General features: G+C 74.5%; 29 protein-coding genes (2 of these 29 running past the window's edge). 9 read left to right on the top strand and 20 right to left on the bottom strand.

Features of this window, described 5'->3' with window-relative positions; genetic code table 11:
• On the top strand, positions 1 to 980 hold the 3' portion of the coding sequence (locus IH09_RS03130; RefSeq protein WP_052853691.1) for an NAD(P)/FAD-dependent oxidoreductase. Its footprint begins 274 nt before the window's first position; the window shows 980 of its 1,254 coding nt (coding positions 275-1,254); the start codon falls outside the window, past its left edge; its stop codon occupies positions 978 to 980.
• 100 nt (positions 981 to 1,080) lie between these two features.
• Here IH09_RS03130 and IH09_RS03125 read toward each other — a convergent pair whose 3' ends face one another.
• The 3 genes from IH09_RS03125 to IH09_RS03115 form a co-directional block, all read right to left on the bottom strand.
• A complete protein-coding gene (locus tag IH09_RS03125; protein WP_052853690.1) occupies positions 1,081 to 2,256 on the bottom strand; it encodes an NAD-dependent formate dehydrogenase in 1,176 nt (391 codons plus the stop codon).
• A 123-nt stretch (positions 2,257 to 2,379) separates the two neighbouring features.
• Positions 2,380 to 3,321: a LysR family transcriptional regulator gene (locus IH09_RS03120; RefSeq protein ID WP_052853689.1), complete on the bottom strand. Its 942-nt coding sequence runs from the start codon at positions 3,319 to 3,321 to the stop codon at positions 2,380 to 2,382.
• 144 nt (positions 3,322 to 3,465) lie between these two features.
• Positions 3,466 to 3,930, bottom strand: a complete 465-nt coding sequence (locus IH09_RS03115; protein WP_052853688.1) for a hypothetical protein — start codon at positions 3,928 to 3,930, stop codon at positions 3,466 to 3,468.
• 186 nt (positions 3,931 to 4,116) lie between these two features.
• Between IH09_RS03115 and IH09_RS03110 the strand changes: the two genes are divergently transcribed.
• The 4 genes from IH09_RS03110 to IH09_RS03095 all read left to right on the top strand — a co-directional run bounded on the left by IH09_RS03110 (position 4,117) and on the right by IH09_RS03095 (position 7,159).
• On the top strand, positions 4,117 to 4,899 hold the full coding sequence (locus IH09_RS03110; protein ID WP_052853687.1) for a VOC family protein: 783 nt from the start codon (positions 4,117 to 4,119) through the stop codon (positions 4,897 to 4,899).
• A gap of 146 nt (positions 4,900 to 5,045) precedes the next feature.
• Complete coding sequence (gene dhaK, locus IH09_RS03105) at positions 5,046 to 6,038, top strand: dihydroxyacetone kinase subunit DhaK (protein WP_052853686.1); 993 nt, start codon at positions 5,046 to 5,048, stop codon at positions 6,036 to 6,038.
• Positions 6,039 to 6,116: 78 nt separating this feature from the next.
• The gene (dhaL, locus tag IH09_RS03100; protein WP_244934246.1) at positions 6,117 to 6,722 is read left to right on the top strand and encodes a dihydroxyacetone kinase subunit DhaL; all 606 of its coding nucleotides are present in this window, start codon (positions 6,117 to 6,119) and stop codon (positions 6,720 to 6,722) included.
• The gene (locus IH09_RS03095; RefSeq protein ID WP_052853685.1) at positions 6,719 to 7,159 is read left to right on the top strand and encodes a PTS-dependent dihydroxyacetone kinase phosphotransferase subunit DhaM; all 441 of its coding nucleotides are present in this window, start codon (positions 6,719 to 6,721) and stop codon (positions 7,157 to 7,159) included. The genes dhaL and IH09_RS03095 overlap by 4 nt, the downstream gene beginning before the upstream one ends.
• Positions 7,160 to 7,258: 99 nt before the next feature.
• On the opposite strand, the gene IH09_RS03090 is transcribed toward IH09_RS03095, so the two are convergent.
• Entirely contained in the window at positions 7,259 to 8,083 is an 825-nt protein-coding gene (locus IH09_RS03090) for an SAM-dependent methyltransferase (RefSeq protein ID WP_052853684.1), read from the bottom strand.
• 779 nt (positions 8,084 to 8,862) lie between these two features.
• Here IH09_RS03090 and IH09_RS03085 point away from each other — a divergent pair.
• Both IH09_RS03085 and IH09_RS03080 read left to right on the top strand, forming a co-directional pair.
• Positions 8,863 to 9,462 carry an RNA polymerase sigma factor gene (locus IH09_RS03085; RefSeq protein WP_094794763.1) on the top strand — a complete coding sequence of 200 codons (600 nt, stop codon included), beginning with the start codon at positions 8,863 to 8,865 and terminating at the stop codon, positions 9,460 to 9,462.
• A gap of 2 nt (positions 9,463 to 9,464) precedes the next feature.
• The gene (locus IH09_RS03080; protein WP_052853683.1) at positions 9,465 to 10,250 is read left to right on the top strand and encodes a hypothetical protein; all 786 of its coding nucleotides are present in this window, start codon (positions 9,465 to 9,467) and stop codon (positions 10,248 to 10,250) included.
• A gap of 28 nt (positions 10,251 to 10,278) precedes the next feature.
• Here IH09_RS03080 and amaB read toward each other — a convergent pair whose 3' ends face one another.
• The 5 genes from amaB to IH09_RS03055 all read right to left on the bottom strand — a co-directional run bounded on the left by amaB (position 10,279) and on the right by IH09_RS03055 (position 16,204).
• The gene (gene amaB / locus IH09_RS03075) at positions 10,279 to 11,904 is read right to left on the bottom strand and encodes an L-piperidine-6-carboxylate dehydrogenase (RefSeq protein WP_052853682.1); all 1,626 of its coding nucleotides are present in this window, start codon (positions 11,902 to 11,904) and stop codon (positions 10,279 to 10,281) included.
• Positions 11,905 to 12,088: 184 nt separating this feature from the next.
• Entirely contained in the window at positions 12,089 to 13,531 is a 1,443-nt protein-coding gene (gene hglS / locus IH09_RS03070; protein ID WP_052853681.1) for a 2-oxoadipate dioxygenase/decarboxylase, read from the bottom strand.
• Between the two features lie 85 nt (positions 13,532 to 13,616).
• Positions 13,617 to 14,792 (bottom strand): NAD(P)/FAD-dependent oxidoreductase, encoded by a 1,176-nt coding sequence (locus tag IH09_RS03065; RefSeq protein WP_052853680.1) that lies wholly within the window; start codon positions 14,790 to 14,792, stop codon positions 13,617 to 13,619.
• A 463-nt stretch (positions 14,793 to 15,255) separates the two neighbouring features.
• Positions 15,256 to 15,663 (bottom strand): STAS domain-containing protein, encoded by a 408-nt coding sequence (locus IH09_RS03060; RefSeq protein ID WP_052853679.1) that lies wholly within the window; start codon positions 15,661 to 15,663, stop codon positions 15,256 to 15,258.
• A 10-nt stretch (positions 15,664 to 15,673) separates the two neighbouring features.
• Positions 15,674 to 16,204: an NUDIX domain-containing protein gene (locus IH09_RS03055; protein ID WP_052853678.1), complete on the bottom strand. Its 531-nt coding sequence runs from the start codon at positions 16,202 to 16,204 to the stop codon at positions 15,674 to 15,676.
• A 582-nt stretch (positions 16,205 to 16,786) separates the two neighbouring features.
• Between IH09_RS03055 and IH09_RS03050 the strand changes: the two genes are divergently transcribed.
• Together IH09_RS03050 and IH09_RS03045 are read left to right on the top strand one after the other, a co-directional pair.
• Positions 16,787 to 16,990 carry a cold-shock protein gene (locus IH09_RS03050; protein WP_037915390.1) on the top strand — a complete coding sequence of 68 codons (204 nt, stop codon included), beginning with the start codon at positions 16,787 to 16,789 and terminating at the stop codon, positions 16,988 to 16,990.
• Between the two features lie 360 nt (positions 16,991 to 17,350).
• Complete coding sequence (locus IH09_RS03045) at positions 17,351 to 18,991, top strand: DEAD/DEAH box helicase (RefSeq protein WP_052853677.1); 1,641 nt, start codon at positions 17,351 to 17,353, stop codon at positions 18,989 to 18,991.
• A gap of 342 nt (positions 18,992 to 19,333) precedes the next feature.
• On the opposite strand, the gene IH09_RS03040 is transcribed toward IH09_RS03045, so the two are convergent.
• The 11 genes from IH09_RS03040 to IH09_RS02990 all read right to left on the bottom strand — a co-directional run.
• Entirely contained in the window at positions 19,334 to 21,772 is a 2,439-nt protein-coding gene (locus IH09_RS03040; protein ID WP_318279375.1) for a penicillin acylase family protein, read from the bottom strand.
• A 91-nt stretch (positions 21,773 to 21,863) separates the two neighbouring features.
• Positions 21,864 to 22,859 (bottom strand): TauD/TfdA family dioxygenase, encoded by a 996-nt coding sequence (locus tag IH09_RS03035; protein ID WP_052853676.1) that lies wholly within the window; start codon positions 22,857 to 22,859, stop codon positions 21,864 to 21,866.
• A 45-nt stretch (positions 22,860 to 22,904) separates the two neighbouring features.
• Positions 22,905 to 25,934: a non-ribosomal peptide synthetase family protein gene (locus IH09_RS03030; protein ID WP_052853675.1), complete on the bottom strand. Its 3,030-nt coding sequence runs from the start codon at positions 25,932 to 25,934 to the stop codon at positions 22,905 to 22,907.
• 71 nt (positions 25,935 to 26,005) lie between these two features.
• Positions 26,006 to 26,746 (bottom strand): thioesterase II family protein, encoded by a 741-nt coding sequence (locus tag IH09_RS03025; RefSeq protein ID WP_205380028.1) that lies wholly within the window; start codon positions 26,744 to 26,746, stop codon positions 26,006 to 26,008.
• A 4-nt stretch (positions 26,747 to 26,750) separates the two neighbouring features.
• Entirely contained in the window at positions 26,751 to 28,418 is a 1,668-nt protein-coding gene (locus IH09_RS03020) for a cyclic peptide export ABC transporter (RefSeq protein ID WP_052853673.1), read from the bottom strand.
• A 1-nt stretch (position 28,419) separates the two neighbouring features.
• A complete protein-coding gene (locus IH09_RS03015; protein ID WP_052853672.1) occupies positions 28,420 to 33,129 on the bottom strand; it encodes a non-ribosomal peptide synthetase in 4,710 nt (1,569 codons plus the stop codon).
• A 175-nt stretch (positions 33,130 to 33,304) separates the two neighbouring features.
• Positions 33,305 to 37,999, bottom strand: a complete 4,695-nt coding sequence (locus IH09_RS03010) for a non-ribosomal peptide synthetase (RefSeq protein WP_190233189.1) — start codon at positions 37,997 to 37,999, stop codon at positions 33,305 to 33,307.
• Positions 37,996 to 43,818: a type I polyketide synthase gene (locus IH09_RS03005; RefSeq protein ID WP_318279374.1), complete on the bottom strand. Its 5,823-nt coding sequence runs from the start codon at positions 43,816 to 43,818 to the stop codon at positions 37,996 to 37,998. The genes IH09_RS03010 and IH09_RS03005 overlap by 4 nt, the downstream gene beginning before the upstream one ends.
• Before the next feature lie 5 nt (positions 43,819 to 43,823).
• Positions 43,824 to 47,180 carry a non-ribosomal peptide synthetase gene (locus IH09_RS03000; RefSeq protein WP_052853670.1) on the bottom strand — a complete coding sequence of 1,119 codons (3,357 nt, stop codon included), beginning with the start codon at positions 47,178 to 47,180 and terminating at the stop codon, positions 43,824 to 43,826.
• Positions 47,177 to 52,021, bottom strand: a complete 4,845-nt coding sequence (locus tag IH09_RS02995; RefSeq protein ID WP_052853669.1) for a type I polyketide synthase — start codon at positions 52,019 to 52,021, stop codon at positions 47,177 to 47,179. The genes IH09_RS03000 and IH09_RS02995 overlap by 4 nt, the downstream gene beginning before the upstream one ends.
• A 2-nt stretch (positions 52,022 to 52,023) precedes the next feature.
• On the bottom strand, positions 52,024 to 57,671 hold the 3' portion of the coding sequence (locus IH09_RS02990) for an SDR family NAD(P)-dependent oxidoreductase (protein WP_318279373.1). The gene runs 3,082 nt beyond the window's last position; the window shows 5,648 of its 8,730 coding nt (coding positions 3,083-8,730); its start codon lies beyond the right edge, outside the window; the stop codon is at positions 52,024 to 52,026.

Below are 57,671 nucleotides of genomic sequence, written 5' to 3'. Positions count from 1 at the left end.
CGGTGTCCCTCGGCGACGGCAGTCGCCTGGGCTACGCCAAGCTGCTGCTGGCCACCGGCGCCACCCCGCGCCGGCTGCCGGTGCCCGGCGCGGAGCTGGACGGGGTGTACTACCTACGGCGGCTCGCGGACAGCGACCGCCTCAAGGAGACGTTCCGGTCCGCGTCCCGGGTGGTGGTGATCGGCGGCGGCTGGATCGGCCTGGAGACCACCGCCGCCGCCCGCGCCGCCGGCGTCGAGGTGACCGTGCTGGAGGCGGCGGAGCTGCCCCTGCTGCGGGTGCTGGGCCGCGAGGTCGCCCAACTCTTCGCCGATCTGCACACCGCCCACGGGGTCGACCTCCGGTGCGGCGCCCGGCTTACCGAGATCACCGGCACCGGCGGTCGCGCGGACGGGGTGCTGCTGGCCGACGGCACCCGTATCGCGGCGGACGCCGTCATCGTCGGCGTCGGTGTCTCCCCCAACAGCCAACTGGCCGCCGCGGCCGGTCTCGACGTCGGTGACGGCGTCCGCGTCGACGCCCAACTGCGCTCCTCCGCCCCGGACATCCACGCCGCCGGCGATGTCGCCTGCGCCTTCCATCCCCGGCTGGGCATCCATGTCCGCGTCGAGCACTGGGCCAACGCCCTCCATCAGCCGCAGACCGCGGCCAGGGCGATGCTCGGCCGGGACGTGGCCTACGACCGGCTGCCGTACTTCTTCACCGACCAGTACGACCTGGGCATGGAGTACACCGGCTACGTCATCCCGGGCGCCTACGACCGGGTCGTCTTCCGCGGTGACCCCGGCTCCGGCGCGTACCTCGCCTTCTGGCTCGCCGACGGCCGGGTGCTGGCCGGTATGAACGTCAATGTCTGGGACGTCACCGACCAGGTCCGCGCCCTCGTGGCCGGCCGGCACCCGGTCGACGCGGCCACGCTCGCGGACCCCGCGGTCCCGTTGGCCGAACTGGCCGCCCGGCCCCCGGACGCGACGGCGTGAGGGGCACCGACGGCGGCGGGGCACAGGGGGCGGGACCCGCGGCGCGTACCGCGGGTCCCGCCCCCTGCGCCCCGGCGTGTGCACCGACGGACGGTGTCCGCTACCGCTTGGCGGCCGTCGCACCGGCCGAGTAGGAGTGCGCGCCGGTGCCGGCGAGGGCGCCGCCCCGGACGATGAGGTACTCATCGCGGATGGGGGTGCCGTCCAGCCAGGATTCGAGGATCTCCCGGGTGCCCGCGGCGTAGCGGGCCTGGGCGGAGAGGGTCGCCCCGGAGATGTGCGGGGTCATACCGTGATGCGGCATGGTGCGCCACGGGTGGTCGGCGGGGGCCGGCTGCGGGTACCAGACGTCGCCCGCGTAACCCGCCAACTGTCCGCTCTCCAGGGCGCGTTGCACGGCCCCCTCGTCGCATATCCGGGCCCGCGCGGTGTTGATCAGATACGTGCCGCGCTTCATCCCGGCGATCAGCTCGTCGTCGAAGAGCCCCTCGGTCTCCGGGTGCAGGGGCACGTTGACGGTGACGACATCGCAGTGCGGGAGCATGTCCTCGACCGTGGGGTGGAAGACCAGCCCGAGTTCGGCCTCGACGTCGGCGGGGAGCCGGTGGCGGTCGGTGTAGTGCAGTGTGACACCGAAGGGGGCGAGCCGGCGCGCCACGGCGAGGCCGATGCGCCCGGCGGCGACCGAGCCGACGTGCATGCCCTCCAGGTCGTACGCACGGGCCACGCAGTCGGCGACGTCCCAGCCGCCCTCCAGGACCGTGCGGTGGGCGGGGAGGTAGTTGCGCACCTGCGACAGGATCATCATCACCACGTGTTCGGCGACGCTGATGCTGTTGGAGTAGGTGACCTCGGCGACGGTGATGCCGTGCGCGATGGCGGCGTCGAGGTCGACGTGGTCGGAGCCGATGCCCGCGGTGACCGCCAGCTTGAGCCGCTTCGCCACGGCGATGCGCTCGGGGGTGAGGTAGGCGGGCCAGAACGGCTGGGAGATGACGATGTCCGCGTCCGGGAGTTCGCGGTCGAAGACCGAGTCCGCGCCGTCCTTGTCGGAGGTGACGACGAGCGTGTGGCCGCGGCTCTCCAGGAAGGACCGCAGGCCCAGTTCGCCGGAGACGCTGCCGAGCAGCTCGCCGGGGGTGAAGTCGATGCCCTGCGGGGTGGGCGTGGTCTGGCCGCCGGGGTAACTGTCGATACGGGGCAGGTCGTCGCGGGCGTAGGACGTCGGGAATCCGTCCTTGGGGTCGTCGAACAGCACGCACAGCACCTTGGCCATGGCAGTGGCTCCTCATCCTGGAATGTGGTGGTACGGAAGGTGACTTCCGCCGATCACCACGGTGCTCGCCGCCGCTCGTCACCGTCAAAGCGAACCTCGCTATGACGAGATAGCCCGGATCTATCACCGCGTGCCCGCGCGGCCGCCCAGGTGCCGGCGCAGCACGTCGTCGAGGGTGTCGCGCACCCCCGCCTGGCGGGCGGTCTCCCACAGTTCACGGGCCAGTACGGATTCCGGGTCGCGGTCGCCGAGCACCAGGCCGACCCGGGGGCCGTGCGCGGGCCCCTCCAGCGGCAGTACCCGCATCCCCTCCGGCACGCCGAACATGTGCAGCCAGGCATGGGAGATCACGCTGGACCAGTTGCCGTCGGCCAGATGCGCGTAGAGCCCGGCCACGGTGTCCGACTCGACCGCCGGTGTCGCGGCCACGCCGTCGGCGGCGAAACAGCCGTCCATGATGCGGCGGTTGCGCATCCGCGGGGACAGCAGGCAGAGCGGCAGCGCCGCGGCCTGGGACCACCGTGCGCTCCGCTGCCCGGCGAGCGGGCCCTCGTCCGGGGTGAGCAGCACATACCGCTCCTCGTACAGCGGGATCGTGCGGATATGACGCAGGGTGTCCTCGTCCAGGTACGTCATCGCCGCGTCGAGTTCGAACTCCGCGAGACCGTCGGTGATCTCCCGCGACGACAGCGACTCCAGGCTCACCCGTGCCATCGGGTGTTTCGCGCAGAACGGCGTCGTCAGCAGCGAGGCGGCGGTGAGCGCGGTGGGGATCGCGCCCAGGCGCAGGGTCCCGGTCAGCCCGCCGCGCAGGGCGGACAGTTCCTGGCGCAGCGCGTCGCGCTCGGCGAGGATCCGGTGCGCCCACGCCAGTACGCGCTCGCCCTCGGGGGTCAGCCCCTCGTACCGCCGTCCGCGCCGCACGATGGGGACGTCCAGTTCGTGCTCCAGCTTGCGGATCGCGGCGGACAGTGAGGGCTGCGAGACGAAGCAGGCGTCGGCGGCACGGGTGAAGTGCCGCTCACGGGCGAGGGCGACCAGGTACTCGAGTTGGCGTAGGAGCATGATTCACCCTGTCCGGCCGGACCGATCAGCGTCCAGACATCGGATGATCTCCGCAGCGGTTTGCGCCACACCCGGGGAGTGCCCCTTACCACCGTGGCCTTCGCGAGGCGGCGGACCGGGCGCGCGGCCGTCTTCGGCGGGTGCTCAGCCGCGCCGGCGGCACCGGCACCGGCGGTGGGCCGCGCCGGCGTTCCCCCGCCGCCGGCCGGCGCTCAGGAAGCCCAGGCCGATGCCCAGCATCCAGGCGTCCTTGGCCAGCGGGATGCCGTCCTGGGTCGGGCGCAGGCTGCCGGACTCCCGCATCCCGGGCAGCCGCAGGTACAGGCCGACCAGTCCGCCGGCGAACCCGGTCAGGGCGAGCCCGGCCAGCCGGGTCGGTACGAAGGGGTTGAGCAGCGCCCCGCCTATCGCGATCTCGCTCCAGGCCAGCAACCGGGTGAACCGCTCGGCCTCGATGTTCCGCAGGAACGGGTAGGCCGTACAGGCCATGCCGTGCACGCCGTGCGCGGTCGCCTCGTCCGCCGAGAGCTTGCTCAGCCCGGAGTTCAGGATGAACGCGCCGGTGGCGAGGCGCGGGGCCACATCGCGCGGTTCGGGCAGCTGCGTCATGGCGAACCTCCGTGGGTCGGATCCTCGGTGTCCCCCGGACGAGCGTAGCCAGCGGGCATCCGGGCCGCCACGCCACGGCATCCGGTGCGCGACGGCCGGGGCGGGCCCCCGGCGGCCCCTGGGTGCGTCGGTGACCGGTCGCTGGCAGAGTGGAGAAGGGCATCGGAGGTGAGGATGCGCGATCCCATGACGACCGTGGACGCCGCCGTTCCCGTACGCGGCGCACCGTGCTGGGTCAGTCTGATGGCCCGCGATCTCCGGGCCGCGCAGGACTTCTACGGCGCGGTCCTCGGCTGGACGTTCCGGCCCGCCCGGCTGGGGGACGAGTTCTCCGTCGCGCTGGCCGGCGGCCAGCCGGTCGCCGGTATCGGGGCGCTGGCGCCGAGCCTCCAGATCGCCGTGTCCTGGACGCCGTACTTCACCGTGGAGAGCGCGGACGACACCGCCTCCCGCGTCCGGGAGCGCGGTGCGACGGTCGCGGTCGGCCCGCTCCGGCTCGGGCCCGGACGCGCGGCCCTCGCCGCCGACCCGGACGGCGCGACGTTCGGCTTCTGGGAGGGGCAGACCCTGGCCTGGACGGTCGGACGGGGCAGCGCCCCGGCCATTCTGGAGCTGCGGACCCGGGACGCGTTCGCCGCCGCCATCTTCTACGCCCAGGTCTTCGACTGGGCTTCCGGGCAGCCGGGCGTCTGCGATGTGACCTACGAACACGACCAGGTCATCGTGCGCGACGGCCGGGACAACGTGGTGGCCGCGCTGCGCAGCGGCGGCGTCGAGGCCGCGCCGGACCCGCATATCCGCCCCCGGTGGCACGTCCATTTCCCGGTACGCGACATCGAGGCGGTGACCGCGGCCGCCGTGGCGGCCGGCGGGTCCGTGGCGCCGGTCGCGCCGGTGACGGGTGGCACGGGGTGCCAGGCCGTCATCCGCGACCCGGACGGCGGACTCTTCACCGTCTCCACCCCCTGAGCGGCCGGTACCGGACCGTCCCGCCCGCCGCCGCCCGCGGCGCCGGGACACCCCGCTCCCCCGTCTCCGTGTCGCTGTCCGTGCCGCCGTCCGTGCCGCGGAGCGGCGTTGCCTGAATACTGATCGGCATACGACAGGAGGTTCGGATGAATATGCTCATCAACACCGCCGGGACCGTCGTGGCGGACGCGCTGCGCGGTATGGCGGCGGCCCATCCCGAGCTGGTGGTGGATGCGGAGAACCGGGTCATCGTGCGGCGGGACGCGCCGGTCGCGGGCAAGGTGGGGCTGGTCTCCGGCGGCGGCAGCGGGCACGAGCCGCTGCACGGCGGATTCGTCGGCCCCGGCATGCTGGACGCCGCCTGTCCCGGCGAGGTCTTCACCTCCCCCGTGCCCGATCAGATGGTGCGGGCCGCGGCGGCGGTGGACAGTGGCAGCGGTGTGCTGTTCGTGGTGAAGAACTACACCGGCGACGTGCTGAACTTCGCGATGGCGGCGGACCTGGCCGAGGAGGAGGGCCTGCGGGTCGCCAGCGTGCTCGTCGACGACGATGTGGCGGTGACCGACTCGCTGTTCACGGCGGGGCGGCGCGGCACGGGGGCGACGCTCTTCGTCGAGAAGATCGCCGGGGCCGCGGCCGAGGAGGGGGCGCCGCTGGAGCGGGTCGAGGCGGTGGCCCGGCAGGTCGTCACCGGCACCCGCAGCTTCGGTGTCGCGCTCGCCCCCGTCACCACTCCGGCGAAGGGCACCCCGACCTTCGAACTGCCTGCGGGTGAGCTGGAGTTGGGTATCGGTATCCACGGCGAGCCGGGGCGTGAGCGCCGCCCGATGATGACCTCGCACGAGATCGCGGACGTCGCGGTGGACGCGATCCTGGCGGACCTGCGGCCGGACGCGCCGGTGCTCGCACTGGTCAACGGCATGGGTGCGACACCGCTGCTGGAGCTGTACGGCTTCAACGCCGAGGTGCAGCGGGCGCTGGCCGGGCGCGGGGTGGCGGTGGTCCGTACGCTCGTCGGCAACTACGTGACATCGCTGGACATGGCGGGCTGCTCGGTGACGCTCTGCCAGATCGACGAGGAGCTGCTGCGGCTGTGGGACGCGCCGGTGCAGACACCGGGGCTGCGCTGGGGCCGCTGAGCCCCCGGCGCGGCAGCCACCGCCCGCAGCTCCACCCGCCCCGTCCCGCACGCGCAGTGCACGAACCAAGGAGTGAACGTGTCCGAAACGGCCCTGGATGCCGCGTTCTTCATCCGCTGGATGACGGCGGCCGCCGCCTCCATAGACCGGGAGGCCGACCGGCTCACCGAGCTGGACTCGCCGATCGGCGACGCCGACCACGGCAGCAATATGCAGCGCGGTTTCGCCGCCGTCCGAAAACTGCTGGAGACGGCGGCGCCGCAGACGCCCGGCGCCGTACTGACCGCCGCCGGACGGCAGTTGATCTCGACCGTGGGCGGCGCGTCCGGGCCGCTCTACGGGACCTTGCTGCGGCGCGCCGGGAAGGTGCTCGGCGACGCGGAGCGCGTGACGCCCGCGGAGCTGAACGCGGCGCTCGCCGCGGGCGTGGACGCGGTGGCCCAGCTCGGCGGCGCGGCACCGGGTGACAAGACGATGCTCGACGCGCTGGTGCCCGCGGTCGGGGCGGGGGCCGCCTTCGACGCGGCGGCGGCCGCCGCCGCGGAGGGCGCGCTGGCGACGGTACCGCTGCAGGCGCGGAAGGGGCGGGCGAGCTATCTGGGGGAACGGAGCATCGGGCACCAGGATCCAGGGGCGACGTCCTCGGCCCTGCTGTTCGCCGCGCTCCCGGAGGCGGCGAAATGAGCGGCGGGACGGTCGCCGGTGCGGCGGGTGACCGGGCGTCGCTGGTCGGGGTCGTGCTGGTGTCGCACAGCGGGCCGGTCGCCGAGTCCGTCGCGGCGATGGCCACCGGGCTGGCCGGGGGCGGTATCCAGGCGCCGGTCGCCGCCGCGGGCGGTACGCCGGACGGCGGGCTCGGGACGAGCGCCGAGCTGATCGCCGCGGCGGCACGGCGGGTGGACCGGGGCGCGGGGGTGGCGATCCTCGTCGACCTCGGCAGCGCCGTGCTGACCGTCAAGGCCCTGATGGCCGAGGGCGATGAACTCCCCGAGGGCGCCCGGCTGGTGGACGCGCCGTTCGTGGAGGGCGCGGTGGCCGCCGTGGTCACCGCCTCGGCCGGTGCGGCGCTGTCCGAGGTCACGGCGGCGGCCGAGGAGGCGTACGGCTACCGCAAGGCGTAGGCCCGCAGGGGCCGCGGTCCGCCCGCGAGGCGGTGGCGCCGCGGACCCGTCGGCGGGGAACGGCGGGGCGGGGCGGGCGCGGGGTGCCCGCCTCCCCCGTCAGGGTTTGCGGGCCACGGCCGCGTAGCAGGCGGCCTCGGCGTCGGTGACGTGGGTGGCGTCGGCGGGGTCGGCGGGGCGCCACTGGTGGGAGAGGGTGATGCCCGGCTCCAGCAGGTCCCAGCCGTCGAAGAAGCGGGCGAACTCCGCCCGGGAGCGGAACTGGAGGGAGGTCCCGGCGTCGGCGTAGATCTTGATGATCTCGCCCATGGCCTCGGGGGCGAAGTCCGGTGTCGCGTGCGAGACGGCCAGGGTGCTGCCGCTGGGCAGCGCGTCCTTGAGGGTCTCGACGATGGTGTGCGCGCGGTCGTGTCCGTCGTCGGTGACGAAGTGCATCAGGGCGTTCAGGCTGAGGGCGACCGGCCGGGTCAGGTCGAGGGTGCGCAGGAGCTGCGGCGCCGTGCAGATGCCCCCCGGGTCGGTGACATCGGCCTGGACGTAGGCGGTGCGGCCCTCGGGGGTGCTCCGCAGCAGGGCCGCGGCGTGCGCGAGGACGATCGGATCGTTGTCGGTGTAGACGATGCGGGCGTCGGGGGCGATGGCCTGGGCGATGTCGTGGAGGTTCGGCGGGGTGGGGATGCCGGTGCCGATGTCGAGGAACTGCCGCATCCCCGACGCCGCGAGGAAACGCGTCGCGCGATGCATGAACTCTCGGTTGACGCGCGCGGCGACCAGAGCGGCGGGGAAGACGCCCAGAACGCTGCCGGCCGCCAGCCGGTCGGCCAGGAAATTGGTCTTGCCGCCCAGGAAGTAGTCGTAGATGCGGGCCGAATGGGCGCGGTCCAGCTGCAGGTCCACCACGGGCTTGTCGCGGTCGCTCGGCATCCTCTGTCTCCTGGTGCGGCACGCCGCCCCCGCCGCTCCCCGGCGGCCGGTGACGGTCCTTCGGCCGGGCCCACGGCGCACCCGGTACCGCCGCCCGCCCGGCTGGGGGGACCACTGCCCCGTACGCTCCGGATCATGCCGCACCGCACGCGGTGCCGGTACCCGCCAGGTGGCATGCGCCGCGACGCGTGCGCCCCATCCGGCGGCCGCCGGGTATCCGCCCGATGCCGCGGTGGTCCGGGCCCGGACCATTGGCGGGGGACGCACACGGGGCGTTCCCCGCGCATATGAGGCGCATACGGGGCGCAGACGCCTCGTCAGGTGCCGGCCGCGGGCCCGGCACGGGGGCATGACGGCGACCCATGCCCGTGTCACGCGTAGTCATATGAATACGCTGCGGAAGATTTCTTGCACCCAGGTGCCACAAATGGGCCCCCTTTCCGGTTGATTGGAGGAGAGGGCAGACAGCCCTCCCGCTGCGCGGGCCTCCGGCGCGGCAGCAGCGGCGCACGGCAACCGGAACGAGGACGGTTCGTGAGCGCAGACCGGGACCGGCTCCTACCGGCGTGCGCGGAGGCGCACATCGTCATGGCGGAGGTGACCGCGCGCCCCCGTCGCCCGCTCCCGGCCGTCGCGCCGTACCGGGCGCCCGCCGGCATATCCCGGGCGCACACCGGGCTGCGGTACGCGCCCGGCCCGCGCCGGGCGCGGAGCGGTCCGCGGCACACTGCCGGCCGCCCGTCGCACCTCCGCGGCCCGCACGGCGACGAGAGGCGGACATGACCGGGTACGGCACCTCCCGGGCGGCCGGCGCGCCGCCGTCCCGGCCCGCCCCCGCCGGAGCGTCGCAGCATCAGCTGTCGATCACCTTCGAGGCGTTTCACGGGACGCACGCCCGGAAGTGGGTGACCTACGCCTATCTGCACACGGGCGGCGAGGCGGCGGCCCGCGAGGTCACCCGGTCCGCCTTCCGGCAACTGCGCCTGCTGTGGCCGCACGCGCTGCGTCAGGCGTCGGTGGAGGCGTTCGCCTGGTCGGTGCTCAAGGAGCATGTCGTGGACTGGCTCTACGACCACCAGCAGCCCACCGCGCTCACCGAGACCGCCGCCTTCGCCGTCGTCACCCAGGCACTGCTGCGCGAATGCCAGCAGCAGTTCGCCCTGCTGGAGAGCCAGTTGGGTCTGTACGCGGCCATCTCACGGCTGCCCGAGCGGCAGTGCGACGTGATCGTGCTGCGCCATGTCATCGGGTACAGCGACGGGCAGATCGCCGCGCTGCTCGGCGTCGACGAAGTCACCGTCCGCTCCCATGCGAGCCGGGGCAAACGCAAACTGGCCGCCGCGCTCGGCATCGACCAAGGAACCACGAGGGGGAACTGACCATGTCATCCGCCCAGCACGCCGGCCGCCAGGACACCGTCGAGACGCTGCTCAGCGCCGCCGCCGGGGTCGCGTTCGACGGTTTCGCCGGATTCGGTGAACTGGAGGACGTCCCGGTACTCGACGATCCCGGCTGCTTCGGCGCCGCCTTTCCCGGGCTCGGCACGGACCGGGAGACCTGGGTGCCGGCCGGGGAGGGCACCGCCGGGCCCCCGGCGCCGGCGCCGGACCGCGCCGACCGGGGCGCGCCGAGCTCCTACGCCACCGCCCGCGACGAGGCCACCCACGAACTCGACCTGGCCTGCGCGCTGGTGGTGAACGCCGCGGCGGCCGCCGCCAGCCTGGAGGGGCTGGTCGACGACCACCGCATCGACCCCGAGGGCGCGCTGATCTTCGCCTGTCTGCTGCACATCACCGGGCGGACCGACGCGGCGCACTTCTGGTGGCACTTCGGCGCGGGCGCCGGCAGCCGGACCGCGGCCTACTGCCTCTACCTCTCCCACCGGCGCAGCGGCGAGTTCCGGGACGCCGCGTACTGGCGCGAGCAGGCCGCGCACGAGCCCGACGAGGCGCGCCCGGCCGCCGCCGCCTTCGACGAGGGGCAGCTGCTGCCGGACACCGCCCGGCACAACCTCCTCGTCCAGTGGCACAGCGGGCTCGCCCCGGCCCTGCCCGCCGCACTGGAGAGCGTGATCAACCGCCTCGTCGTGGACAGTGACGACGAGGACTTCGGCGAGATCCCCCGCCCGTCGCCCACCCTGGTCCGGGACCTGCGCGGCGGCCACTGACCGGGCCGGTGACCCAACTTCCAGGACTTCACAGGAAGTTGACGCCCTGGGCGAGCGGCAGATCCGCGGAGTAGTTCACGGTGTTGGTGGCCCGCCGCATATAGGCGCGCCAGGCGTCGGAGCCCGACTCGCGGCCGCCGCCGGTCTCCTTCTCCCCGCCGAACGCGCCGCCGATCTCCGCCCCGGAGGTGCCGATGTTGACGTTGGCGATACCGCAGTCGGACCCGTCGGCGGCGAGGAACCGCTCGGCCTCCCGCTGATCGCGGGTGAAGATGCTGGACGACAGTCCCTGCGGGACGTCGTTGTGCAGGGCGATGGCCTCGTCGAGGGTCCGGTAGGTCAGGACGTACAGGACGGGTCCGAAGGTCTCCGTGCGGACGATCCCGGTCTGGGCCGGCATCCGGACGATCGCCGGCCGTACGTACGCGGCGTCCGGTGCCTCCGTCGTGAAACAGCGGTCGCCGCCGGTCAGCAGCTTGCCGCCGTCGCGCTCCGCGGTGGCCAGGGCCGCCGTCAGCGCGGTGTGCGCGGCGGTGTCCACCAGCGGGCCGACCAGCGTCGTGGCGTCGAAGGGGTCACCGAGCGGCAGTTGGCGGTAGGCGCGCACCAGCCGCGCCACGAGGCGGTCGGCGAGCTCCTCGTGGACGATCAGCCGGCGCAGTGAGGTGCAGCGCTGGCCGGCGGTTCCGGCGGCGGAGAAGACGACGGCGCGGACGGTGAGGTCGAGGTCGGCCGAGGGTGTGACGACGGCGGCGTTGTTGCCGCCGAGTTCGAGCAGGCAGCGGCCGAACCGGGCGGCCACCCGCGGGGCGAGGTGCCGTCCCATCCGCACCGATCCGGTCGCGCTGACCAGCGCCACCCGTGGATCGTCGGCCAGCCGCTGCCCGCACTCCCGCGCGCCGAGCAGCAGCTGGTGCACCCCGGGCGGCGCACCGGTGTCCGCGGCCGCCCTGGCGAGCAGTCCGTCGCAGGCGAGGGCGGTGAGCGGGGTGCGTTCGGACGGCTTCCAGACGACGGTGTCGCCGCAGACGAGGGCGATGGTGGTGTTCCAGGACCAGACGGCCACCGGGAAGTTGAAGGCGGAGATGACGCCGACCACGCCGAGCGGGTGCCAGGTTTCGGCGAGCCGGTGGCCGGGGCGTTCACCGGCGATCGTGCGGCCGTAGAGCTGCCGGGAGAGGCCGACCGCGAAATCGCAGATGTCGATCATTTCCTGCACTTCGCCGAGCGCCTCGGACCGGATCTTGCCGGCTTCGAGGGTGACCAGGTCGGCGAGGTCCTCCTTGTGCGCGGTGAGGAGTTCGCCGAGCCGCTTGACCAGTGCCCCGCGCCGCGGGGCGGGCACGGTGCGCCACCGCTCGAACGTCCGGTGCGCCTCGGCGACGGCCGCCTCGGTCTGCTCCGCGGTGGCGGCGGGCAGCAGTCCGAGGGTGCCGCCGGTGAGCGGCGTACGGGCACGGATGACGGCGGGGCCATCGGGGTTGGCGGGGTCGTCAGCTGTGCGGGGCGCGTCGGTGCCGGTTGCCCGGTGGATCTCTTCCATGACGGCGTCCGCGGCGGGGCCTGCGCCGCAGCGGCGCAGGGCCGCCTCGGCGCGGCGGCGCAGGGAGTCGGTGCCGGGAAGGCTGCGGCCGGTGGCGGGCTCGGGGTCCATGGGGTCTCCGTGAGGTGTCGGACGGCCCGGGAGGGCCGGATGTGGCGGATGCGGCGAATACGGGGGATGCGGTCTTGCCTTCGGTGGCTCCCGAGGAATCGCCGTCCGGCTCTCCTCGGGGGTATGGGGGCGTCGGGAAGGGGGTGGGCACGCGGGCGAACGGGCTTCGGGCCGGGCGGTGGTGTCAGCCCTCGGCGGGCGGTGGTGCGGCGCCGGGCCCCGGCTGTCCGGCGCCGTCCAGGGCGCGGAGCGCGTCGTCGGCGCGCAGGGTGGTCAGCGCCTGGCGCAGCGAGCGGTCGTGCGGGTCGGCGTAGAGGGCGAACGGGTCGAGCACCGGGCGGCCGATCGCCGCGGCGAGCCGGTCCGCGTCGAAGGGGGTGCCGGTGCGGTCCGCGGCGCGGGTGCCGTCGCCGGTCAGGTTGGAGCGGAAGATGCCGGCGGCGGAGCGGGGCAGGAAGTCCTCGTAGACGATGGGGTGGGCGGTGAGCCAGCCCTGGGCGAGGAGACCGGCGAGGTCCGCGGGCGGGCGCCGTCCGTCGGCGGGCCGACCGGTCCCGGGCCGGAAGGTGAAGTACGCCAACTGTCCGGCGGCGAGCCGGTGTTCGGTGCGCGGGAAGCGGCCCTCCCACAGGGCGCGGGCCGTCTCCTGCCGTACGGTGTCCGGCCGCTCCGCCGTCTGCCGGTCCGTCTCGGCCATCAGCGCGTCGTAGTGGGCGCGGCCCGCCCGGGTCAGCGCGATCCCGCGCGCCTCGACCTCGCCGAACCTGACCCGCAGCGCACCGCCGGTGACGCTGCCGTCGGGCTCGCGGAACGCCCGCGGTTCGGCCAGCGCCCGGAACGAGGTCTGGCGCAGCAGCACGTCCGGGCCGTCCCAGCGCGGCGGTCCCTGGATCCGGTCGATCATGGTGATCCCGCGCTCCCCCATCCGCCGGTAGAGGGCGTCGATGTCCAGGACGCGCGGGGTGAGGTGGTTGATGTGGGTGGCCGCCACCCCGCCGATGTCGGCCGCGACGGCGGAGATCCGCTCCAGTTCGGCGTACCAGGCGCGGTCGACGGGTTCCGGGGAGAGTTCGAGCGCGGCGACGGCGAGGGTGAGGAAGCGTTCGGCCTGTTCTTCGGGGAGCCCGGCCCGCTCCTCGGCACGTTCGGCGAGGGTGAGGAGTTCCGGTGGGAAGAGCTGCCGGCGGGCGAGGAAGGCGTCGAGGCGGGCCTCCAGTCCGGCGTCGAAGAAACGGCGGTCGGCGGTGGTCAGCAGCGAGGTGAAGACCCGGAAGGGGTTGCGGTCCAGTTCCTCGGTGCCGGTCGGCCGGAAGGCGGTGGAGACGACCGGGACGGCGCCGGGGCCGTCCCGCAGGTCGTAGAAGCCGACCGGCCGCATGCCGAGCGCGGCGAAGATCTGGGCGGCCTGGCGCAGTTCCCCGGGGGTGCCGACGCGGATCGCGCCGTGCCGTTCGGCCGTCACCCGGTCGATTCCGCCGAGCCGGCCGGCGTCCGGGTCCCGGGCCACGGCCTCGTCGTTGATCTGCCCGGTCACCTCCAGCAGCGTGGTGTAGGCGGGGACTTCGGTGCCGTACATCTCGGACAGCCGACGGGCGAACGCGGCGCGCAGCCGCCAGGTGGGGACCATACGGGCCTCCGGGTGGTGGACGGTGGGGACGGGGGCGGCGGGCGCGCTCCAGGGCTCCGGGGTCGACCGCCGCGGTGCGGGCGGGTCAGATGATGTGCGCCTCGGGGCGGTTGACCCGGCCGTCGAAGCGGGTGGCGGCGAGCGGGCCGACGTCGAGGAACGGTTCCCGGCCGAGGCAGAGGTCGCGGACGAGTTCGCCGACGGCGGGGGCCTGGAGGAAGCCGTGGCCGGAGAAGCCGGTGGCGTACAGGAACCGGTCCGGATGCCCGGCCTCGCCTATCAGCGCATTGCGGTCGGGCGTCATCTCGTACAGCCCCGCCCAGCCGCCGGTGACCGGTACCCGGGCGAGTTCCGGTGTCCGGCGGGCCGCCGCCGTACGGAAGGGGCGCAGCCATTCCCGGGTGAACCGGCGCTCGAATCCGGGCTGCTGGGCCGGGTCGGACAGGCCCATGAGCAGACCGTCCGCGCCGTCGTTGTGGAAGTAGAGGGTGGAGCCGAAGTCGAGGGTGAAGGGGATGCGGGGCGGGGCCGGGCGCAGCGGTCCGGTGAAGGCGATCTGCCGGCGCAGCGGCGTGACGGGGAGTTCGACACCGGCCAGCGCGCCGACGGCGCCGGACCAGGCGCCCGCGCAGCAGACGACGGTGTGGGTGCGCACCGTGCCGTACGGGGTGCGGACCGCCTGGACGGTGCCGTCCGCGGTGTCGATGGCGGTGACCGGGCAGTGGGTGCGGACGGTCGCGCCCAGCCGCCGGGCGGCGCGCAGATAGCCCGCCACCGCGGCCCCGGGCAGCGCGTAGCCGTCGGCGGGCGAGTACGCGGCCGCGACGATGGTGTGCGGGTCGACATACGGGCACAGGTCCCGGGCGGCGCGCGGGGAGATGATCCGGCTGGGCACACCGAGCGCGTTCTGTATCTCGACGCCCTGGGTGAAGGTGGCCAGCTCGCTCTCGTCCGCGAGCAGGAAGAGGTAGCCGACCCGGTCCAGTCCGATGTCGGCGCCGGGGCGGCGGGCGAAACCGCGCCAGGCGTCCAGGCTGCGCAGGCCGAGCCGGATGTTGAGCGGGTCGGAGAACTGGGCGCGGACGCCGCCGATGGGTTTGCCGGACGAACCGGACGCGGGCTCGTCGCGCTCCAGCAGGAGCACCTGCCCGGCGTCCGCCTCGGCCAGGTGGAACGCGATGCTCGCCCCGATGACACCGCCGCCGATGATCACGACGTCGGCCTGTTCGGGGAGGGGGACGGAATCCGCGGTGGGAGCCATCGGGGCCGCCTTCCGGTCTGCTGGTGCCGGGGGTGGTGCCGGACGGAGCGGTGCGGGGTGCGGGTGATCGGTCCCGGTGGGTGGGGGGACCACCGGTTCCTCCGATGGTGACGGCCGGGGCGCGCCGCGTCCATGCGCCGTTCCCGGCGCGGTCCTGCGGGGGTTTCTTCCGGGGCTGGTCAGGGGCTGGACAGGGGTTCCGGGCCGCGCCGGGGTGACGGATCCGCCGCGGAGTTCCGGCCGAAAGGTGCCGGGGTTCGGCCGACGCCGCCGGAGCCGGCCCGGAGCGCCACGGCGACTCCGGTCACGACAGCCACGACAGCCACGACAGCCACGAGGCTATCCACCGGGCGCGGCGTCCCGGCAGATCGCCGCGCGGGCGCGGGACCGCGGCCCGCCGCCCCGCCGCCCGCCCCGGTCACGCTCCCCGGCCAGGGGGCCGGCCACGTCATCACCACGTCCGTCACACGGAAGGGGCCTCGGTGACCGGCGGCCAGGACGGGCGGCTGCCGTCGGGGACGGCGGCCAGTGCGTGGCCGACCGTGGGAAAGCAGGAGAAGACGCCGATGGACTGGGTGCCGGCCAGCAGCCGCAGCATCCGTCCGCCGAGCGACGCCAGCAGCAGGCGGCCCGCCAGGCGCCGGCACAGCCACTCCAGGGCGAGCAGGCAGCTCAGACCCCGTGAGTCGCAGAAGCGCAGCGCGGTCAGATCGAGTACGAGGAAGCGGTGCCCGGCCGAGACCAGCGACCGTGCCTCGGCGAGAAACGCCTGCTCGGTGCGGAGGTCCAGCTCCCCGCTGACCCGCAGGACCGCGCACTCTTCCTCCCGCACGATGGCGGTGACCGCCAGCGGCCGCGTCTCCGAGCTCATGGCGTCCAGCCTAAGCGCCGTCCGCGGGCGCATCACCGGTCCGGTCCGCGGACGTACCCGGGCCGGGCCCGCCGGCCGCCCGCAGCCGCGCGGCCAGCCGGTCCAGGAAGACCCGCTGGCCGGTCACCAGCCGGGGCCGGGCCTCGTCCGGGACGTACCACGCCACCCGGTCGATCTCGGGGAAGCTGCGCACGGCGCCGGAGCCGCGCGGCCATTCCATGCGGAAGGTGCCGGGCACGATCCGTGCCGGGTCGAGATCGCCCGCGACCGCCCAGACCGTCACGGTCTTGCCGCCCGCCTGGCGGGTGTCGCCCAGCGGCAGGTAGGGGCCGTCCGGGGCGGGCAGCCCGAGCTCCTCCTCGAACTCCCGCCGGGCGGCGGCCAGCGGTTCCTCCGGCGGGACGTACTCGCCCTTGGGCACGGACCAGGCGCCCGCGTCCCGCCGGGCCCAGAGCGGCCCGCCCATATGGGCCAGCAGCACCTCCGGGCCGGCGCCGGAGCCGCGGAACAGCAGCAGTCCGGCGCTCCGCTTTCCCGCCATGCCCTCAGTGTGCCCGCGCCGCCCGGGGGCCGCCGGACGGCGCGGGCCCCGACCCCGAGCCGGCCCTGCGGCAGCCGGCCGGCCGGGTACGGGATGACCGTCGGCCCCTCCGGCGGCCCGGCGGCCCGGAAGACCGCGGCCGGCGGCGAGACCTTCCGGGACCGTGCCGGCTCCGCGGCGACCTCCCGGGAGACCCGGGCGACCTCGGCCGGCGACATACGGCCATCGCGCCCCCGTGCCGCCGCCCCCGCCCGCGCGAGTACTCCGGCGGCGCCGGCCCCGCGGGCTTCCGCGACCGGTCCGGGTGTGACGTCCTTCACAGAGCGCCGCCCGGCGGGCCGCCACCACCGCATCCGCGGGGCCGTGGGGCCGGTCCGTGAGGCCGGAATCACTCGTCGCAGCGATATCCGTGCTACGTTCATGTCAGTTGCAGTTTTGGTACCCATGACTTTGTGTGCGCCTGACGGGCAGTGACCCGCAGGCGCATTTTTGTTTGCCGGTCATCTCCGGATGGGCTCATCAGCGACGCGGGGTTCGCACCGTGCGGATCCTGGTTTTTCCCTTTACCGAAAGAGATTTCACATGGCCACCGGCACCGTGAAGTGGTTCAACGCCGAAAAGGGCTTCGGCTTCATCGAGCAGGACGGCGGCGGCGCCGACGTCTTCGCGCACTACTCGAACATCGCCACCCAGGGCTTCCGTGAGCTCCAGGAGGGCCAGAAGGTCAGCTTCGACGTCACGCAGGGCCAGAAGGGCCCCCAGGCGGAGAACATCGTCCCCGCCTGATCTGGGACGCAGTAGGACAGGGGGCCGCACCTCGCGGTGCGGACCCCGCCCTCCCGGGCCTCCGGCACTCCGGAGCCCCCGGCCCGCCGGGCGCCGCCCGAAGGGCCCGGCACCATCCGGCAGCGGCGACGACCGTCCGCTCACCCGCCGGCAGCGCACGACCACGGCTGACCGGCTCCCACGGTCCGGCTTTTCCGACCGCCACCGCGCGGCCGGCGCCGGCCGTTCTCCGAGATTCCGGGCGCCACGGCTCTCCGTCCCGCACCGCTCTCCGTTTTCCGGCTCGTTCTTGCGATTCTTCGTGCGGCTCATACACCGCCGGGTCTTCCTCGACACGCGCCGCATCGAGGAAGGTTCCCCATGAACCGCAGCACCCGTTCTTTTGACCGCAACTCCCGTTCCGGCGGCTCCGGCAACCGCTCCGGTGGCTTCGCCGGCCGCTCGGGCGGCAACGGCTCCGGCGGCGGTGGCTTCGGCAGCCGCTCCGGTGGCAACAGCTCCGGGGGCGGCGGCGGCCGTTTCCGCTCCCAGGCACCGCGCCGACCGCGGGCCGCGGCCCCGCAGGGCGAGTTCGCGCTGCCGGTGAGCACCACCCCGGCACTGCCCGCCGTGGCGGCCTTCGACGAGCTGGACATGCCCGCCGCGCTGCTCGCCACCCTGACACGCCTCGGCGTGACCGAGCCGTTCCCCATCCAGGCCGCGACGCTGCCGAACTCCCTCGCGGGCCGTGACGTCCTCGGCCGCGGCCGCACCGGATCGGGCAAGACGCTCGCCTTCGGCCTCGCGATGCTGGCCCGTACGGCCGGCCGGCGGGCCGAGCCGCGTGAGCCGCTCGCCCTGGTACTGGTCCCCACCCGCGAACTGGCCCAGCAGGTCACCGACGCCCTCACCCCCTACGCCCAGGCGCTGCACCTGCGTCTGGCGACCGTCGTCGGCGGTATGTCCATCGGCCGCCAGGCCAGTGCGCTGCGCGGCGGCGTCGAGGTCGTCGTCGCCACGCCGGGCCGGCTCAAGGACCTCATCGAGCGCCGCGACTGCCGTCTGGACGAGGTGGCGATCACCGTCCTGGACGAGGCCGACCAGATGGCCGACATGGGCTTCATGCCGCAGGTCACCGAGCTGCTCAACCAGGTGCGCGAGGACGGCCAGCGGATGCTGTTCTCGGCCACGCTGGACCGGAATGTCGACAAGCTGGTCCGGCGGTTCCTCTCCGACCCGGTGGTGCACTCCGTCGACCCGTCGGCGGGCGCGGTCACCACGATGGAGCACCACGTCCTGCATGTGCAGGGTCCGGACAAGCACGCCACGACCGTCGAGATCGCGGCCCGCGACGGCCGGGTGATCATGTTCCTGGACACCAAGCACGCCGTCGACCGCCTCACCAAGGACCTGCTCGCCAGCGGTGTCCGGGCGGCCGCACTGCACGGCGGCAAGTCCCAGCCGCAGCGCAACCGCACGCTCACGCAGTTCAAGACCGGGCATGTCAATGTGCTGGTGGCCACCAATGTCGCGGCCCGCGGTATCCACGTCGACAACCTCGACCTCGTCGTGAACGTCGATCCGCCGACCGACCACAAGGACTACCTGCACCGCGGCGGCCGCACCGCGCGGGCCGGCGAGTCCGGCAGCGTCGTGACCCTGGTGCTGCCCAACCAGCGCCGCGAGATGTCCCGGCTGATGGCCACCGCCGGGATCACCCCGCAGACCGCGCAGGTCCGCTCCGGTGACGCCGAACTCACCCGCATCACCGGCGCCCAGGCCCCCTCCGGTATCCCCGTCACCATCGCGGCACCCGTCGTCGAGCGCCCCAAGCGCAGCGCGTCGTCGTCCCGCGGCCGCCGCAGCCGCCCGGCCCAGGCGCGCCGCTCGGCGAACGGCGAGCGCACCGGCACGGGTTCGGGCTCCCGCTCGGCCAACGGCGAGCGCGGGACCGCCCGTTCGGGCAACGGCGACCGTACGGCGTCCCGCCGCTCGGCGGCGCCGCGCAGGGAAGCCTCGTAACCGAGGACGTATCCGGAAGGCGGGTCCGGCGGACAGCCGGACCCGCCGCCCCCGGCCCCCGCTCGCCCGGCGAGCGGGGGCTCTCGGCTGTCCGCGACCGTGTGGCGTCCGGCACGGTTGCCGCGCGCAGGCCCGGAGGCCAGCCTGCGGTGTGGCGGCATCTGATCCACCCCGGCCCCAGGAAGTGGTGACCACGCCCGCCTCGGCATCCGCGTCCCCAACTCCCGTCTTGCTCCGGCGCGTTGTCGCCGCGAGCCTCATCGGCACCACTGTCATGGCCCCGCGCCGGTGAGCCACCCGTTGCGCCCGTGGGTGGATCGTCGGTGCGGGGCCCGCCGCCGCTCACGAGAGCTCGGTGACCTCCAGGTCGGGGGAGGCCAGGATGTCCTTCTCGCAGAAGCGGCCGGGGAGCCACTCACCGGACGAGTAGAGCTTCGTCTGGTCCGCGTAGTACGGGGAGCCCGGGTCGGCGGACTGTGAGGTGGTCACCAGCGTCGAGACGTCGGGGCAGGGGGCGTCGGTGAAGGAGACGACCTGGAGGTAGCTGGAGCCGGTGCGGACATCGACGTTGCCGCGCCCGGGGTCCCAGACGGGGGTGATCAGATCGAGCACGCCCAGGGCTTCCGGGGCGCCGTGCATCGGGATGCGGTCCGTGCCGCGGACGACGTACTGGTGGTCGCCCAGCGCGGCGTCGAGCGGGATGCCCGCGGCGTGCAGTTCGGCCGCCGCGTCACCGAAGGCGCGTTGGACGTCGGGGCTCGTGGTCTTCAGCGAGTTCGGGGTGCCGACCGGGTCGGCCGGGTCGAACGGGACGTTCCACAGCCCGCCGGGCACGGTGGCCAGTTTGAGCACGAAGCGCTCGAAGAGCAGCGAGCCGCGGCTGGTGAGGGAGTAGGTGTGGTCCCAGTCGGCCAGCGCCCGGCACGCCCGGCCGACATCGACCGGCCCGTTGCCGGACGGGGCCTTGCCGTCGGGGAAGGCCCCGCACATCGTGGCGGTGTCGGCCGCCGCGAGCACGGCCGTCCGGCTGCGGTCGGTGAAGAGCATGCGCTGCATGGACTCCTTGGTGAAGCCCTTGCCCTGGAGGGTCTCCTCGACGGTGGCCAGCGACTCGCGGGTGCGGGCCGACCGCGGGGTGCCGACGTCGCCGACGATCCGCGGGTAGCCGGTGAGCGGTGCGTGCGGATTGGCCAGCCAGGGACTGTCGTTGGAGTTGAGCACGTAGTCCTGGCGCGTCAGCGACGGCAGCCGCTTCGGCGAGAACAGTCCGGGCTCCACCGAGTCGGGATCCGAGCCCCAGGCGCAGGACGACTTCGACCCGTCCAGGACGGGCAGGCCGGTCTTGGGGAAGAGTTCCTTGCCGAGCGGGGTGCCGCAGGACTCCGCCTGCGCGTCGGTGACGTGCGGGACGACCTGGATGTCGCCGTAGAAGGCGTGGCCCGCGCGGTCCGTCGCCATGGTGTTGATCCACGGCGCGCCCTGGGTGGCGGACAGCGACCTCTCGATGTCGGCGGTGCTGCGCGCGGTGGCGAAGCCGAACCAGGTGTTGAGCCCGCGCAGGTTGGTGTCGTTGGCGTCGCGCAGGGCGTAGCCGGTCGCGGCGTTCCACGGCAGGCCGACGCCCACCGCGCGGTTGATCATGGGGCCGTAGCGGGTCTCGTACAGCGTCCGCCGGACCTCGGTGAGGGAGCCGTCGGGCTGTTCGGCCCGCACCCGCACCGTCCGCGGGGTCATCTTCTCCTTGACGCCGTCCACGAGATAGCTGGTCGGGTCGCCGGGTACCAGGTGGACCTCGTACAGGCCGAAGGTCCGGGGCGTGGCCAGGGTGTGCGTCCAGGCGACCTGGTCGTTGAAGCCCTTCTGGACGAACGGGGTGCCGAGCAGCCCGGCGCCGGAGACATCGAGCTTGCCGGGCACGGTCAGCTGCACCTGCCAGAAGCGGCCGGCGCCGCGCCAGGGGAAGTGCGGGTTGCCGAGCAGGACGCTGTGGCTGCCGGCCGCGCCGTCCGAGCCGACGGCGATGCCGTTGCTGCCCTTGCCGTCCGCGCGCAGGGTGCGGTCGAGCCCGGCCTTGATGCGGTCCGCGGTCCGGGTGTCGGCCGGGGCCGGCGCGGCTCCGGGAGTGGGCTCGGCGCCGACGATGCCGTCGGCGAGGGCGCCCTGGCCGGTCCAGTTCATCAGCGCGTAAAAGAGCCGGTAGACGTCGGTCCCGGTGATCGGCCGGACCCACGCGGCGCCGTGGCAGGCGGGGTCGGTGATGCCGTCGCGGCCGGTCCGCGCGAGGTAGCGGTTGTAGCCCTGGGCATAGCCGGTGACGATGTCGCGCATCTCCTGGCGCGGGCCCTGGGGGGCGGGCCGGCCGGCCAGCCGCTCCACCGCACCGGAGTCGTTGATCCGCTGGAAGTGCAGATCGCTGGTGAGGTTGTCGCTCGCCGAGGTGAGGGTGGTGTTGGCCGCGCCGTCGGGACCGAAGTACCGGGAGCGCTCGGCGCCCACGCTGAGGAAGTTGTCGGCCAGTACGCAGATGTTGTCCTTGGCGACCGCGTAGCCGTATCCGTAGCCCAGGTCCGTGAAGTTCCGGGCGAGGATGTGCGGGACGCCGCTCTCGGTGTAGCGGAGCGTCGCCCTGGGCGTGCCGGTGCTCTGCCCGGCGTCCGCCACGGCACCGGAGGCGCCGGGCAGGACGGTCAGCAGGATCGCGGTGAGGTGGGCGCCGAGCATCCGCCCGGTGCGGCGGGTGCGTCGTCCGGTCCGCAGGGGGTCATGCGTGGTGCCGGGCACGGCCGCTGCCTTTCTGTCGGATTTCCGTGGTGGCGTATGTGCGGGGGTGCGCGACGGGGTCGGTCCGAGGTGGTGCGCACGGGGCCGCCGCTCACCCCATGACCGAGCCGTTGTCCGTGCGGTGGACGCGGGTGCGGCGGTTGTCGAGGTGGACGAAGACCCGCTGGAGCCAGCGGTCCCGGCCGTCGTAGCGGGGCGTGAAGGGGGCCCGGCCGTGCAACACCACGCGGTTGTCGACGAACACCAGCTCACCCGGGCTCAGTTCCACCGCCGTGGAGAGGTCCATCATGATCACCCGCAGCCGCTCCAGGGCCTGCTTCGCCTCGTCGTCCAGCGCGCTCGTGGCGTTGAAGTCGACCCGGATGTTGGGGTCGTCGGGGCTGCCGTCGAGGACGGGGTGCGCCTCGGTGCTGCCGCCGGAGCGGAACGAGGGCGGCGGGGCGGTGACGAAGCGCGCCTGGTGCAGCACCCGGCGGTCGCTCTCCTCGATCACCGGCAGGGCCCGGCGGATGGAGGAGACCAGCGTCCCCGCCTTCTGCCCGACCGCCTGCCGCAGGCAGTTCAGGCCGACGAAGTCCGGGCGGTACGGGTGGAAGGCGTTTTCGATGTGGAACTCCAGCGGCACCGAGCCGGCGTTGCTCTGGGACGCCTCCAGGCCCCGCACCGGGACGACGTTCTGCACCAGGGCGCCGGACTTCTCCTGGCGGTAGGCGACGATCTCGCCGAGTTGCAGGCCGATCAGTACGGCGGTGGCGGCGGGGAGGGTGGCGGCGCGCTCCACCGACCCGGCGCCGCCCGGGGTTTCGGGCAGCGCGTCCTCGTGGAGGGGCAGGCCCGACACCAGGAGGACCCCGCCCTTGCCGGGGTCGTGCCGGAAGGCGCGGACGGTGTCCAGCAGGCGGGCCGGCAGGCGGTTGCCGAGCCGCCGGGCGGTAGCCAGCCAGCCCGGGTCGTCGACCAGGGCGGGCGCGGTGCCGGCCAGCCGCCGGGCCAGCGCGGCGACCTCGTCGCGCTCGGCCCCGGTCAGCCGCAGGCGGTAGGCGTCGGCGTCCGCCGGCAGGAAGCCGGCGCGGTGTTCAGTAGCCATGGCGTGTCCTTTCAGGGGGTGTCCGAGGGATGCCTCGGGTTTCTCTCAAGGGGCCGGCAGGGCACGGGTGTCGACCTTGCCGTTGGCGGTCAGCGGTATCCGGTCGACCGCGGCGAAGTCCGCCGGGACCATGTAGTCGGGCAGGGCGTCGGCGAGGTGGGCGCGGAGCACGGCGGCGTCCGGTGCCGGCCGGCCGGCCGGCACGGTGTAGGCGACCAGGCGTACGTTCCCGGGGCTCGGTTCCCGGGCGACGACGACGGCGTCCCGGACGTCCGGGTGCAGCCGCAACCGCGCCTCGACCTCGCCCAGTTCGACGCGGTAGCCCCGGATCTTGACCTGGTTGTCGATACGGCCGAGGAAGTCGAGGGTCCCGTCGGGCAGCCACCGGGCCAGGTCGCCGGTGCGGTAGAGCCGTGCCCCGGCGGGCCCGTAGGGATCGGGGACGAAGCGCTCGGCGGTCAGCGCGGGGCGGCCGAGATAGCCGCGGGCCACTCCGGCGCCGCCGACGAAGACCTCCCCGGGGACGCCGACCGGCACCGGCTCCAGACGGTCGGTCAGGACGTACATGGTGGTGTTGGGTATCGGGGCGCCGAGCGGGACCAGCTCCGTCGTGGGGGTGGCGAGGACCTGCTGCCCGGAGTTGCCGATGGTGATCTCGGTCGGGCCGTATTCGGTGGCGACGCGGGTGCCGCCGGGACCCGCCAGGGTGTGCCAGCGCTCCGCCAGGGCCGCGGGGAAGGAGTCCCCGGCGGCGATCACGATGCCCGCGAGGCCGCGGACCTGGTCGGCGCCGAGCTGGTGGGTGAGCAGGTCCAGGTGGCCGGGGGTCATCTTGATGAAGCTGTACGGCGCCCCGGCGGCGAGATGGCGGCCCAGGTCCGCGGGCTCGAACGGCTCGGGCAGCAGATGCACCTCCCGGCCCGCGAGCAGCGGCGCGAAGAGGTTGGGGATGCCCAGGTCGAAGGAGAGGGAGGAGAAGACGGGCGCGCCACCGGTGCCCTGGGCCACGTAGGCGTCCAGCGTCCACAGCAGGTAGTTGACCAGGCCGCCGTGCCGGATCAGCACGCCCTTGGGCGTACCGGTCGAGCCGGAGGTGTGGATGACGTACGCGAGGTGGTCGGGGTGGACGCGGATGCCGGTGGGCGTCGCCGGGCGGGCCTCGATGGCCTCCCGGTCCTCGTCCAGCATGACGAAGGCGCCCTGGTGGAGGGGGCCGAGAACGGACCGGCGGTCCCCGGTGCTGATCACCGGGGGGTGGCCGGTGGTGTCGAGCATCCCGCGGATCCGCTCGGCCGGGAGGTCCGGGTCGAGCGGCAGGTATCCCGCACCGGCCCGCCACACGCCGATCAGTGCGGGCAGCAGGTGCGGGGTGCGCCGCAGGCTGACGCCGACGAGGGTGTCGGGCCCGGCTCCCCGCGCGAGCAGGTGGTGGGCGATCCGGTTGGCGCGCTCGTCCAGCTCCCGGTAGGTCAGGGTCTGTTCGCCCACGCGGACCGCCACGGCGTCGGGAACGGCCGCGGCCCGCTCCTGGAGGAGGCCGACGACGGTGGTGGTGCCGTGGTCGGCGGACGGTCCGGAGCTCCACGCACCGAGCACCGCCTTCCGCTCGTCCGGGGCGAGATGGGCGCGGAGCGCGTCGCCGTCGGGGCCGGCCGCCATGGATTCCAGGACGGCCCGGTACATGTGGACGAGGCGCTCGGCCCGCTCCGGGGGCACCGCCACGGCCGCGGTGCGCAGCCGCAGGTGGCCCGCGTCGGCCAGGACGTGCAGACCGTAGCCGTCGCCGTGGACGGCGGCGTCCCGGCCGGGCAGCGGGACGTCGGCCGGTCCGCCGCCGTCCGGGCCGGTGCTCGTGTCGGCGCCGCCGCCCGCGGGCGCCGTCCGCCACCGCCCGGCCTCGTACACCACCGCGGCGAACCGCTCGGCCCCGGCCCCGCCGTCCTGGGCGGTGCCGCGCGGGGCGTACCGGTGGCGCCAGCCCAGCGTCTCCTCCGCCCGTACCCGCGCGACGAGCCCGCGCCAGGTCGGGGCGGCGGCCGGCGACGCGAAGGGCAGCGCCACGCGGTGCAGCCGGGCGTCGCAGGTGTCGCGCTCGCCGTCCGGGGCCCAGTCGGCCCGTGCCACGACGTCCGAGCGGAAGGACCTCTCCGCCGTGAGGGTGCCCAGCACCTTCAGGTGGGCCGCCAACAGCACGGTGCCCAGCGGGACTTCGGCGGCGGCGGCCAGGGCGTCGAGTCCCGCGCGCAGGTCGTGGAAGGGCACGGCCCGTTCCGTGACGGCCGGGACGCCGCCCGGTGCCGGCTCCCCGGCGGGCTCCCGCTCCGGTGCGCCGTCGTCCTCCCGCCAGGCCCTGGGCAGGACGAACGGCGCGGTGCGTTCGGCGGTCCGGCGCCAGTGGGCGCGCCCGGCCCGGTCGAGGCGGCCCGCCCGCTCGGCGGCCGCGCACGGCGCGTGCCGCACCGCCGGCCGGTGCGCGGCCGGGTCGGCGCCGTCGCGGGCCCGTTCGCAGGCGTCCGCCAGTTCGGTGAGGACCGCGTCCGCGCTGAGGTCCGCCGCCAGCACACGGTGCAGGGTCAGCAGCAGCACCCAGGTGTCGTCCGGCTCCAGGACGACGTCGATCCGCAGCAGGGGCGCGGCGCCGGCGTCGAAGGGCGTGCCGCGCTCGGCGTCGGCGAGCGCGGCGAGCCGCGTCCGGCGGGTGGCCGGGTCCAGGGTGCGGTGGTCGTGCAGTTCCAGGGGCGGCCGGGCCCGGTCGTGCACCCGCAGCAGCGGACCGGAGGCGCCGGCCGGGTCGAGGGAGGTGCGCAGCAGTTCGTGTGCGTGGACGACGGCCTCGGCCCCGGCCGTGAACTCCCCGGCGGACAGCGGCCGACGGCCGGTGAGGCGCCGGGCGGTGACCTGTGCCCCGTCGCCGGAGAGCGGCGGTTCCGCGAGCGGCGCGGTGCGGGCGCGGTGGAGCGGATACGCGTCCACGACACCGGCCGGCAGGCGGGCGCGGTCGGCGCGGCCGATCAGCGCGAAGGGTTCGGCGGCCCCTGGCTCCGGTGTGCGGGCCATCGGGTCGGACAGCGTCATGGACCTCTCCTTACGAAGAAGCGCGGCGGGGACGGGCGGGCGCGGCACGGTGGTGCCGCGGGGCGGCGGCGTCAGGGTGTGGTGGACGGTTCGGCGGCGAGGGCGTCCCGTACGGCCGCGATGACCTCGGCCGCGGCGGAGTGCAGGAAGAAGTGGTCGCCGGCGATGAGCCGGAGCCGGGAGCCGGCGGTGGTCCGGTCGCGCCAGCCCTGGAGTGCGGAGATCTCGACGGAGGGGTCGGCCGTTCCCCCCAGGACGGTGAGCGGGACGTCGAGCGGCGGTGCCTCCCGGTACACGTAGGTCTCCAGTACGGAGAAGTCGGCGCGCAGCGTGGGCAGCATCAGTTCCATGAGTTCGGCGTTCTCCAGGAGTTCCCCGGGGGTGCCGTTCAGGACCCGCAGTTCGTCGCGCATCTCGTCGTCGGTGGCGTTGTGCATCTCCGGGCGGGCGCGGCGGGTGCCGGGGGCGGCCGCGCCGGAGACGATCAGGTGCGACGGCTGGGGGAGCCCGCGGTCGCGCAGGGCCCGGGTCAGCTCGTAGGCGACGAGTGCGCCCATGCTGTGCCCGAACAGCGCGTAGGGGCGGTCCATGGCCGGTCGCAGGGCGTCCGCGAGGGCCGCGACCAGGGGCCGCAGGCGGCTGTACGGGGTTTCCACCAGTCGGCGTCCACGGCCGGGGAGTTCCACCGGGCACACCTGGATGCCGCCGGGGAAGAGACCGGGCCAGTCGCGGTAGGCGGCCGCTCCCCCGCCCGCGTAGGGCAGGCAGAAGAGCCGCGCTCCGGCGTCCCGGCCGGCGTCAGGTCCGGTCAACCACTTACCGTCCACCGCTGTTCTCCTCTTCGGGAGTGCGGTCCCGGCGGTCCTCGCCGGGCCGGTCCGCACGGATCTGGCCGTAGTCGAGCCGTACGATCCGGTCGGCCACGGCGAAGTACCGGTCGTCGTGGCTGATGACCACGACCGTCTTGTTCCTCGCCTTCAGCTCCGCCAGGAGCTCGGTGTAGAAGAACTCCTTGAACACCGGGTCCTGGTCGGCGGCCCACTCGTCGAAGAGGTAGCAGGAGCGGTCCGCGAGGCAGGCGGTCAGCAACGCCAGCCGTTTGCGCTGTCCTTGGGACAGGGCGGTCGTGGAGAAGCGGTCGTCCACGATGGAGACCTTGTGGTCGAGCTGGAGGCGCCGCAGGTAGTGCTCGGCCTTCGCCGTCCGGTCGGCGCCGGGCAGGCCGCCGAGGCTCTCGAAGAGGAAGAAGTCCGAGAACACGGCGCCGAACAGTGCGCGGTAGGCGTCGCGGTTGTCGTCGGTGACCTCGCGGTCGTCGAGCCGGACCGCGCCCTTCTCGGGCAGGTACAGGCCGGTGAGCAGCTTGGCCAGGGTGGTCTTCCCGCTGCCGTTGCCGCCGACGACGAAGAGGACCTCGCCCCGGCGGAAGGTGAAATCGAGGGGCCCCAGGACGAACTGCTCGCCCGCGGCGCCCGGGTAGGCGTGGGCGACGCCGCGGAAGCCGATCTGCTGCCAGTCGGCCGGGGCGGCCGGGTGGTCGTGGCGCTTCTCCCGGCCGGCGCCCTCCAGGTACTCCAGCCGTTCCTCGATCTTGTGCAGTGCGACGGTCGCCCGCCCCAGGACGGGCAGCCAGGTCAGGACGCCCTGGAGGCTGGAGACCATGAAGAGCAGCACCATGATGCTGTCCGTCAGCGTCCTGGCGGGGAGGGCGAAGACGGCCGGGAAGACGAAGAGCAGGACGCCGATGAGCGCGAAGAAGATCGCCTGTCCGCTGCCGGCGGCCCCTTCGAAGACCGACAGGCCCAGGACGCTGCGCCGGCGGTAGGTGGTGGCGGTGGCGTCGAGCGCGGCGCCGGCCAGGGCCTCCCGGCGGCCGCGGTCGAGCTTGAGTTCCTTGGTGCCTTCGGTGACGGCCCGGAAGTGCTCGAAGAGCCGGTCCTGTTCCTCGCGGGCCGCGCCCAGGTGGCGCATCCCGTAGGCGGAGAACATCCGGTAGACGCCGACGGCGACGCCCAGGGCGAGGAGCGAGGTGAGGGCCACGGCGGGCGACACCACGGCCAGGTAGACCACGCACACCACCGCGAAGGTGGCGCTGAAGCACACCATCGGCAGACCGGGCAGGGCGTCCGCGATCACCACCACGTCGTCGGCCAGCGCGGAGTACAGCCGCGGGGTGCCGAGCTTCTCGACGCTGCGCAGGGGCGTGTCGAGGATGCCGTCGACCAGGCGGCGGCGCAGGCGGTAAATGAAGCCCTGGGAGAGGCGGAAGAGGAGGTTCTGGGCGAGGAAGCGGGTCACGACGGTGGCCACGCACAGGCCGGCGAAGGCCCAGACCACGGCGGCCGGGACGTGCCCCGCCCGGCCCAGCGCCGTGTTGACCAGCGCGATGAAGGAGGCACCCGCGGCGCCGCTGATGACGCTGGCGGCCAGGGCGAGCAGGAACGGGCGGCGTGAGGTCCGCAGCAGATAGCCGAACAGCCCCATATCAGCCCCGTTCCACGGTCGTGGCATCGTCGCCGGCGGGCAGGGGGGCCAGGAGGAGTTGCCGCAGTTCGCCGACCGGGCGGTCCGGGGCGGCCGCGACGGCCGCGACGGCCGCGATGAGGTGCGGCCACCGCCTCGACATCGCGGCCACCGCGCGCGCGTCGACGGCCTTCAGGTCGTACAGCCACATACCGCGCAGGGTTCCGGCGTCCTCCTCGCGCATGATCAGGGCGAGGTCGACGGCGTCCGCGGTGAAGGTGGCCACGACCTCGGGGAAGACGTAGTCGTCGCCGACGTCGAGGTGCAGCGGGGTGGTGGTGAGCCCGGCCAGTTCGAGGGCCGGGACGGTGGCGTTGAGCAGGTTGAAGGAGATGCCCGAGGGGTCGTGGCCCTCGGGGACGGCTCCGTCCAGCGCCCACAGCGGGGCGTCCTGGTGGGTGTAGGCGCTCAGGGTCCGCTCCCTGACCTGGCGGACGAGGTCGCGGAACGTCGGGTTGCCGGTGAGGTCGGAGCGGACCACGAGGTGGTTGACGAAGTAGCCGATCAGGTGCTCGGTCTCGGGCCGTTCGCGGCCGGCCACCGGGAAGTCGACGGGGATGTCGTCGCTGCCGGAGTACGCGGACAGCAGGATGCCGAAGGCCGCCAGCAGCACCATGAACAGGGTCGCGCCCTCGTGCCTGCCGAGGTCCGCGAGGGCCGTGGCGGGCCGGGCGCCGATCACGAAGCCGGCGGTGCTGCCGGTGGCGGGCCGGACCTCCTGGTGCCCGGGGGCGGCGAAGCGCAGGGTGGGCGGCAGCCCGGCGAGCCGGTCCCGCCAGTGGTCCAGGTGCGCGTCGAGCTCACCGTCGGCGAGCCGCTGCTGCTGCCAGGCGGCCACATCGGCGAACTGCGCCACGAGCTCCGGGAGCCGGGCCCCGGTGCCGTGGACACGGGCCCGGTACAGCTCGCGCATCTCGTCGAAGAGGACTCCGTAGGACCAGTTGTCCGTGACGAGGTGGTGCATCACCTGGACCAGTACGTGCTCGTCGTCGGCGAGCCGGACGAGGGTGGCGCGTACCAAATTCTCCTCGGCGAGCCTGAAGGGCCGGCGCTCCTCCGCCGAGACGATCCGGTGCAACTCCTGCTGCCGCGCGGCCGGTTGGTGGGCCCGCAGGTCGACGACGGCCAGCGGCCAGGCCGCGTCGTCCCCGACGAACTGGACCGGGGTTCCGGAGCGCTCCGCGATGCGGGTGCGCAGCGCCTCGTGGCGCCGGACGACGGTGTCCAGGGTGTGGCGCAGGGCCGCCTCGTCGAGCGGGCCGTGGAGGGTGACCGCGGTCAGGACGTTGTGGAACGGTTCCTGGGCGGGCACCGGCTGGTGCAGGTACAGCTCTTCCTGGGCGAAGGAGAGCGGCAGTCCGCCATCGCGGCCGAGGAGTGGGATGGCCGTGGCCTTGGCGGCGCCGTCGCCCCGGTGCTCGTCGATCCAGGCCGCCATCCGCGCCACGGTGAGGTTCTCGAACAGCATGCGCAGCGGGACGTCGATGCCGTGGGCGGCGGAGAGCTGGGCGGCGAGCTTGGTCAGGAGCAGGGAGTGGCCGCCCAGTTCGAAGAAGTTGTCGTGGGCGCCGATCCGCGGGGCGCCCAGCAGCTCCCGCCAGGATTCGGCGATGGCGCGCTCCAGGTCGCCGCTGGGCTCGGTGCAGCGCGGCCCGTCGCCGGGGGCGGCGGTCTCGGGGGCGGGCAGGGCGGCCTGGTCGGTGCGGCCGTCGAAGGTCAGCGGGAGCGCGGGCAGGACGACGACGGACGGAACCATGTACTCCGGCAGGCGTTCCCTGGCGTGCGCGGTCAGTTCGGCCGGATCGGGGGCTCCTTTGTCGTCAGCGGTGACGTAGGCAGTGACGTAGTCGGTGAGTCGCTCCGCGCCGGACCGGGCGGTCACGGTGGCCACGGCCTCGCCTACGGAAGGGTGGGCGGCCAGTTCGGCCTCGACACGGTCCACGGGTATCCGGAAGCCGCGCAGTGTCGCCTCCTCGCCGACGCGGCCGAGGATCTCCAGGCCGCCGTCGGGGCGCAGCCGGGCCCGGTCGCCGGTCCGGTGGAGCCGTTCGCCGGGGACGGCGGGGTGGTCGGTGAAGTGCTCGGCGGTGAGGTCGGGCCGGTCCGGGTAGCCCTGGGCGAGGGCGGGCCCGCCGATGTACAGCTCGCCGGATACGCCGGTGGGCACGGGCCGCCGGGCCGCGTCCAGGACGAGGACGCGGGCGCCGGCGAGGGGCGTGCCGGCCGGCACCGGGGCGGCGGTGTCGTCCGGGCGGCAGTGCCGGGCCAGGGCGGGCCCGCCGGTCTCGCGGGACCCGTACAGGTGGTGCAGTTCGGCCGCCGTCCGGGCGCGGAGGCGTGCGGGGAGGGCCGGGGGCAGCGGTTCGCCGCCGCTGAGCACCAGCCGCAGGGTGGTGCAGTGGGCCGCGTCCGGTTCGTGGAGGAAGCGCTGGAGCCGGGGCGGGGTGAGGTCGACGGTGGTCACGCCCGTTCCCCGGATCACCGCGGCCAGCCGCCCGGGGTCCGCGGTCGCCGGCTCCGGGGCGAGGACGAGTTCGGCGCCGCTCAGCAGCGGCCAGAGCACCTCGCGCAGCCCGGTGGTGGTGGAGAACGATGCGGCGTGCAGCACCCGGTCCCGGGCGCCGAGCGCGAAGTGGTCGCGCAGCCCCAGCAGCAGGTGGCGGAGCGCGGCGTGGGTGGTCTGGACGCCCTTGGGCCGGCCCGTGGTGCCCGCGGTGTGGCCGAGGCAGGCGGGGTGGGTGCCGTGGGTGCCGGCCGGCGGGGCGTCCTCGGGTTCCTCGTCGAGGGCCGGGCCGAGGTCGTCGAGGTCCAGCACCTCGGCGTCGTCGGGCGGCAGGACGGAACGCGCGGTTTTGTGGGTGAGGAGCAGTGGCGGCCGGGCGTCGTCGAGCTGCTGCGCCAGGCGCTGCGGCGGATCGGCGGGGTCCAGCGGCAGGAGGGTGCCGCCGGCCTTGAGCACCGCCAGGGCGCCGATGGCCCGCTCGGGTGTGCGGTCGGTGCACAGGCCGACCAGGACGCCCTGCTGCACGCCCAGCCGGCGGAGCCAGTGGGCGAGCTGGTTGGCGCGCCGGTCGGCCTGGCCGTAGGTCAGGAGGTGGCCGCCGTACCGGATCGCGGGGGCGTCGGGGTGGGCGCGGGCGAGGTCCTCGAAGGGCGTCTGGAGCGGCGCGTCCCGCTCGTCCGGCGGCCGGTCCGCGCCGGTGGGGGCGGTCAGCCGCCGCTGCTCGGCGTCGTCGAGGAGGGGGAGGTCGCCGATGCGCTGCCGCGGGTCGGCGGCCACGGCGTGCAGCAGCCGCTCGAAGCGGGCCACCAGCGACCGGGCGGCGGGCTCGTCGAAGAGGTCGGTGCTGTACTCCAGGCGGCCCCAGACCTGCCCGTCGTCCTCGAACATGTCCAGCAGAAGGTCGAATTCGGCCTTCTTGGCCTCCAGGGCGAGCGGCTCGGCGCGCACCGTGCCCTCGTTCCACACCGGGATCGGGACGTTCTGGTACGACACCAGCACCTGGAAGACCGGGGTGTGGGCCAGGGACCGCTCGGGTTTCAGCTGTTCCACCAGGCGCTCGAAGGGGATGTCCTGGTGGTCGTACGCCGTCAGGCACACCGCCGCGACGCGCCGCAGGGCCTCGTGGAAGGTGGGGTCGCCGCTCAGGTCGGTGCGCAGGACGAGGGTGTTGACGAACAGGCCGACCAGGGGCTCCAGTTCCGGCTGGGTGCGGTGGGCGACGGGGGTGCCGACGACGATGTCGTCGTTGCCGCTCAGGCGGGCCAGCAGGACCTGGAAGACCGCGGTGAGCACCATGAACGGGGTGGCGTCCGCGGCCCGTCCCACCTCGTGCAGCCGGGCCAGGAGGCCGGCCGGCAGCCGCAGCGGTACGGAGGAGCCGCGGTAGGTCTTCTCCTTGGGGCGGGGCAGCACCGTCGGCAGGCCGGTCTCCGAGGGGAGGTCCGCGAGCTGCCGCGTCCAGTACTCCAGGTCGGACTGCCAGGCCGCCTGTGCCGCCGGGCCGTGCTGCCAGCGCGCGAAGTCGGCGTACTGCACGGTGAGCGGCGGCAGTTGGGCCGGCCGGCCGGCCGCCAGCGCGCCGTAGGCACCGGTGATCTCCCGCATGAGGATGTCCATGGACCAGCGGTCGGTGACGATGTGGTGCAGGTTGACCAGCACGACCGCCTCGTCCGGTGCCAGGTCGAGGATCTCGACGCGCAGCAGCGGGCCGGTGGCGAGGTCGAAGGGCCGGGCGACCAGCGCCGCCTCGCGCCGCTCGGTCTCCGCCTCGGCGGCGTCCTGGGGCAGGTGCCGCAGGCCGACGGTGCGTACCTCGGGCGGCAGGTCGTCGCGGACCTGCTGGACGGGCTGCCCGCCGTCCTCGTGGAAGACCGTGCGCAGCGACTCGTGGCGGCGCACGACCTCCTGGCAGGCGCGGGTGAACGCCTCGGGGCGGAAGTCTCCGTGCACGCGCAGTCCCGCCGAGATGACGTAGGAGGCGCTGTTGGCCGAGAAGCGGTCCAGGAACCAGAACCGGCTCTGCGAGAAGGCCAGGGGGACGGGTGCCGCCGGGTCCTGGCGCGGCACGACCGTCCGGGACGGTGCCCGTTCGATTCCTTCCGCGCGCAGCAGGCTCTCCAGGAGCTCCCGGCGCTGGGACGAGAGGTTGAAGCGGCCGGTGGGGGTCACTGATGGTGCCTCTTTCGTGCCGTCGTCGTGAGGGTGGTGGTGCGGGTGGTCCGGGGACGGACGACCGTGGTTGCGGTGGTGCGCGCGGGCCGTTGGGAGCGGGGCACCACAGAGCGGTGCGGGTCGGCCGGGTCCGCGGCTCCGCCGGTCCGCGGCCGCCGCGGTGCCCCGCGGGTCACGAGCCCGTACCCGTCGGCGGGTTGCCGTCGAGTGCCTGGGCCACCTGGTCGTCGGAGAGGGCACTGAGCTTCACCAGCAGCTCGGCGGTCTTCTCGATGACCTCGCCGTTGCCGCTCTCGGCCACCAGGGTCTCGGCGAGACCGGCCACGGTCGGATGGCCGAAGACCCGGTGCAGCGGGACGGTGGTCCGAAAGGCGTCCTTGAGGCGGGCGGCGATGCGGGTACTGAGCAGCGAATGGCCTCCCAGGTCGAAGAAGTTGTCGAACGCCCCCACCCGGTCCAGGCCCAGCACCTCCGCCCAGAAGCCCGCCACGACCTCCTCGACCGCAGTGCGCGGGGCGACGTAGGCCGAACTCAGCTCCCGGCGGCCGAGGTCGGGGTCGGGCAGCGCCTTGCGGTCGATCTTGCCGTTCGGGGTCAGCGGCAGCGCGTCCAGGAAGACGAACGCGGCCGGGATCATGTATGCGGGGAGCGTGCGGGCGGCGGCGCTGCGCAGGTGGGCCGTGAGCCGCTGGGTGCGGCGGCGTTCGGCGCCGTTGACGTAGGTGTGCCAGGGGCGGGCGGGGGCGTCGGCGTCGGGGGCGGCCGGGAGCGCGGCGGTGACTGCGGCGGCGTCGGCGGCGTCGGCGCGGGTGAGGACGGCGTCGAAGGAGCCGTCGGTGCCGTGCCCGGCCCAGTCGAAGGCGATGCGGTAGCCGCTCTCCGCCGCGAGCTGCCACAGCTGTTCGGGGTCGGTGGCGCCGTCGGCGTCCGGCGTACCGTCGAGCGCGGCGTGCAGCTCTGCGACCGGGGAGCCGTCCGCGTCCCGGAGGGCGGTCAGCAGCGCGGCGCCGGGGGCCGTCCGCCGGTTGGGGACGGCACGGAGGGCCAGCGTCGCGGGCCGGCCGGCGGTCAGGCGGGCGCGCAGCGCGTCCGGGGTGAGCCGCTCCGCGCGCCAGTCGAGCCAGGCAGGTGCGGGCGGGGTGGGGGCCGCGGTGGTGGAGCCGGTGCCGGCGGTCAGCAGGACGTCGTAGCGGAAGCGGGTCATCTCGTTGGCGAAGGTGCCGCGTTTGGGCAGCACCGCGACCGAGGTGAGGGCGTCCGACCGCGCGGCGAAGGCGGTGAACAGGGCCGGGTCGATGACCAGTTCCCGGTCCTCGGCGACCGCGCGGCGGATCCGCCCGGCCAGCTGCCCGGCCGTCAGCCCCGCCTCGGCGCGGTGGAGTTGCACGGCGGCGTGGAAGCTCTCCAGCAGCGGCAGGCTGCGCACGTCCCCGACCACGAGCGTGCCGCCGGGGGCCAGGCGCCGTACGGCGGCCTCCAGCACCCGCAGCAGGTAGCGCTCATCGGGGAAGTACTGCACCACCGAGTTGAGGACCACGACGTCGAACTGCCGGTCCGGCAGGGTGCCGGCCCGGTCCGCGGCGCACTCGAAGAGCCGGACGTCCGCCGGATGGCGGCCGGGGCCAACGGAGCGCCGCAGCCTGTCCAGGGCGACGGGCGAGATATCGGTGCCCCAGTAGTGGTCGCAGTGCGGCGCGAGCCGGTGCAGCAGCAGGCCGGTGCCGCACCCCAGGTCGAGGACGGAGCGCGGGCCCAGGCCGCGGACCAGCTCCGCGGTCCGCTCGACCCATTCGCGCATCTCCGGGGCGGGGATCGGCTCGCCGGTGTAACTGCTGTTCCAGCCGCGGATGTCGAAGGCCGCGTCCGCCCCGGCCCCGGTGTCCGCGTCCACGGCGGTATCGGCGGCCTCGGCGTAGGCGGCATCCCAGATGCGGCGCCACTCCTCCGGGCTCTCCGACGACGCCGGTCCGTGCTCCGGCTCCCACGCCGGCTCGGTGCCGTCGTCACCGGCCCGGAAGCCCGCGGCGTCCGGGGCGTCCGCTTCGTCCGCGGCCACCACGTACGCCGTCAGCCGCTGGTCGCCGGGTATGTCCTCGCGGACCGCGACGACCGCCTCCCGGACCGCGTCCTGCTGGGCCAGCACCGACTCGATCTCGCCGAGCTCGATGCGGTGGCCGCGCAGCTTCACCTGGTGGTCCAGCCGGCCCAGGAACTCGATGCGGCCGCCGGCCCGGCGGCGCACCAGGTCCCCGGTGCGGTACAGCCGCTCCCCCATGCCGCGGGGGAAGGGGTGGGTGATGAACCGGTCCCGGGTCAGCTCGGGCCGGCCCAGGTAGCCGCGGGCCAGCCCGGCGCCGCCGATGCACAGCTCGCCCGGCACGCCGTGCGGCACCAGGTGGCCCCCGGCGTCCAGTACGTGCAGCTCGGTGTTGAGGAGGGGGCCGCCGAGGGTGACCGGGCCGGGGGCGACCCGGGAGGCCGCGGACCAGATGGTGGTCTCGGTCGGCCCGTACATGTTCCACAGCTCCACGCCGGTGGCGAGCAGCCGGCCGGCGAGTTCCTCGGGCAGCGGCTCGCCGCCCGCCAGTGCGCGGAAGCCCCGGGCTCCCTGCCAGCCGGCGTCCAGCAGCATGCGCCAGGTGGAGGGGGTGGCCTGCATGACCGTCGCCCCGGATCGCGCCAGGGCGGCGCCCAGTTGCTCCCCGTCGGCGGCGGTGGTGCGGTCGGCCAGTACGACCTGGGCGCCCTCCGTCAGGGGCAGCAGGATCTCCAGCAGGGAGATGTCGAACGCGAGGGTGGTGACGGCGAGCAGGGTGTCGCCGGCCGTGATGCCGGGCTCCTGCCGCATCGACCGCAGGAAGTTGGCCAGGGCGCCGTGCGGGATCTGGACGCCCTTGGGGCGCCCGGTGGAGCCGGAGGTGTAGATGACATAGGCGAGGTCCTGGGGCCGCACCGGCGCTTCGACGGCGTCGGCGGGTTCGGCGGCCAGTTCCGCGCGCAGCTCGTCCAGGCACAGCGCGGTCGCCTCGGCGGGCGCGAGCCCGTCGAGCACCGTGCGCTGGGTCAGCAGGACGGACACCCCGGAGTCCGCCAGGGAGTACGCGATGCGGTCCGGCGGGAAGCCGGGGTCCAGCGGTACGAAGGCGCCGCCCGCCTTGAGCACCGCCAGCACGGCGACGACCAGGTCGGCGGTGCGCTCCAGGCAGAGGCCGACCAGGACGTCGGTGCCCACCCCGAGCCGCGCGAGGCGGTGTGCCAGCTGGTTGGCGCGGCGGTCGAGTGCGGCGTAGTCGAGGGTCTCCTCCGCGGTGCGCAGGGCGGGTGCCCGCGGGGTGCGGGCGGCCTGCCGGGCGAAGCGCCGGTGCGCCGGCGGCGGCTCGTCCGCCTCGCGGCGGCCGGTGCCCTCGTCCCGCAGGGCGCGCTCCTCGTCGGCGGTGAGCATGGGCAGTTCGCCGACGGGCCGGTCCGGGTCGGCGGTCACGCTCTCCAGCAGCACCCTGAGGTGGCGGGCCATGCGTTCGACGGTGGCCGGGTCGAACAGGTCGGTGTTGAACTCGAACCAGCCGCTGAGCCCGTCCGGCCGGTGGAAGACCTGGAGTTCCAGGTCGAAGCGGGAGGTGGCGCTCCGCACCTCCATCGGTGCCATGCGCAGCCCGACCTCGCCGAAGTCGGGCAGCGGGATGTTCTGGAAGAGGAAGGAGACCTGGAAGACCGGCGAGCGCGACGGGTCCCGCTGCGGGTGCACCTCCTCCACCAGCCGCTCGAAGGGCAGCTCCTGATGGGCGAAGGCGCCCAGGGACGCCTGGCGGACCCGGGCCAGCACCTCGCGGAAGCCCGGCCGGCCCGACAGGTCGGTGCGCAGCGCGAGCATGTTGGTGAACAGCCCGATCAGCGATTCGGCTTCGGAGCGGCCGCGCCCGGCGACGGGCACCCCGACGACGATGTCCTCCTCGCGACTGTGGCGGTGCAGCAGCACCAGGAAGGCCGCCAGGACCGTCATGAACGGGGTGGCGCCCGCGTCCCGGCTCAGCTCCAGCAGCCGCTCCATGGCCTGGGGCGGGACGGTGAAGGGCACCGAGCTGCCGCGGGTGCTCTGCACGGGCGGGCGGGGCCGGTCGGTGGGCAGCTCCAGCATCGGCGGGGCGCCGCGCAGGGTCTCCTGCCAGTACGCCAGGTCGGCGGCGAGCGCGTCGCCCGCCAGCCGGTTGCGCTGCCATACGGCGTAGTCCGCGTACTGGATGGGCAGTTCGGGCAGGTGCGGCCGCTCTCCCTTGCTCAACGCGCCGTAGAGGGCTATCAGTTCCCCGAAGGCGACGGAGGTGGACCACAGGTCGCCGACGATGTGATGCATCGTCAGCAGCAGGATGTGCTCTTCGGGCGCCAGCCGCAGGAACTTCATCCGCAGCAAGGGGCCGGTGGTCAGGTCGAAGGGGCGGGCGAACTCCGCGCGGGCCAGCTCCCGGACGGCCTCGTCTCCGCCGGGACCGCTCAGCTGCGGGCAGTCCTCGACGGTCACCTCCAGCTCGCCGGTGGCGGCGACGACCTGCACCGGCTGCCCGTCGGACTCCTCGAACGTGGTGCGCAGCGCCTCGTGCCGCCGCACCAGCTCCCGGCAGCAGCGCCGCCAGAGGTCCACGTCCAGCGGGCCGTGCACCCGCATCGCGCCGGGGACGGTGTACGCGGCGTTGCCCGGGGTCAGCTGCTCCAGGAACCACATCCGCGCCTGGGAGAACGACGCGGGGAAGGTGCGGCGCTGTGTGCGCTCCTTCAGGCGCCGGGCCAGCAGCGCCCGCTTCTGTTCCGGTGTGAGACCGTCCAGGCCGGTGCCGCGCATACCGCCGTCCCCCGCTCCGCTCGTCCCGCTCATTCGCTCTCCCCCTGCCGCTCCGGGTGCGTGCCGGGTGCCACGGACCCGGCCGCATCGGCGGCGAGCACGTCCCGGAGCATGGCTTCCACTTCCTCGTCGGACAGGCCCGCCAGGTCGAGGCCGTCCGGTGCTTCGTCCGGTGCGCCGGGTTCCGGGTCGCGGCGCAGTGCCGGGATGGCGTCCGCAGGGCCTCGGTGCGTGCCGCCGGCCGCGAGGAGGGTGACGGTGTGGGCGACGGTCGGCCCGTTGAAGAACTCCCGCAGTTCGATCTCCGTACCGAACCGGGTCCGGACCTTCGCGCCGATCTGCACGGCGGCGAGCGAATGGCCGCCGAGCGCGAAGAAGTCGTCGTGGACGCCGATACCGTCGATGCCCAGCACCTCCTGCCAGATGGCTACGACCGCCCGCTCCGGGTCGGTGGCCGGGGCGACGAAGGGCGTGTCCAGGTCGGGGCGCGGGTGCGTGCCGCCGGGCGGTGCGAAGGTCTCGGCCTCCCGGGCCAGCGCCTCCGGCGTGAGCGAGCGGGCGAGCCCGCGCGCCGTGGCGAGGTCGAGGTGGGAGACGACGAGCTGGGCCGGCAGCACGGGGGCGGCCAGGACGCGGGCGAACGCGGCCACGCCGTCCCGTTCGGCGATGCCCTCGGCCAGGGTGCGCAGCGTGCCGCCCTCGGCGGGCCCCGCCACCGTGCCGCCGTCGCCGCCCCGTACCGCGGCGTCGGTGGCCTGCCCGATCTGCTCGATCATGGCGTCGACGTCGTTGATCCGCTTGAGCGTGAAGTCGGCGATCTCGACCAGCGGGTGCCCGCGCGGATCGAGGATGTCGATATCGCACCTCAGGGTCTCGCCCGCGTCGTCGGAACCCTTCAGATGCACGTCGCACAGCACGGTGGCGGTCAGCGCGCCGTGGACGCGCAGGCTGCCGTAGGTGAACGGCAGGTAGTAGCCGTCGCGCATCTGGATGCGGGCGGAGACGCCCGCGACGTCCAGCAGCGCCGGGTGCAGCGCGAAGCCGTCGAGGTCGGCCAGGAACGCCTCGTCCAGGCCCAGTTCGACCAGCAGCCGGTCCTCGGCGACATGGACCCGGTGGAGGCAGTGCCAGCGCGGGCCGAGGGTGAACTCGATGCGCCCGCCCTGCTCCAGGAGGTCCAGCTTGAACAGCCGGCGCAGTTCCTCCTGGCCGTCGACGACCCGCGCGGCGGCGAACTCCCGGCGCAGCGCTTCGAGGTCGCGGGGCACGGCGGTCCGCGGGCCCTCGGCGTCGGGGAAGGCGACGGTGCCGACGGCATGGGTCTGCCAGATGGCGGGGTCGCCGGTGCCGTCGTTGCTGCGCACCGTGAACCGCCGCTGTCCGTCGCGGGTCTCCACGGTGGTGTGGAGCGCCCTGGTGTGCCCGTCGGGTACGACGACGGGGAGGGCGAACAGCACATCGCGCAGTTCCACGGCGCGCCCGGCGGACTCCTCGGCGACCGCGGCCCGCACCAGTTCGAGATAGGCCGTGCCGGGTACCAGGCCGTGGCCCATGATGCGGTGGTCGGCGATCACCCAGGTGTCGTCGGTGTTGAGTGCGCTGCGGTAGGTCCGCGACTGCGGCCCGGACTCCACCAGGTGGTGCAGCAGCGGGTGGCCGGTCGGCTCGCCGCCGGCCGCGGTGGCGCCGCCGAGCCGGGCGGCGAGCCCGGCGGCCATGCCCACACCGCGCCAGGTGTCCCAGGCCACGGCCGCGACCGGCGTCCCGGTCTCCTGGCGCTTCCACTGGGCGTAGGCGTCCAGGAAGGCGTTGGCGGCGCAGTAGTCGCTCTGGCCGGGGCCGCCCAGCAGGGCGGTCAGGGACGAGCACAGCAGCAGGAAGTCCAGTCCGTCCGTGCCGCAGACCTCGTCGAGTACCAGCGTGCCGAGGGTCTTGGCGGCGAGCACCTGGTCGGCGTCCGCGCGCGTCTTGCCCGTGATCATGCCGCGGGAGGGCAGTCCGGCCGCGTGGACGACGCCGTTGAGCGCACCGTGGCGGCGCAGTGCGGCGACCGCCCGCGCGGTCTGTTCCCGGTCGGTGACGTCGCCCTGGAGGACAACGGTCCGCGCCCCCAGCTCCTGGAGGCGCCGCAGCCGGCGGATGCGGACGGCGGTGGGGTCCGGTGCGCCGGGTGCGGCGAGGTGGGTGTCCCAGGTGTCCTCGGCGGGGAACGGGGAGCGGCTCAGCAGGCCGATGACGGGGCGTTCGACGGCTTCGGCCAGGTGCTCGGCCAGGGCCAGTCCGATGCCGCCCAGGCCGCCGGTGACGAGGTAGACGCCGCCGTCGCGCAGCCGGGTGCGGCCTTCGGGGAGCGGCGTCGCGTCGAAGTCGCGGATCCACCAGTGGGCGCCGCGCAGCGCCAGTTCGCGCTCCTCGACGGGGGTGCCGAGGACACCGCGCACCGCCCGGACCGCGCCGTCGCCCGGCCGGTGCGGATCGGTGCCGGTGACGTCCAGGGTGCGGCAGGTGACGCCGGCGATCTCCTGGCCGATGACGGTGCAGGCGCCGAGCAGGGTGGCGTTCTCCGGCTGCAGGGGCTCCTCGCCGGTGACGCTGTACAGGCCGCGGGCCAGCACGTCGAGGGTGACCGGGGCCTGCGGGCGGACCTCGCCGAGGGCCTGGGCCAGCGCGAGGAGGCTGTCGAAGCCGGTGCGGCGGGCCGCGTCCAGCCGGGCCGCGTCGAGGCCGGCCGCGGGCCCGTCGGCGGTGCTCCACAGGTGGACGAGGCGCAGCGGCCGCGGCCCGTCGGCGCCGAGGGATGTGACGAGGCCGGTGAGGTGTTCGCGGCTGGCGGGGTCCAGCGTCCAGGAGCGCTCCCCGTCGCGGGCGAGGGCGCCGCCGGTGCCGACGCGGACGACGGTGGCGCCCTCGGACTCCAGGCGCCGCGCCAGTTCGCGGCCCAGGGCCAGGTCGGTGCCCAGGACGGCCCATACGGCGTCCGTCGCGTCGGCGGGCCGCGCGCCGGGGTGCGGCCGCCGTTTCCAGCCGGGGGTGTAGAACCAGTCGTCGAGCGGGGCGGTGGCCTGGGCGGCGGAGCGCGGGCCGGGTCCGCCGTCGGCGTCCGGCTCGATCCAGTACCGCTGCCGTTCGAAGGCGTATCCGGGCAGCCGCACCGGACGGCGGCGCTCGTCGGCGAAGTGGGCGGACCAGTCGACGTCCGCGCCGGCGCTCCACAGCGCGCCGAGGGTCTGGGCGAGGTGGGCGCGGTCGTCGCGCTTGTCCTTGGGGTGCCGCAGCGAGCCGAACGCGGTACGGCCGTCGCGGCAGGCGGCGTGCTGGCGCACGAAGTTGCCGAGGGCCTGGCCCGGTCCCACCTCCAGCGGTACCAGATCGGGGTCGGCCAGCAGGACGTCGAGGACGTCGGCGAACCGCACCGTGCGCCGCAGGTGCCGCCCCCAGTATTCGGGGCTGGTGGCCTCTTCGTCGGTGATCCAGGTGCCGGTGACGTCCGAGCAGAACGGGATCCGCGGTGCGGCCGGGCGGACTGTGCGGACCTCCTCGACGAAGGGTGCGACGGCGCCGTCCATGCTCGGTGAGTGGAAGGCGTGCGAGGTGTGCAGGGCGCGGGCGGCGATCCCCGCGGCCCGCAGCCGTTCGCGCAGCGCCTCGACGGCCACGTGCGGGCCGGAGACCACGCTCAGCCCGGTGGAGTTGACCGCCGCCAGGCACAGCGCGTCGTCCTCGCCGAGCCACCGCGCGGTCTCGTCCTCGGGCAGGAAGACGGTGAGCATGGCGCCCCGGGGCATCGCCTGGACCAGCCGTCCGCGGGCCGCCACCAGGCGTACCGCGTCCGGGAGCGGGAAGACGCCGGCCAGGCAGGCGGCGACGTACTCGCCGATGCTGTGGCCGGCCATCGCGCCGGGCCGCACCCCCCAGGACATCCACAGCTGTGCCAGCGCGTACTCGACGGTGAACAGCGCGGGCTGGGTGAGGGCGGTCTGCGCCAGCTCCCGGTTCGCGGCCTCCTCCTGTCCCGGTTCCGGGTACAGCAGCGTGCGCAGGTCCGTGCCCAGGTGCGGGGCGAACAGCTCGGCGCACCGGTCGACTTCCGCCGCGAAGCGCGGTTCGTGCGCGTAGAGGTCCCGGGCCATCCCCGCGTACTGGGAGCCCTGGCCCGGGAAGAGGAAGGCCACCGGTGCCCGGTCGGCGGCCGGGCGGGCGTCGGCCTCGGTCAGGGCGCGCAGCGCGGTGACGGCCTCCGCGGTGTCCCGGCAGACGACGCCGGCGCGGGTGCCGAAGGCGCGCCGGCCCCGCGCCAGGGTGTGGGCCACGTCGCCCAGGGGGAGCTCGGGGTGCCGCTCCAGATGGTCGGCGAGCCGGCGGGCGCCCGCCACCAGCGCGGGCGCGGTCCGGGCGGCCAGCGGGAGCAGCTGCACGGCCCGGGAGGGGCCGCCGGGCGCGGCGTCCGGTGCCTCCTCCAGGACGACGTGGACGTTGGTGCCGCCGATGCCGAAGGCGCTGACCCCGGCGCGGCGCGGGGCCCCGTCCGCCCGGGGCCAGGGGCGCAGGCGGTCGTTGACGAAGAACGGGCTGTCGGCGAGGGCGAGTTCGGGGTGGGGCCGGGTGAAGCCGAGGGTGGCCGGGATGGCCTGGCGTTTGAGGGCGAGGGTGGCCTTGATGAGGGCGGTGACACCGGCGGCGGCGTCGAGGTGGCCGACGCTGCTCTTCACCGACCCGATCGCGCAGTAGCCGGTCTCGTCGGTGTGCTCCCGGTAGGCGCGGGTCAGCGCGGCGATCTCGATGGGGTCGCCGAGGGCGGTGCCGGTGCCGTGGGTCTCGACGTAACCGACGGAGGCCGGGTCCACCTCGGCGACCGCCAGCGCCTCGGCGATGACCTCGGCCTGGCCCTCGACACTGGGCGCGGTGTAGCCGGCCTTCAGGGCGCCGTCGTTGTTGACCGCGGTGCCGCGGACGACGGCGTCGATCTCGTCGCCGTGCGCGCGGGCGTCGGCCAGGCGGCGCAGGACGACGATGCCCGTGCCGTTGCCGGCGACCGTGCCGTCGGCGTCGGCGTCGAAGGCGCGGCAGTGCCCCTGTGCCGACAGGATGCCGCCCTGCTCGTGCAGATAGCCGCTCTTGAGGGGGACGGAGACGGAGACGCCGCCGGCCAGGGCGATATCGCACTCGCCGTTGAGCAGGCTCTGGCAGGCCAGGTGCACCGCCGTCAGCGAGGTGGAGCACGCGGTCTGGACGGTGACGGCCGGGCCCTTGAGGTCGAACTTGTACGACGCGCGGGTGGCGAGGAAGTCCTTGTCGCTGGCGAGCAGGGTGCGGTGGAGGCCGGTGGAGTCGTAGACCCGGCGGTTCCCCATGATGTTGAAGAGGAGGTAGGAGTTGAGGCTGGCGCCGGCGAAGACGCCGATGCGGCCCTCGAAGGTGGTGGGGTCGCAGCCCGCGGACTCCAGGGCCTCCCAGGCGCATTCGAGGAACACCCGGTGCTGGGGGTCCATCAGCTCGGCCTCGCGCGGGGTGTAGCCGAAGAAGGCGGCGTCGAAGCGGTCGCCGTCCTCCAGCACGCCCTTGGCGCGGACGTAGCGGGGGTCCGCCAGCTCCTGCGCGGTGACGCCGGAGGCCAGCAGTTCCTCGTCGGTGAGGGCGGCGATGGTCTCGCGGCCCGCTTCGAGGTTGCGCCAGAAGGCGTCGATACCGGAGGCGCCGGGGAAGCGCCCGGCCATGCCGATGATCGCCACGTGGTTGGCGTCGTCCGCCGCGTCCGGGGCGTCCGGGGCGTCCGGGGCGTTCAGGTTGTCCACGGTGTCCCGTTCGTCGGGCCGTTCGTCGGTCGCGTTCGGTTCGTCCGCTGTGTCGGGCACGCCGGCTACCTACCGTTCCTCGATCGCGCCCGGCGGTCAGCGTTCTGCTGCCGCCGGTTCTGGGTCTGCCGTCGGCTCTCGGCGCGCTGCCGGGCGCCGCGCGTCGGGTCCGTCCCCGGTGCCGGGGGGCGGTCGAGACGCTCCGTGAGGGAGCCGATCGTCGGGTACTGGAAGAGTTCGACCATGGACAGCTCGTGTCCGAGGTCGCCGGCGAGCCGGACGCGGAACTCGGCCATGAGCAGCGAGTGCCCGCCCAGGTCGAAGAAGTTGTCGTGCGCGCCGACCCGTTCGACGCCGAGCAGCTCGCGCCACATCCCGGCGAGGGCCGCCTCCAGCCCGTCGCGGGGCGCCACGTACCGGGTCCGCAGTGCGGGGCGCTCCCCCTGCGGTTCGGGCAGGGCGGCCCGGTCGACCTTGCCGTTGGGGGTGAGTGGCAGTTCCGGCAGGACGACGAGGACGGCGGGCACCATGAACTCCGGCAGCCGTTCCTTGAGATGGGCGGTCAGCACGCCGGTGTCCGGCTCCGGGCCGCCGTCCCCGGTCAGGTAGGCGGTCAGCCGCGTATCGCCGGCGGTGTGCTCGCGGGCGACCACGACCGCCTCGCGCACCGCCGGGTGCTGGGCGAGCACGGCCTCGATCTCGCCGAGTTCGATGCGGAGTCCGCGCAGTTTGACCTGGTGGTCCAGGCGGCCCAGGAACTCCAGTGCCCCGTCGCTGCGATAGCGGGCGAGGTCCCCGGTGCGGTACAGGCGCGCCCCGGGCTCGCCGTCGAACGGGCTGGGGACGAAGCGTTCCCCGGTCAGCTCGGGCCGGCCCAGGTAGCCGCGGGCGAGGTTGTGCCCGCCGATGTACAGCTCCCCCGGGACGCCGTCGGGCACCGGCCGCCGCCGCCGGTCCAGGACGTGGAGCCGGGTGTTGGCGATGGGGTGTCCGATCGGGACCGGGCCGGGCCCGGCGTCCGGGCGGCAGGCCCAGGCGGTGACGTCGATGGCGGCCTCGGTCGGCCCGTAGAGGTTGTGCAGTTCGGCCTGCGAGCAGGCGAAGAAGCGCTCCTGGAGCTGTTCGGGCAGCGCCTCGCCGCTGCAGAACACCCGGCGCAGACCGGTGCACCCGGCGGCCCGCGGCTCCTGGAGGAACAGTTGCAGCATCGACGGCACGAAGTGCACCGTGGTGATGCCCTCGGTGCGGATGGCCGAGGCGAGGTAGCCGCTGTCCTTGTGCGCCTCCGGGCGGGCGACCACCAGGACCGCGCCGGTCATCAGCGGCCAGAAGAACTCCCACACCGATACGTCGAAGGAGAACGGCGTCTTCTGCAGCACCCGGTCGGTGCCGTCCAGCCCGTAGGTGTCCTGCATCCACAGCAGCCGGTTGCGCAGCGCCGAGTGGATGTTCAGCACGCCCTTGGGGCGGCCGGTGGAGCCGGAGGTGTAGATGACGTAGGCGAGGTCCTCGCCCGCGACCGTGACGCCGGTGGCCTCCGGGGACTCCCGGTCCAGTTCCCCGGCGAGTTCGTCCACGCACAGGACCTCGGCGGACACCCGGGGCAGCCGCTCCAGGACCCGCCGCTGGGTGAGCAGTACGGGCGCCTTCGCGCCGTCGAGCATGTACGCCAGCCGGGCCGGCGGGTAGCCGGGGTCCATCGGTACGTACGCGCCGCCCGCCTTGAGGACCGCCAGCAGGCTGACGACCAGTTCCGTGGAGCGCTCCATGCCGACGCCGACGAGGGTGTCGCGGCGCACGCCGAGCCGGACGAGGCGGTGGGCGAGCTGGTTGGCCCGCCGGTCCAGTTCACCGTAGGTGAGCGACCGCCCCTCGAAGCGCACCGCTTCCGCCCGCGGGTGCCGCCGGGCCCGCTCCTCGAAGAGCTCGTGCACCAGACCCGCGTCCGGCCAGTGGCGCTCGGTGGCGTTGCGCTCCACCACGATGCGCCGCCGCTCGGCGTCGTCGAGCAGTTCCAGGCTACCGACCGGGGTGTCCTGGTCGGCGACCACCAGTTCCACCAGCCGCCGGAAGTGGGCGGCCAGACGGGAGATGGTCGCCTCGTCGAACAGGTCCCGGTCGTACTCGAACCAGCCGGTCAGCCGTCCCGCGTCGGCGAAGAACTGGAGTTCCAGATCGAACCGGGCGCCCCGGGCGCTGAGCGGCAGCCGGCTGATCGCGATCCCGGCCATGGCCAGTGCGGGCAGCGGGTCGCTCTGGTAGGAGAGGCTGACCTGGAAGAACGGCGGGCGGCTGAGGTCGCGTTCGGGCCGCAGCGCCGCCACGACCTTCTCGAAGGGGATGCCCTGGTGGGCGTAGGCGCCCAGGCAGGAGGCCCGGACCCGCCCGAGCACCTCCGCGAAGCCGGGTTCGCCGTCCAGGAGGGTGCGGACCGGGAGGGTGTTGACGAAGAAGCCGATGAGCGGTTCGACCTCGGCGCGGCCGCGGTTGGCGGTCGGCACGCCGACGGTCACCTCGCCCTGGTTGCTGTAGCGGTGCAGCAGGACCTTGAAGACGGCCAGCAGCGCCATGTACGGGGTGGCGCGGTGTCTCCTGGCCACCGCGGCGAGCTCCGCCATCAGCTTCTCGGGGAGTGCGAAGGGGACGGAGGCGCCGTTGAATCCCTGGACGGCGGGCCGCGGCCGGTCGGTCGCCAGCTCCAGGGTCGGGTTCGCGCCGGCGAGGTGTTCCCGCCAGTGCTCCAGGTCCTGGCGCGGCCCGTCGGCGTCGAGCCCCTCCTGCTGCCAGAGGGCGAAGTCCCCGTACTGGATGGCGAGTTCGGGCAGCGGCGAGGGCTTTCCGGCGCTGAACGCCGCGTAGAGCGCGGAGAGTTCGGAGACCAGGACGCCCACCGACCAGCCGTCGGCGACGAGGTGGTGCATCGCCAGGGCCAGGACGTGTTCGTCGGGTCCCAGCCGCAGCAGGCGGAACCGCAGGAGTGGTCCGGTCGCCAGGTCGAAGGGCCCGGCGAGCGCCTCGGTGATGCGCAGCTCCAGCTGATCGGCGGCCGGCCGCTGGCCGCCGAGGTCTATTTCCGGGAGCTCCAGGGTGAGTGCGCGGCGGACGACCTGGATGGGGCGGCCGTCGCGCAGCCGGAAGGTGGTGCGCAGGGACTCGTGGCGGGCCACGATCTCGTTGAGGGAGTCCAGCAGCACCGTGGCGTCCAGCGGCCCGCGCAGGTGCAGCGCGGCCGGGACGATATAGGCGGGGTTGCCGGGGCGGAGCTGTTCGAGGAACCAGATGCCCTGCTGCAGTACGGAGAGGGGGAAGGTGTTCTCCGCGTCCCGCGCGTCCGGGGCGAGACCGCGTTCGCGCATCAGCTTCTCGAACAGGGCGCGCTTCTCCGGGGACAGCGCCGCCAGGCTCGCGTCGAGGTCGGTCACTTCGGCCCCTCCTCTCGCCGGTCCTGCTGCCGGTCCTGCCGGCCGCGCACCCGCTCCTCCGGGAGCCCGGCGAGCTCGGCGAGGAGTTCGGCCGCGGCGTCCTCGTAGCGCGGTGCCTTGCGGATGCCGGTGTCCCCGGCCGCGGCGCCGGGCCCGGCCGACAGCCGCGCCATGATCTGTTCGACGATCCGCTCCACCGAGGCGTCCTCCTTGAGGAAGGCGGAGATGGGCAGAGAGACGCCCGGCCCGCCCTCGATCTCGTTCTTGAGTTCCACCGCCATCAGGGAGTCGACGCCGAGGTCGAGCAGCGGCTGGTCGGCGGACGGGCGCACGGACTGCGCGTCCAGTGCCGCGGTGACGCTGCGCAGCAGCCGCTCGGAGAGCGCCGGTGCGCGCTCGGGCCCGGGGAGCGCGCACAGTTCGTCGCGGGTGATCAGTTGGCGGGAGCGGCGGGCCACGGCCCGCGCCGCGGGCACGCTGCCCCGGCCGCCGACCAGTTCGGACAGCAGGGCGGAGCCGGAGACCTCCTGATAGCGGCGCCCCCAGTCCGGCCAGTCGACCGGCACCACCGCGATCTGCGCCCCCTCGTGGCGCAGCAGCCGGTGGAAGACGCGCAGCGCCTGGCCGGGGCGCAGGGTGCCCATACCGCGGCTGAGCCCGGGGGTGGACCCGGCCTCCCGCGTGGCCATACCGGTGTCCCGCCAGATGCCCCAGTTGACGCTGAGCGCGGGCAGGCCCCGGGCGCGGCGCAGTCCGGCCAGGGCGTCGAGGAACGCGTTGGCCGCCGCGTACGCCGCGAAGAACGGGGAGCTGAGCAGGGAGCTGGTGGAGGAGCAGAGCGTGAAGAAGTCCAGTTCCCGCTCGGCGAACCGGCGGTGCAGGACCCAGGCGCCCAGCGCCTTGGCGCGCAGATGCCACTCCAGGGCGTCGGGCTCCAGGTCGAGCAGGGGGACGGCATCGCCGACGCCGGCCGCGTGGACCACACCGCGGACCGGGGGGTGGCCCTCCTGCTCGTACCGGTCGAGGAAGGCGTTCACCTGCTCCTCGTCGGAGACGTCCAGCGGCTCCACGCGGACGCTCACGCCCAGGGACTCCAGCTCCCGTACGGCGGCGACGCGGTGGGCCGCCGGGTCGTCGGCGGGCAGCGCGGTCCAGGTGCCGCGCGGCGGGAGGCCGGTGCGGCCGACGAGGATCAGCCGGCGGGCACCGGCCAGTGCCATGGAGCGGGCCACGGCCAGTCCGATGCCGCCCAGGCCGCCGGTGACGAGGTAGGCGGCGTCCCGGCGCCATCCGAAGCCGCGCCCGGGTGCCTCGGGGGCCGGTTCGCGCACCAGGCGTGCGAGGTAGCGGTGTGCGCCGCGCAGGGCGGTCTGGTCCTCGCCGTCGCCGCGCCCGATCTCGGCGGTCAGCCGGGCCGCGAGGGCCTGCGGTTCGTCGCGTGGGTCCAGGTCGATCAGTCCGCCCCAGATCGCGGTGTGCTCCTGCTGGAGCGAACGGCCCAGGCCCCACAGGGTGGCCGGCGCGAGGGCCGGGACCGCGGGGCCGTCCTCGCCGGTGCGGACGGCGCCGCGGGTGACCAGCCACAGGCGGGCCGGACCGGTGGCGGTGGTCCGGGCGAGGGCCTGGGCGGCGCGTACCGCGCTCATGCAGCCGTCGTGCTGGGCCCGCAGCAGCGCGGCCCCGTCGGCCGGTTCGCCCGCGCCGGTGTCCAGGCTCCACAGGTGGACGACCGCCAGGCCGCCCGCGGTGTCCGGGCCGAGCTCCGCCAGGAGCCGGGCGAGGTCCTCGGCCGTGTCCCGGCGGACGGTGGCCTCACCGGTGCCGTCGTAGTGGTACGCAGTGCCCGGTACGGCGCGCACCCAGCGGTCGCCGCGCTCGGTGAGCACGGCGGCGACGGCGTCGGCGACTCCGGTGCCGTCGGCCAGGAGGAGCCAGGTGCGCCCGCCGCCGCCCGGCCAGGGCGCGGCCCCGTCCGGGGCCTGCTGCCAGGCGAGCCGGTGGAGCAGGTCCTCGTCCTCGAACGCGTCGGCGCCGTCCGGGGCGGCCGGGCCGTCCTGGGCACAGGTGTCCACCTGGCCGCCCGCCGCCTCGACAGCGGCGTTGCGCGGCGCCCGCCAGCAGGAGGTCTGCTCGAAGGCGTAGTGGGGGACGCGGACCTTGGTGCGGGTGTAGCCGGCGTCGAAGCCGGCCCAGTCGAAGTCGCCGCCGGCGGCGTGGAGTTGCGCGACCGTGGCGGAGAGCACCTGCCAGTCGTTCCGCTGGGGCCGCAGGCTGGGCAGCAGCAGCGCGTCGTGGCCGGGCGGCAGCATGTCGCTGACCAGGCCGAGCAGTACGGGGGCCGGGCCGACATCGATGAACGTGCGGTAGCCCAGGCCCAACAGGGTGGAGATACCGGCGGCGAAGCGCACCGGGCGGCGGGCGTGGCGGCACCAGTAGTCGGCGTCGGGCGCCTGGTCCCACTGCCACAGTTCGCCGTCGAGGTTGGAGACGAGGGGGATGCGCGACGGGGTGAAGGTGATCTCCTCGGCGGCGCGGCGCAGCGGTCCGAGGACGGGCTCGATCAGCGGGGAGTGCGAGGAGGTGGTGATGTGCAGCGGCTTGGCCCGCACGTCCCGCGCGGCGAAGACCTCGCAGACCCGCTCCACCAGCTCGCGGTCGCCGGAAACGGTGGTGCTGGCGGGCCCGTTGACGGCCGCGACGGAGATCCGGTCCGGCCAGTCGGCGATCTCCTCGGCGACCTCCAGTTCGGACGCGGAGATCGCGGCCATCGCGCCGGTGTCCGCCAGCGACTGCATCAGCCGGGAGCGGGCGACGGTCAGCTTCAGCCCGTCCGCCAGGCTCATCGCGCCCGCGACGCAGGAGGCGACGTACTCGCCGAAGCTGTGGCCGAGGACGGCGACCGGTTTGATTCCCCAGGACATCCAGAGCTGCGCCATGGCGTACTCGACGGCGAAGACGGCCGGCTGGGCGTAGCCGGTCTCGTTGATCTCCTGGGAGCCGGGGTCGTCCGGGTACAGCACGGACAGCAGCGGCTTGGCGAGCAGCGGCCGCAGGATCTCGGCGCAGCGGTCGACGGCCTCGCGGAAAACGGGCTGGGTCTCGTACAGGCCGCGGGCCATACCGGTGCGCTGGACGCCCTGGCCGGTGAAGAGGAACACCGTTTCGCAGCCGCGGGCCTCGCCTGAGGCGGTGCCCTCCCCCACCGGTCCGCCGCTGGTGAACGCGGCGAGTTCGGCGGCGATGTCCTGCCGGGTGGCGCCCGCGACGGCCAGGCGGTGGCGGAAGAGGGACCGGCCGGTGTTGGCGGAGTAGCACACGTCGGCGACGCTGTCGGTGCCGTCGGCGCCGAGGTGGTCGCGGTATCTCGTGGCGAGTTCGGCCAGCGCCTGCTCGCTCTTGGCGGAGAGGGCGAGCACGGACCGGGGCCGGGTGTCGTCCCGGGGCGCCGCGGCCCGGTCGGGGGCCTGTTCCAGGATGAGGTGGGCGTTGGTGCCGCTGAAGCCGAAGCTGCTGACGCCCGCGAGCCGGCGGCCTTCGGTGGCGGGCCAGGGCGTCAGTTCGGTGGGGACGGCGAAGGTGGTCCCCTCGAAGGAGATGTCGGGGTTGAGCTCCTCGAAGTGCACATTGCCGGGGATGGCGGCGTGCTGGAGGGAGAGGACGACCTTGATGAACGCGGCGATGCCCGCGGCCGCCTCGGGGTGGCCGATGTTGGTCTTGCAGGAGCCGAGGCAGACCGGGCTGCCCTGCGGGCGGCCGTAGACGTCGGCCAGGGCCTCGACCTCGATGGGGTCGCCGATGCGGGTACCGGTGCCGTGCGCCTCGACGAAGTTCACCTCGTCGGGCCGGACACCGGCGGCGGTCACGGCGGCGCGCAGCACCTCGCGCTGGGCGGTGCCGTTGGGGGCGGTGAGCCCGGCGCTGCGGCCGTCCTGGTTGAGCGCGCCGCCGCGGATCAGGGCGAGGACCGCGTCGCCGTCGCGGACGGCGTCGGAGAGCCGCTTGAGGACGACGACACCGCAGCCCTCGCTGCGTACGTAGCCGTTGGCCGAGGCGTCGAACGCCTTGCAGCGCCCGTCGACGGAGACCATCCGGCCGAACTGCGAGAAGGAGACGCTGGGCAGCGGCGAGACGATGACGTTGACACCGCCGGTCAGGGCCAGGTCGCACTCCTTCGTGCGCAGGCTCTGGCACGCCTGGTGCACGGCGACCAGGGACGAGGAGCAGGCGGTGTCCACGGCGACGCTGGGGCCGTGCAGGTCCAGGGTGTAGGAGATGCGGCCCGGCAGGACGCTGTGCGCGAAGCCGGTGGTGGCGTGGGCGGTGTAGTCCAGCGGCGTGTGCAGGGTTTCGGTGGCGAAGTCGAAGCTGGCCACGCCCATGAACACGCCGGTGCGGCTGCCGGCCAGGGAGGACGGGGCGATGCCCGCGTTCTCCAGGGCCTCCCAGGCCACTTCCAGGCTGATGCGCTGCTGCGGGTCCATGAAGACGGCCTCGCGCCGGGAGATGCCGAAGAAGCCGTGGTCGAAGCGGTCGATGTGGTCCAGGAAGCCGCCCGACTTGGTGCTGACCTTGCCGGGGGCCGGGGTCTCGCTGAAGAACGCCTCGGCGTCCCAGCGGTCCGCGGGGATCTCGGTGACCGCGTCGATGCCCTTGCTCAGCACCTCCCAGTAGGTGTCGGCGTCGACGGCGCCGCCGGGGAAGCGGCAGCCCAGACCGACGATCGCGATGGGTTCGGTGGCGGCGTGCTCCAGGGCGTCGAGGCGGCGCTGCGTCCGCTCCATCGCCACGTAGGCGCGCTTGAGGGTGGCGGCCGAGGTCTGCTTGTCTTCCGGCGGGGTCATGCTCAACGCCCTTCGTCGATCTGCTGCGTCTTGGCGAGGAGGAGCGCCTCGATGTCGCTGTCGGAGAGTCCGTCCAGCTCGCTCCCGATGTCGTCGGCGGGCGGCTCCGCGGCTGCGGCCCCGGCCGGCGGGTGGGCCGCTTCGGCTTCCAGCGCGATGTCCATGCGCTCGGCGAGGAAGGGCACCAGTACGTCGATGGTGGGGTAGCGCCAGGTGATGGTGGCGGGCAGTTCGATCCGCAGGGTGGACTCCAGGCGCTTGCGCAGTTCGAGGGAGAGCAGGGAGTCGAAGCCCATCTGCGTCAGGGGCGCGGTGGGGTCGACCTTGGCCGCCTCCAGGCGCAGCACCCGTCCGGCCTCCGCCCGGCAGTGCTGTACGAGGAGGGTGCGGCGGCGCCGTCCGGGTTCGACGGCGAGCAGCTTGTGGCGGACCTCGCCCTGGGGCCGCCGCCCTTCGGCGCCGGCCGCGGCCGGGGTGCCGAGGAGGGAGGTGAGCAGCCCGGAGACCAGGCCGCCGTCCGCGGCCGCGCGCAGCCGGCCGTGGTCCAGGGGCAGCACGGCGGCCTGGGCCGTGGGGGTGCGCAGCAGCCGGTCCAGTGCGTCGATGCCGTCCCGGGGGCGCAGGCCGAGGATGCCGCGGGCGGACAGGGCGCCGCCCCGGTCGGGGCGGGCCGCGAGGCCGGCCTCGGCCCAAGGGCCCCAGTTGACGCTCAGGGCGGGCAGGCCGCAGGCGGCCCGGTGGTGGGCGAGGGAGTCCAGGAAGGCGTTGGCCGCGGCGTAGTTGGCCTGACCGGCCGAGCCGATGAGCGAGGCGGCGGAGGAGTACAGGACGAAGAAGTCCAGCTTCCGGTCCGCAGTGGCGCGGTGCAGGTGCCAGGCGCCGGCGGCCTTGGGTGCGGCCACGGTCTTGAAGCGGTCCGCGTCGAGCCGGCGCAGCAGGCCGTCGTCGAGGGTGCCCGCCGCGTGGAAGACGCCCGCCAGGGGCGGCATGGTCGCGTCGATCTCGTCGAGGAGGGCGGTGACGTCTTCCTGCCGGGAGACATCGGCGGCCCGGACGGCTATCCCGGCCTGCTGGGCGCGGAGTTCGTCCAGCGTCCGGGCGGCCTCGGGCGAGGGTCCGCCGCGGCCCACCAGGACGAGGTGGCGGGCCCCTTGGCCGACGAGGTAGCGGGCGGTGTGCAGGCCCAGTGCGCCCAGACCACCGGTGATCAGGTAGGTGGCGGCGGCCTTGACCGGGCCGTGGGAGCGGACGGCGACCGTCGCGGGGGCGGTGTCGTCGGGGCGGAGCACGATCTTGCCGGTGTGGCGGGCCTTGGCCATGTGGGTGAAGGCGTCGGCGGCCTGCGCGTAGCGGAACCCGGTGACCGGCAGCGCGGTGAAGTCGCCGTCGGCGAAACCGCGTTGCAGCAGGGCGAAGAGGTGGGCGATCAGGCGGGGCTGTTCGGCGAAGGAGCGCTCCAGATCGACGGCGAAGAAGGACCGGTTGTGCTTGAGGAAACCGAGCCCCAGCTGGTTGTTGTCGTAGATGTCCTGTTTGCCGATCTCCACGAACCGGCCGTTGGGCGCCAGCAGTGCCAGGCTGCGGGTCAGTGCCTCGCCCGCGAGGGAGTTGAGGACGACGTCGACGCCGTAGCCGTCGGTCAGCTCGCGGATCTCGTCGGCGAAGCGCAGCGACCGCGAGTCCATGACGTGCCGGACGCCCAGGCTGCGCAGCAGTTCCCGCTTCTCCTCGGTGCCGGCCGTGGCGTAGACCCCGGCGCCGTTGCGGCGGGCGACCTGGAGGGCGGCCAGGCCCACGCCGCCGGTCGCGGAGTGGATGAGCACCTTGTCGCCCTCGCCGAGGTGGGCGAGGTACTCCAGGCCGTACACCGCGGTCAGGAACGCGATGGGCAGCGCGGCCGCCTGGGTGTCGGTCAGCCCCTCGGGGCGAGGGGACACCAGGGCGGCGGGGGTGGTCGTGTACCTGGCCATGCCGGAGGTGGCGACGGCCATGACGGGGTCGCCGGGGCGCAGGTCCACGCCGTCGCCGACGGCGACGACCCGGCCCGCGCACTCGCCGCCCAGGGGGACGCTGCCGGAGGGCGCGCCGGGGCAGATGTCCATGGCCTTGAGGACGTCGTTGAAGTTCAGCCCGGCGGCGGCGACCTCGATCTCTACCTGTCCGGGGCCGGGGGTCCGGCGCTCCCACAGGGTCGGCGCCAGGCTGTCGAGGAGGCCCGGACGGGTGGCCAGGATGCGGTGGTTGGCGTCCTCGCCGGGGGCGAAGGGGCGCTGCTCCCAGGTGTCCGCGTCGTCGCGTTCGGGGGCGCGCCAGGTGTCCAGGTGGGGCAGGAGGCGTTCGCCGGCGCGCAGCGCGAGCTGTTCGTCGTCACCGGGGCGCAGCAGTTCGCCGAGGAGCCCTGCCGCGTCGCCGTCACCGGCCGGGTCGAGGTCGACGATGGTGGGCCGCAGTTCGGCGTGTTCCAGCCGCAGTACCCGGGCCAGGCCCCACAGGGGTGCCTGGGCGAGGGCGGGCGGGGCGTCGTCGTCCCGGACCCGCTGTGCACCGCGGGTGGCCAGCAGGAGGCGGGGGGCGGTGGTGAAGTCCGCCGCGGCCAGGGCCTGGACGAGGTGGAGCGCGGTGACGCAGCCGCCGTCGCGGGGGCTCCACAGGGACTCGGGCACCGCGTCGCCCGCCTTCTGCTCGTCGCGGGCGTCCAGGGACCAGGCGTGGACGACGCCGGCCGGGGCGGAGCGGGCCTCCTGGAGGTCGCCGAGCAGCGCGGTGTAGTGCTCGGGGCGGGCGGGGTCGATCTCGTAGTGGTGGCGGCCGAGTTGGCGGTACCGGTCGCCGGGGGTGACGGTGACGGCGGTGCCGGCCGCGGCCTTGATGCGGGTGCGCAGGTCGTCGCTGACGCCGGTGCGGTCGGCGAACAGCAGCCACCAGCCGGCGGCCGCTTCGGTGTGCCGGGTGCCGGTGTCCCCGGTGGCGGGCCGCCAGCTCAGGTCGAGCAGGGCGTCGGCGACGGTGTCCTGTTCCCGGCCCTGGCCGAGGGGTTGGAGGGCGATGCCGCCGACCTCGCCGATCCGGGTGCCGGACGCGTCGAACAGGACGACCGTGCCGTGGACGGTGCCGTCGTCGCCGGGCCGGGCCTCCTCGGTCACCGCGTGCGCCCAGCGCGGGGCGGCGGTGGGCGGGGTGAGGGTGAAGCGGCCGACGCCGACGGGGAGGTAGGTGGCCGCCTGGCCGAGGGCCGCCGCCAGGGCCTGCAGGCAGCTGTCGAGCAGGGCGGGGTGGACGAGGTAGGGGTCCCGGTCGTCGGTGAGTTCGGGCAGCGGCCGCAGGGCGACGAGGGCCTCGTGTGCGCCGCGGCGGATGTCGGTGATGCCCTGGAAGGCGGGTCCGTACTGCAGGGCGGCCCGCTCCAGCGCGGCGTAGTGGCCGTCCGCCGCGACCGGCTGTGCGCAGCGTTCGCGGACGTTCTCGGGGGTGTCCGCGGGGCGGGGCGGGGCGTCGGTGCCGCGGGCGGCCAGCCGGTATCGGCCGTGTGCGGCCTCCTCCCAGTTCTCGGCGTCGGCGGCCTGTCCGCTGCGGCTGAAGAGGCGGAGGGAGCCGGCGTCGCCGGTCTCGGGGAACAGGACGAGCTGGAGGGTGCTCTCCTCGGCCGTCTCGGACACCACCGTCATCCGGCTGAAGCGGACGTCCTCGATGACGGCGCGCCGGTCGCCGAGGACGCGCCGGGCCGCGGCCAGGGCCGCGTCGAGCACGAAGCCGGCCGGCAGCACGGCGGTGCCGCCCACGCGGTGGTCCCGCAGGTAGGGGAAGCCGTCGAGGTCGATGCGGGCGGACCAGTAAGAGGCGCGGGGGGCGACGGCGGAGCGCATGAAGGTCTCCAGCGCCGGATGGCCGTGCTGTGCCGGGCCGCGCCGGCGGCCGGAGGTCTCCGAGAGCCAGCAGCGTTCGCGCTGCCAGGGGTAGGACGGCAGCGCCGTCATGGGGCCCTCGGTCCCGTACAGGCGGGCCCAGTCCACGGGGTAGCCCGCGCTGTAGAGGCGGCCGACGGCGTCCAGTACGGAGTGCCGCCCGGAGGTGTCGCGGCGCAGCGAGGACACCACCACGCCGTCCGTCTGCTGGGCGGCCAGCCGTTCGGAGACGGCCTCGACGAGCATCGGGTGCGGGGAGATCTCGACGACGGTGTCGTGGCCGGAGTCGGCCAGGGCGGTGACCGCGCGGTCGAAGAGGACCGGCGAGGTGAGGTTGGACGCCCAGTACCCGGCGTCGAGCCGGTTGCCGTCGATCACTTCGCCGGTCACGGTCGAGAGCATGTCGATGGCCGTCGCGCGCGGGGTGAGGCCGGGCAGTGCCCGCCGCAGTTCGGCGGCGACCGGTTCCATCAGCGGGCAGTGGGAGGCGAATTCGACCGACTCCAGGACGCGGCAGAAGACGCCGTCGGCCGCCAGGTCGCGGGCCAGGTCCTCCAGGGCCTCGCGCTCGCCGGAGAACACGGTGGTGCCGGGGCTGTTGGCGGCCGCGATCCAGACGGGGGCGGAGCCGCGGCCGTCGAGGATCTGCCGGGCCCGGACGTGCGGTACGGCGGCCATCGCCATCCGGCCCCGCCCGGCGGCCGAGCGCAGTACGCGGCCGCGGTGCAGGGCCACGCGCAACGCGTCCTCCAGGCCGATGGCGCCGGCGATGTGCGCGGCGGCGATCTCGCCGACGCTGTGGCCGACGACGGTGGCGGGCTCCACTCCCCAGGACCGCCACAGCGTGGCCAGGGCGATCTGGACGGCGCACAGGGCGGGCTGGCCGACGTCGGTGTGCAGCAGCCGGGCGCCGTCCCGGCCGGCCGTCAGCTGTTCCGTCAGGGACCAGTCGGTGTGCTTGCGCAGCAGCGCGTCGCAGCGTTCGAGAGCGGCCCGGAACGCCGGTTCGGTGTCGAGCAGATCGGTGGCCAGCGGCCACCACAGGGGGCCCTGCCCGGAGAAGACGAAGGCGGTGCGGGGGCGGCGGCCGACGCGGCGGGGGCCGGTGGACAGGCCGGGTGCCTCGTCGCCGTCGCCGAAGGCGAGCAGGGCGCGGCGGAGGTCCGCCAGGGTGTCGCCGACGGCCGTGAGGCGGTGGTCGTGGTGGTCGCGGCGGACGGCGGCGGCGAAGGCGAGGCGCCGCGGTGCGAGCGCCGCGGCGGGGCCGGCGAGGTGGTCGGCGTAGCGGGCGGCGAGGTCGCGCAGCGCCTCCGGGCTGCGGGCGGACAGCGGCAGCGCGTAGGCGCCCGCGCCGTCGGCCTGCGGCGGGTCCGCGGCGGGCCGCGGTGCCTCCTCGACGACGACGTGGGAGTTGGTGCCGCCGAAGCCGAAGGAGCTGACGCCGACCAGGGCGGGCCCTTCGGTGCCGGGCCAGGGCTGGAGGGTGTCGGCCACCCGCAGGGCCACCTCGTCGAAGGGGATGTGCGGGTTGGGTTCCTTGTAGCGCAGGCTCGGCGGCACGATCCGGTGGCGCACCATCAGCGCGGCCTTGATCAGTCCGCCGATGCCGGCGGCGGCCTCCATGTGGCCGATGTTGGACTTGACCGACCCGATCAGGCAGGGCGTGCCGGCGTCCCGGCCGGCGGCGAGCACCGCCGCCAGCGCCTTGGCCTCGATGGGGTCGCCGAGCATGGTGCCGGTGCCGTGCG

The organism is Streptomyces celluloflavus (genome assembly GCA_000720995.1).
Classification (GTDB): domain Bacteria; phylum Actinomycetota; class Actinomycetes; order Streptomycetales; family Streptomycetaceae; genus Streptomyces; species Streptomyces celluloflavus.
The sequence above is the reverse complement of the archived record's forward strand: the minus strand, read 5'-3'. Positions and strand labels throughout refer to the sequence as shown.

What these genes read in the sequence shown, in the direction of transcription:
- IH09_RS03095 (WP_052853685.1), top strand. Translation starts at nt 6,719, where the DNA reads ATGAGCGGCGGGACGGTCGCCGGTGCGGCGGGTGACCGGGCGTCGCTG.
- dhaK (WP_052853686.1), top strand. Translation starts at nt 5,046, where the DNA reads ATGAATATGCTCATCAACACCGCCGGGACCGTCGTGGCGGACGCGCTG.
- IH09_RS03050 (WP_037915390.1), top strand. Translation starts at nt 16,787, where the DNA reads ATGGCCACCGGCACCGTGAAGTGGTTCAACGCCGAAAAGGGCTTCGGC.
- IH09_RS03115 (WP_052853688.1), bottom strand. Translation starts at nt 3,930, where the DNA reads ATGACGCAGCTGCCCGAACCGCGCGATGTGGCCCCGCGCCTCGCCACC.
- IH09_RS03020 (WP_052853673.1), bottom strand. Translation starts at nt 28,418, where the DNA reads ATGGGGCTGTTCGGCTATCTGCTGCGGACCTCACGCCGCCCGTTCCTG.
- IH09_RS03065 (WP_052853680.1), bottom strand. Translation starts at nt 14,792, where the DNA reads ATGGCTCCCACCGCGGATTCCGTCCCCCTCCCCGAACAGGCCGACGTC.
- IH09_RS03085 (WP_094794763.1), top strand. Translation starts at nt 8,863, where the DNA reads ATGACCGGGTACGGCACCTCCCGGGCGGCCGGCGCGCCGCCGTCCCGG.
- IH09_RS03120 (WP_052853689.1), bottom strand. Translation starts at nt 3,321, where the DNA reads ATGCTCCTACGCCAACTCGAGTACCTGGTCGCCCTCGCCCGTGAGCGG.
- IH09_RS03060 (WP_052853679.1), bottom strand. Translation starts at nt 15,663, where the DNA reads ATGAGCTCGGAGACGCGGCCGCTGGCGGTCACCGCCATCGTGCGGGAG.
- IH09_RS03090 (WP_052853684.1), bottom strand. Translation starts at nt 8,083, where the DNA reads ATGCCGAGCGACCGCGACAAGCCCGTGGTGGACCTGCAGCTGGACCGC.
- IH09_RS03030 (WP_052853675.1), bottom strand. Translation starts at nt 25,934, where the DNA reads ATGACGCTGTCCGACCCGATGGCCCGCACACCGGAGCCAGGGGCCGCC.
- IH09_RS03010 (WP_190233189.1), bottom strand. Translation starts at nt 37,999, where the DNA reads ATGAGCGGGACGAGCGGAGCGGGGGACGGCGGTATGCGCGGCACCGGC.
- amaB (WP_052853682.1), bottom strand. Translation starts at nt 11,904, where the DNA reads ATGGACCCCGAGCCCGCCACCGGCCGCAGCCTTCCCGGCACCGACTCC.
- IH09_RS03110 (WP_052853687.1), top strand. Translation starts at nt 4,117, where the DNA reads ATGACGACCGTGGACGCCGCCGTTCCCGTACGCGGCGCACCGTGCTGG.
- hglS (WP_052853681.1), bottom strand. Translation starts at nt 13,531, where the DNA reads ATGGTCCCCACCTGGCGGCTGCGCGCCGCGTTCGCCCGTCGGCTGTCC.
- IH09_RS02995 (WP_052853669.1), bottom strand. Translation starts at nt 52,021, where the DNA reads ATGACCCCGCCGGAAGACAAGCAGACCTCGGCCGCCACCCTCAAGCGC.
- IH09_RS03035 (WP_052853676.1), bottom strand. Translation starts at nt 22,859, where the DNA reads ATGGCTACTGAACACCGCGCCGGCTTCCTGCCGGCGGACGCCGACGCC.
- IH09_RS03055 (WP_052853678.1), bottom strand. Translation starts at nt 16,204, where the DNA reads ATGGCGGGAAAGCGGAGCGCCGGACTGCTGCTGTTCCGCGGCTCCGGC.
- IH09_RS03125 (WP_052853690.1), bottom strand. Translation starts at nt 2,256, where the DNA reads ATGGCCAAGGTGCTGTGCGTGCTGTTCGACGACCCCAAGGACGGATTC.
- IH09_RS03080 (WP_052853683.1), top strand. Translation starts at nt 9,465, where the DNA reads ATGTCATCCGCCCAGCACGCCGGCCGCCAGGACACCGTCGAGACGCTG.
- IH09_RS03045 (WP_052853677.1), top strand. Translation starts at nt 17,351, where the DNA reads ATGAACCGCAGCACCCGTTCTTTTGACCGCAACTCCCGTTCCGGCGGC.